Source organism: Micromonospora sp. NPDC049151, from assembly GCF_040648395.1.
Classification (GTDB): domain Bacteria; phylum Actinomycetota; class Actinomycetes; order Mycobacteriales; family Micromonosporaceae; genus Micromonospora.
In genome coordinates this window covers 224431-279479 of sequence record NZ_JBEZDP010000005.1, presented here as the reverse complement: position 1 = coordinate 279479, position 55049 = coordinate 224431, and the positions used below count along the sequence as shown (strand labels likewise).

The following is a 55049-nucleotide window of genomic DNA, read 5'->3' as shown; positions in this document are numbered from 1 at the left end:
CGCGATCGACGAGGCGTACGGGCAGGCACGCGACGCCACCGGGCCGACAGTGGTGCTGGCCCGCACGGTCAAGGGCAGGGGTGACCGCCCCGGTCCCGTCGGCCGTCGCCGGCCGCCGGGCGTCCGTCGCCGGCCGGAGCCTCGTCGTCCAGCCGCAGCGTCAGCGAGATCCGCTTGCGCGGCACGTCCACGTCGAGTACCCGCACCTTGACCACGTCGCCGGACTTCACCACGTCGCGCGGGTCCTTGACGAAGGTGTGCGACATGGCCGAGACGTGCACCAGGCCGTCCTGGTGCACGCCCACGTCGACGAACGCGCCGAACGCGGCCACGTTCGTCACCACGCCCTCCAGCACCATGCCCGGCGTCAGGTCGCTGATCTTCTCCACGCCCTCGACGAAGGTAGCGGTGCGGAACTCCGGGCGCGGGTCGCGGCCGGGCTTCTCCAGCTCGGCCAGGATGTCGGTGACGGTGGGCAGGCCGAACGTCTCGTCGACGAAGTCGGTCGCGCGCAGGCCGCGCAGGATGGCCGACTTCCCGATCAGGCCGCGCAGGTCCTGCCCTGTGGAGGAGAGGATGCGGCGCACCACCGGATACGCCTCGGGGTGCACGCTGGAGGAGTCCAGCGGGTCGTCCCCGCCGGGGATGCGCAGGAAGCCGGCGCACTGCTCGAACGCCTTCGGCCCGAGCCTCGGCACCTTCTTCAGCTCGGCCCGGGTGCGGAACGGCCCGTTCGCGTCGCGGTGCAGCACGATGTTCTCGGCCAGCCCCGCACCGATGCCGGAGACGCGGGTGAGCAGCGGCGCGGAGGCGGTGTTGACGTCCACGCCGACGGCGTTGACGCAGTCCTCGACCACCGCGTCGAGCGAGCGGGACAGCTTCACCTCGGACAGGTCGTGCTGGTACTGGCCGACACCGATCGACCGAGGGTCGATCTTCACCAGCTCGGCCAGCGGGTCCTGGAGGCGGCGGGCGATCGACACCGCGCCGCGCAGCGAGACGTCCAGACCGGGCAGCTCCTGCGAGGCGTACGCGGAGGCGGAGTAGACCGACGCGCCGGCCTCGGAGACGACCACCTTCGTCAGCTTCAGCTCCGGGTGCTGCTTGATCAGGTCACCGGCGAGCTTGTCGGTCTCCCGGCTGGCGGTGCCGTTGCCGATGGCGATCAGCTCGACGCCGTGCGCGGCGGCGAGCGTGGCGAGCGTGTGCAGCGAGGCGTCCCACTGCCGGCGCGGCTCGTGCGGATAGATCGTGTCGGTGGCGACCACCTTGCCGGTCGCGTCGACCACCGCCACCTTCACGCCGGTACGCAGGCCCGGGTCGAGGCCCATCGTCGTCCGCGTCCCGGCCGGCGCGGCCAGCAGCAGGTCACGCAGGTTGGTGGCGAAGACCCGCACGGCCTCCTCCTCGGCCGCCTGCCACAGCCGCATCCGCAGGTCCGCACCCAGGTGGATCAGGATCCGGGTACGCCAGGCCCAGCGCACCGTGTCGGCCAGCCACTTGTCGGCGGGCCGTCCCTGGTCGCTGACGCCGAACCGGCCGGCGACGGCCGCCTCGTAGCGGCTGGGACCCGGGGTCGCGTCGGTGTCCCCCTCGGCCTCCGGGTCCATGGTCAGCTCCAGCACGCCCTCCTTCTCGCCGCGGAACATGGCGAGGATGCGGTGCGAGGGCAGCTTCGGGTACGGCTCGGCGAAGTCGAAGTAGTCGGCGAACTTCGCCCCGGTGGTCTCCTGGCCGTCGCGTACCCGGGAGACCAGCCGGCCCCGCGACCACATCTGCTCGCGCAGCGTGCCGATCAGGTCGGCGTCCTCGGCGAAGCGCTCGATCAGGATGGCCCGTGCCCCGTCCAGGGCGGCCGCCGCGTCCGCGACGCCCTTGTCCGGGTCGGTGAACCCGGCGGCGACCGTCTTCGGGTCCTGCGCCGGGTCGGCCAGCAACGTGTCCGCGAGCGGCTCCAGCCCGGCCTCGCGGGCGATCTGCGCGCGGGTGCGCCGCTTCGGCTTGTAGGGCAGGTAGATGTCCTCCAAGCGGGACTTGGAGTCGGCGGCGAGGATCTGCGCCTCCAGCGCCTCGTCGAGCTTGCCCTGGCTCCGGATCGACTCCAGCACGGCCGCGCGGCGCTCGTCCAGCTCGCGCAGGTAGCGCAGCCGCTCCTCCAGCGTGCGCAGCTGCGCGTCGTCGAGCAGGCCGGTGGCCTCCTTGCGGTAGCGGGCGATGAACGGCACTGTGGCGCCGCCGTCGAGCAGCTCGACTGCCGCCCGTACCTGCCGTTCGGCGACGCCGAGTTCCTCGGCGATCCGCTGGTGCACAGACTGGGTCACGATTGTCATCCGCCTTCTCGGGTGGTTTCCGCCCTGCATTGTGCCGTTCGCCTCCGACCGCCTGTGCCCGCCCCGCCGTCGGCTGCGCTAGCGTGGCGATCATGGAGGCACCTGCGGATCCGCGGGCCCGGCGGCTGTTCGGCGGCAGCGCCCGGGCGCTCGGCGACCTGGCCGCCGGCCCGTTCCGGGCCGACCGGGACCGGATCGTCGGGTCGCCGTTCTTCGCCCGGCTGAACGGCGTCACCCAGGTGATCAGCCCTGGTGGTTCCGGGCTGCTGGTGCACAACCGGCTCACCCACAGCCTGAAGGTGGCCCAGGTGGCCCGGGCGATCGCGGAGCGGCTGACGGCCGACCCGGCGCACCGGGACCTGCTGGAGAAGCTCGGCGGCTGCGACCCGGAGGTGGTGGAGGCCGCCGCGCTCGCGCACGACCTCGGGCACCCGCCGTTCGGGCATCTGGGGGAGCGGGTGCTCGACCGGCTGGCCCGGCAGCGCCTCGGGCTGCCCGACGGCTTCGAGGGCAACGCCCAGTCGTACCGGATCGTCACCAGCACCGAGATCCGCGGCGCGGCGACCACCGGGCTGGACCTGACCGCGGCGGTCCGGGCGGCCATGCTGAAGTACCCGTGGACCCGGCTGGACCATCCCGACCCGCACCCGCGTCACCTGGACCCGGCGCCCCGGGGCGCGGCGGCACCGCCGGAGGATCCGCAGAGCGGGTCGGTGAAGTTCGGCGCGTACCGCACCGAGCTGGACGACCTGCGGCAGGCGCGGGAGCCGTTCGCCGGGCGGATCCCGGACTGGCAGCAGACCCCCGAGGCGTCGGTGATGGACACCGCCGACGACATCGCGTACGCGATCCACGACGTGGAGGACTTCTACCGCGTCGGGGTGCTCCAGCAGGGCGCCGTGGCGGCCGAGCTGATGGCCTGGCAGCGCGAGTGCGGGCACCTGCGGTCGATCACCGCGTCGGCGCTGGAGGGGGCGGGCCGGCGGCCGGGCGCGGCGATCGAGCGGCTGCGCCGGCAACTGCACCGCAAGGACGGCTGGATCGCCGACGACGAGGCGTTCGCCGCCGCTGTCGAGCACGTCCGCGAGGAGCTGGTGGAGGGGCTGCTGGCGCTGCCGTTCGACGGCTCGATCGAGGCGGAGCAGTACGTGGCCCGGTTCTCCGCCCGCTGGTCCACCCGCTTCGTGGACGCCATCACCGTGACCCCGGAACCGGACGTCCGCTCCGGGTACGTGCTGCTGGCGAAGCCGCAGTGGCACGAGGTGCAGGTGCTCAAGTTCGTCCACCACCGGTTCGTGCTGGCCCGCCCGGACCTGGCCCTGCACCAGCGCGGTCAGGCCCGGCTGCTCGACACGCTGGTGGAGGCACTCTGGGAGTGGCTGCTGGACCCGGACGAGGAGTCCCGGCTGCCGCGCCGGCTGCACGACCTGGTGGAGCTGGCTGAGGCGGAGCTGCACCCGCGTACCCCGGACCGGATCGGACGGGCCCGGGGCCGGGCGATCATCGACTTCGTCGCGCAGCTCACCGACGGTCAGGCGGTGGCGATGCTCGACGCGTTGTCGGGCCGCTCGGGCGCGCTGTGGACGGACGCCTTCGTACTCTGAGACCTCAGCGGGCCGGCACGCCCTTGACCACGATCTCCGGTGGTACGTCACGCACCACGCACGCCCCGGCGCCGACCGTCGCGCCGGCGCCCACCCGCAGGCCCGGGAGCACGACGGCGCCCGCCCCGATCAGCGCTGCGGTGTCGAGGCGGCAGTCACCGGACACCGCAGCGAGCGGATGCAGGGAGACGTAGTCGCCGACCACGCAGTCGTGCGCGAGAGTGGCGTTCTGGTTGACGTGCAGATGCCGCCCGACTGTCACGTTCGTGGTGATCCGGCCACCGGCGAACACCACGAGACCCTCGGCCGACACCACGTCCGGGCCGACTGTGGCGTCCGGGTGGACGAGACTCGCCGCCGGCCTGCCGTACGTGTCGACCCGCGCGCCCACCTTCCGCCGGACGCGTGGGTCGCCCAGACCGAGGACGACGTGAGTCTCCGGCGGCAGCTGCCCGAGCGCCGCCACGGTCCCGAGGTAGGGGGCGCCGCACGACTCGGCGCGTTTGCGGTTCCGCTCGGACGGGTTGTCGTCCATGAAGCCGACCAGTCGCCACGGTGGCCGCGCGGCCGACTCGTTCACCGCCGCCACGATCTGGGCGATCTCCCGGCCGTGGCCGCCGCACCCGACGACGACCAGGTCGAGGCTCACCGGGATCCGCTTCCCGCAGTCGCCGGCACCGCCTGCTCCGTGGCGGTGCCACGGAACTCGTGGGCCGTGGCGGCGCCGGGCGCGCTGATGCCCTGCCGGCGCAGGACTGCCACCGCGGTCCGGGCCAGGATGCGGGCGTCCAGGCGGAGGCTCCAGCGCTCCACGTAGTACAGGTCGTAGGCGAAACGCTCCGCCCAACCCAGCTCGTTGCGGCCGTTCACCTGCGCGAGCCCGGTCAGGCCGGGCCGAACGTCGTGCCGGCGGAACTCGTCCGGTGTGTAGAGGTCGCGGTAGCTGGTCGGGAACGGACGCGGACCCACGAGGCTCATGTCGCCGCGCAGGATGTTCCACAGGCTGGGCAGTTCGTCCAGGCTCGTCGCCCGCAGCCACCGCCCCAGGGGCGTCAGTCGCGCCTGGTCGTCGCCGGGGGAGAAGGCGTCACCGCCGTCCGCCATGGACCGGAACTTCAGGATGGTGAACTCCCGGCCGTGCCGGCCGATCCGCTGTTGACGGAAGAGGATCGGGCGGCCCATGCCGAGCAGCACCGCGACCGCGACCACGGCCAGAATCGGCGCCGCCACCAGCAGGGCCGTGGCCGAGACGGCGACGTCGACGCCCCGCTTGACGGCCGAGGCGACGCTCGCCTGCGAGGTGGGTGTGTCGGGATCTTCCACGCCTGGGGAGAGGCGAACCTGCATGCTGTCCTCCGGCCGCTGACTCGTCAGCGATCAGAGTACGCAAATATGCGCAGAAGGATGTCTTGTCCGACTTTTTCGGCGTGGCTCAGGCGACCGACTGCCACCACCCGTCCACCGCCGGCGGCTCGTCCACCACCACCCGCTCGCCCGGACGCGGCACGGCGAGCCGGACGTCCCGCGCCTTCGCCTCGGCCCACAGCCGGTCCACCGGCTCGGACCAGTCGTGCAGGGCCAGGTTGAACGTGCCCCAGTGCACCGGCACCAGCAGCCCGCCGCGTACGTCGAGGTGGGCGGCGACCGCCTCCTCCGGGAACATGTGGATGTGCGGCCACGCCCTGTCGTACGCGCCGATCTGCATGAGCGTCAGGTCGAACGGGCCGTGCTCGGCGCCGATCGCGGCGTACCCGTCGAAGTAGCCGGAGTCGCCGGTGTAGAAGACCTTCCGGTGTGTGCCGGTGATCGTCCAGGAACTCCAGAGCGTGCCGTCGCGGCGCAGCCCGCGCCCGGAGAAGTGCTGCGCGGCGGTGGCGGTGAGCGTCAGCCCGCCGGCCCGGTGGCTGTCGGACCAGTCCAGCTCGACGATGCGGTGCTCGGGTACGCCCCAGCGGGCCAGGTGCGCGCCGACGCCGAGCGGCACCACGAACGGCGCGGACTGGAGGTCGGCGAGCGTGCGGACGGTCTCCATGTCCAGGTGGTCGTAGTGGTCGTGCGAGATCAGCACCGCGTCCAGCGGGGGCAGCTCGGTCAGGCGGACCGGCGGCTCGTGGATGCGGCGCGGGCCGACCAGCCCGGACGGGGAGCACCTGTCGCTCCACACCGGGTCGAGCAGCACCCGGTGCCCCTCGATCTCGACGAGCGTGGAGGCGTGGCCGTACCAGACGACGTTCAGTTCGCGGGCCGGGTCACCGGCCGGCGCGGAGGCCGGGCGCAGCAGCGGCACCGGGCTGCCCGGCCGCCGCTTCTGCTTGCCGAAGACCAGCTCACGGAGCAGGTTGCGGCCGGGGTCGGCGACCATCGTGGCGCTGGCGCCGGCCGGGTTGTGGAACGTGCCGTCGCGGAAGCGCGGTGACCGGGCCGCCCGTTCCGCCCGGGCGCCGGTGAGCCGCCCGCCGAGCTGGGCCGGTACGTCCCGCGCCGCCCAGGCCAGCCCGGCGACGGCGGCCAGCCCGGCGAGCTTCCACACCCGCCCGCCGCGCGTCCGGTCCGGTTCCCGCCCCGTTGCTTCCCGCATGCTCGTCCCTCCGACGTGTCCCGTCGTACACGGTAGCCACCAGCGCGCCGGTCCGCCCGCGCGACTATCCGCGACGGCTGTCAGTGCGGCCGGCGGCGTACCGCGGACGCCACGGTGGCCGCCCGTCCGCCGACCGCGCGGACCATCTGCGACACGTCGGGCAGCCATCCGCCCCGGACCGTCTCTCCGGCCGGGCTCGGCGTGAACACGATGCCCTGGTGCGCGGCGACCGGCTGCCGGGTCAGCCCGGCCAGGCGCATCAGCGGCCCGACCAGCACGTCGTACACGCCGGGCAGGGCGGTGAAGCCGAACCGCATGATCACGTTGAGCCGTCCCACCGAGACCTCCCGGCGCGGCCGGTCGAAGCATCCGGCGATGGCCCGGGCCACCCGTTCGGGCGAGGCGATCGGGGGTGGCGGCCGGCCGATCCGGCCCAGGTAGTTGGCCGCCTGCCGGTAGACGGGTGTGTCCACGCTGCCCGGGTTGACCAGGCAGATCGCGATGCCCGGCGTCTCCCGGGCCTCCTGCTGGAGCGTGCGGGCCAGCCCTTGCAGGCCCCACTTGGCCGCCACGTAGCCGCTCATGTAGGGCGCGGTGATGTGCCCGAGCACCGAGCCGGTGAGCACGAGCGTGCCGCCGCCGGTGGCCCGGAACATTCGCAGCGCCTCCCGGGCCACCGCCGCGGCGGCCAGCAGGTCGGTGCGGACCACCTGCTCGAACACCTCGGCCGGGGTCTCGTCGAAGCGGCCGTAGGACATCACGGCGGCGGTGTGCACCCAGGCGTCGACGCGGCCGAACTCGGCCCGCGCCGCGTCGGCGAGCGCGGCCACCGCACCGGGCTCGGTCACGTCCATCGGTACGGCGATCGCCCGCGCGCCCGACGCCCGGCACTCGTCGCGTGCCTCGTCGAGGGTCGCGGGGGAGCGGGCCGCGAGGACCAGCCGGTCCCCGCGACCCGCCAGCTCCCGGGCGGTCGCCCGGCCGATGCCGCTCGTGGCGCCGGTGACGACCACCGTCCGGGTCACGGTGCGAGCACGACCTTGACGCAGCCGTCCTCCTTCTTCTGGAACATCTCGTACGCGCGCGGCGCGTCGGTCAGCGGCAGCCGGTGGGTACGCAGGTCCTCCACGCCCAGCGGGTCGTCGTCGCGCTCCAGCAGCGGGATGATCTCGTCCACCCAGCGCCGTACGTGGCACTGCCCCATGCGCAGCTGGATGCCCCTGTCGAACATCTCCATCAGCGGCATCGGGTCCTGCTCGCCGCCGTACACGCCGGAGATCGACACGGTGCCGCCGCGCCGCACGGCCTTGAGCGCGGCGTGCAGCACGACGAGCCGGTCCACGCCGGCCTTGTCGGTCATCGCCTGGGCCAGCTTGTCCGGCAGCAGCCCGGCTGCGGTCTGGGCCATCTTGCCCAGCGGCGCGCCGTGCGCCTCCATTCCGACGGCGTCGATCACCGCGTCCGGGCCGCGCCCGTCGACCAGGTCGATGAGCGCGCCGGGCACGTCGTCGAGCTGGCTGACGTCGAGCACCTCGATGCCGTGGCGGCGGGCCATCTCCAGCCGCTCGGGGACCAGGTCGAGGCCGATCACCCGGCCGGCGCCCAGGTGGCGGCCGATCCGGGCGCTGAACTGGCCGACCGGGCCGAGCCCGAACACGGCCAGGGTGCCGCCGGGCGGGACGTCGGCGTACTTCACCGCCTGCCAGGCGGTGGGCAGGATGTCGGACAGGTAGAGCCAGCGCTCGTCCGGGCCGCTGTCCGGGATCGTGATCGGGCCGAACTGGGCCTGCGGGACGCGCAGGTACTCGGCCTGGCCGCCGGGGATCGAGCCGTACAGCGAGGTGTAGCCGAACAGCGACGCGCCCTTGCCCTGGCTGGTCACCTGGGTGGTCTCGCACTGCGCGTAGAGCTGCCGCTCGCACATCCAGCACGAGCCGCAGGAGATGTTGAACGGGACGACCACCCGGTCGCCCTTCTTGAGCCGGGTCACGCCGGGCCCGACCTCCTCGACGATGCCCATCGGCTCGTGCCCGAGGATGTCGCCGGGCTTGAGGTACGGCCCGAGCACCTCGTACAGGTGCAGGTCGGAACCGCAGATGGCGGTCGAGGTGATCCGGACGATCGCGTCGGTCGGCTCCTCGATCCGGGGGTCCGGGACGTCCTCGACGCGAACGTCCCGCTTGCCGTGCCAGGTCAGTGCCTTCATGCCTGTATGTCCCCTCTCCGGTGCCGTCCATCGGACTGCTACCCGGCAGGGGGCCGTTGAATCGGCGGCGCCGGTCACCGTGGCGTGAGGTCGACCGGCACGGCGATCGTGCTGGTGCTGGCGGCGGTGCCGGCCAGCGCGCCGATGTCGAGGCGGCGGCCCGCGCGGTCGGTGACGGCGCCGGCCGCGAGCCGCAGGCAGCCCACGGGCGTGCCGAGCGTCGCCGACGCGGCCTCCAGCAGCCGCCGCCGGGCCACCGCCACGGCGACCCGGACGGGGGTACGGGCGGGGACCGCCGGATGCGGTGTGCCACGCGTCCGGCCCCCTGCCGGCCGGGCCGGTGGCACCCGCACCCGCCGGCGCGGCACGGCCAGCCCGTCGGCGATCAGCTCGGCCGCCGGGACGTCGCCGCAGTAACCGGCCCGATCCGGCGGCAGCGTGAACGTCACGGTCCCGTCCGGGCCGACCTCGACGGCGACAAGTCCCGCCCCGGGCAGGGCCGCCGCCGTCATGATCTCGCCGAGGCCGAGCAGCCCGGCCATGCCCGGCGACGGCGTCCGGGCGGCGGCCGGATACCCCGTGCTGAGTTCGGCCGCTGCCACCAGCACCGGTGCGGCCAGCACGTACCCCAGGAACGGGCGGAGGGGCGCGGTCATGGTGCGCACCGCGACCCGGCGGTCAGAACTCGCGGTTGCCGAGCGGGATCTCGATGTTTATCGACTGCCCCTCGGACAGGAACAGCAGCGCGAGCTTGCGCAGGAACTCGTCGAACAGCCAGTAGCACTCCGGCGCGAGCGGGAACGGCAGCAGCGCCTCCCGGACCGCGATGAACGGGCCCCAGCTCGTCCGCAGCAGAGTGTCCCAGAGCAGGTCGCGCGGGATCTCCAGCCAGTTGGCGATCTGGTTGCCGAGCAGGAACCGGGTGAACGAGCCGAGGATGGGCTTGCTGAGCAGCCCGGCGTCGATCTCCCTGCCGAGGCCGAGCAGGATGTCCGCCAGCGCGTTGCCCTCGCGGGTGGGCGCCAGCACCGGGTCGAGGACCTCGGCGGCCTGGGCGTTCGCCTCGCTCCAGGAGGCGGGAATGTACTCGTCCTTGATGCCGAGCATGTGGGCGGCGACCTGCCACAGGTGCAGGAACGCGGCCGACTCGGCGGCGGGGATCGGGACGCGCCAGTCGGTCAGCTTCCGCATGACCGTGGTGGGCAGGCTGTGCCAGGTGACCATGAGGTCCCGCTGGCTGATCGGGATGTCCTCCGGCGCGACCTCGGCCCAGTCCGGCGACTGCGGCAGGAGGTGACGGACGCCCGCGTGCGCCAGCCGGGTCTTGACCGCGGTCACGATCATCGAGCCGTCGGGCTGGTACGCGTTGGCGGTGCCGATGTCGTACCCGAGCTTGGCGGTCTTGGAGATGCGGTCCTTCATGTCCGCGCCGCCCTTGGAGTAGTAGACGGCGCGCGCCTCCTTCGGGATGACGGTGCTCATCATGCCGCTGGCCAGGCCGTAGAGCACGCCGAGGTAGAGGCCGCGCTTCTCGTTGAAGCGCACCGCGGTGGCCAGCTTGCCCTGGTCCACCCAGGACGGCAGCACGCGCGCGCGTTCGATGAACGCGCGGACGTCCGCCGGGAGGCCGGCCGGCAGCGGCTGGCCGTTCTTCGTCCACGTCCGCAGCAGTTGGTTGACAAGTGGCGCCTCGCCCCGGTCCAGGACGGAGGCGACGAGCGGGTCGGCCTCCTCGTCCCACACCCAGCGCGGGTCCACGCCCGCCCCGGCGCCGGCCACTGATCCCTTCGGGGACCAGGTCCACGCCGACCGGGCCTGTGCCGGCGCGGCGACGCTCAGCGCGCCGAGCGCGCCCAGTGCCCCACCGGCCTTCAACATCTTGCGCCTGCTTACCGGTTCCACGTTCACTCCTCGGGGTCGAGGCCGCTGATACGGTGAAACAATCGTTGCGCCCGTGTATCACATGAGAGCACGTGGTAACGGTGTCCACAAGGCTCGCGACGGCAACCGTCGATGGTTTGCGATGAGGGGAGTCCACGGTGGCGCTGGTCGAGGGGATGCTGTCGGGCAAGGTGGCGTGGGTGACCGGCGCCAGTCAGGGCGTCGGCGCGGCGATCGCCGAAGGGCTGGCCCGGGCCGGCGCGTCGGTGATCCTCCAGTCCCGGCGGCCGGATGCGCTGGACGAGGTGCGGGACCGGATCGCGGCCGGTGGCGGCACGGCGGAGGCGGTCGCCGGTGACGTCGCCGACGAGTCGGCCGCGAATGCCGTGGTGGCCCTGGCCCGGCGGCGCTGGGGACGGCTCGACGTCCTGGTCAACAACGCCGGCATCAGCCCGGCGCTGCATCGCAGCGAGCGGCTCAGCCTCGGTGACTGGCAGCAGGTGATCGACACCAACCTGTCCGGGGTGTTCGTCTGCGCCCGCGCGGCCGGCGCGGTCATGGTCGGGCAGGGCGGGGGCAGCATCGTCAACATGTCCTCCGTGCACGGTCAGGTCGGCTTCCCTCGCCTGGCCGCGTACAGCGCCAGCAAGGGCGGCGTCGAGCAGCTCACCCGCACGCTGGCGCTGGAGTGGGCGGCGGCGGGCGTACGCGTCAACGCGGTGGCGCCCGGCTACCTGGAGACCCCGATGACCGAAGGGCTGCGCGGCCACGAGCAGTGGTCGAAGCGGCTGCGCGACCGCATCCCGATGGGCCGGTTCGGCCGCCCCGAGGAGGTCGTCGGCGCGGTGCTGTTCCTCGCCTCGGACGCCGCGAGCTACGTCACCGGCAGCGTGTTGCACGTGGACGGTGGCTTTACCGCGCAGTGAGCGTGGGCCGGTTGGTTAGTCCGCGTTCGGCACCGGCGTCTCGCCGCAACGCGATATCACGCCGGATCACGGCCACTCCTTCCCAGGAAGTTAACCCTCGTTTACAGTGCTGCCATCGGCTGCGGAACCCGCGCGGGCACCACGGCGAGGGGTGCGGCCAGCCCTGCCACCACCAGGCCCGGTTGCGTGTGAAGGAGTAGCCCATGGACCCCTCCGACGTCCTCGCCGAGAACTGCGCCAAGAAAGCCGCCGACCTGACCGTCCCGGCGCTGCTGCACCGCAACGCCACCGAGTACGCCGACCGGCCCGCGCTGACCACGCTCGGCCGCGACGACACCCGCACCTGGGCCGAGCTGCGCGACGAGGTCGCCGAGGTGTCCGCCGGCCTGGCCGAGGCCGGCCTGGAGGCCGGGCGGCACATGCTGATCATGATGTCCGGCCGCCCCGAGCACTGGCTGGTCGACCTCGCAGCGGTCCACCTGGGCGCGGTGCCGTCCACGATCTACCCGACGCTCAGCGCCGAGCAGATGCGCTACCTGGCCCGGCACAGCGCCGCCCAGGTGCTCGTGCTGGAAGGGCCGGCCGAGCTGGAGCGCTGGCGGCCGATCCTGCCCGACCTGCCGGACCTGCTGCGGGTGGTGCTGGTGGACGAGCCGGGCGAACCGGCCGCCGACGTGGTGCCGCTGTCCCGCGTGCGTACCCTCGGCCGGGCCGCCCGCGCCGCGGACCCGGACGCCTTCGAGCGGCGCTGGCGCACGATCCGGCCCGAGCAGCCGGTGACGCTGCTCTACACCTCCGGCACGACTGGTAACCCGAAGGGCGTCGTGCTCAGCCACCACAACGTGATCTACCAGGCGGTGGCGCTGGACGCGATGGTGTCCGTCCCCGACCACGCGCCGACGGTGGCCTACCTGCCGCTCGCGCACATCGCCGAACGGTTCCTCGGCATCTACAACGCGATCTACCGCGCCGGGCACGTCACCATCTGCCCCGACGCCACGCAGCTCGTCGCGGCGCTGCGCACCGTCGGTCCCGCCTCGTTCTTCGGGGTGCCGCGGGTCTGGGAGAAGATGGCCGCCGGCGTCCAGGCGCACCTGGCCACCGCCGAGCCCGCGGTCCGCGCCGCGGTCGCCGCCGCGAGTGCGGTGACGCTGGAGGCGTACGAACTGCGCGCGGCCGGAGAGGCGGTGCCGGACGAGCTGGCCGCCCGGGTGGCGCAGGCCCGCGACACCGTGCTGCGGCCGTTGCAGGCCACCCTCGGCCTGCACAACATGGTCTGGCCCGGCAGCGGCGCCGCCCCGATCCCGGTGGACGTGCTGCGGTTCCTCGCCGGGCTCGGCGTCGACGTGCTTGAGGTGTGGGGGCTGACCGAGACCACCGGCACCGCCACCCTCAACACCCCGGACCGCTTCCGCGCCGGGAGCGTCGGCCGCCCCAACGTGGGCATGGAGGTGCGCCTCGCCGACGACGGCGAGGTCCTCGTCCGGGGGCCGCTGGTCTGCTCCGGCTACCTGCGCGAGGACGGCGGCGTCGAGCCGGTCGTGGACGCGGACGGCTGGCTGGCCACCGGCGACGTCGGGACGCTCGACGCCGATGGCTTCCTCACCATCACCGACCGCAAGAAGGAACTCATCATCACCTCCAGCGGGAAGAACATCTCGCCGGCGCAGATCGAGAACCTGCTGCGGGCGCACCCGCTCATCGGTCAGGCGGTGGCGATCGGCGACCGGCGGCCGTACGTCACGGCGCTGATCGTGCTGGACGAGGAGGTCGCGCCGCAGTGGGCGCGTACGCACGGCATCGCCGACCCGCAGCTGCCCGCGCTGGCCTCGGACCCGGTGCTGCTGGCCGAGATCCAGGCCGCCGTCGACGCGGCGAACGCGCGGCTCGCCCGGCCCGAGCAGGTCAAGACGTTCCGGGTGCTGCCGTCGGCGTGGACGCCGGAGTCAGGCGAGCTGACCCCGACGCTGAAGCTACGGCGCCGGGTCATCGTCGACAGGTACGGCGACCGGATCGACGACCTCTACCGGCCGGGCGACGCGGCGGCCGAGCCCGTCACGCAGTAGCGCCGGGTCCATGCCGGGCGGGGGTGGCGGCGCGCCGAGGTCGGCGGGCCGGTACCCCCGCGGGTAGCCGGGATAGGTGCGGTTGCGCGGCGCGCGGGTCAGCCGGCTCACGGTCCGCGCGGGCAGCCGCCGCACCACGGCGGCCCGGGCGCGCAGCACGCCGTCGACCAGCGCGGGCAGCGGTCGCGGGGCGGCCGGGAGCCCGAAGGCGGACCGCATCTCGGCCGGCAGCAGCGCGCGCACCCCGAGCCGCGCGGCCGGGCGCAGCGGCGCCGGGTACCAGGACGCGAACAGATCCAGCGTGTACGCCGCGACCCGCTCGTTGCTCGGCGTACGGCGGAACGTCTCCCGCTCGTACGCGTCCTTGAACGCGCGGAACGCGGCGAAGTCCGCCGGGACGTCGCGGATGCCCATGCGCGCGCCGACCGCGCGGTAGTAGTGGAACGCGGCCAGCCGCTCGTGCTCGTGCAGCGGGCGCCAGCCGTAGCGGTCCAGCCAGTCGATCGGCTCGTAGACGAACGTGGACAGCACGTAGCGCATGTCGTCGTCGGAGATCGCGTACCGGCCGTGCGCCCGGTTGACCACCCGCAGCGCCTCCCGGCCGCGCGGCGAGTCGTAGCCGTGCTCCAGCAGCTCGGCCATCAGCAGCGCGGTGTCGTCGTAGCGCTGCTGCGCCCGCAGCCGGAACTCGCCTGTCGCGTCCAGCAGCGCGGAGATGCTCGGCACGCAGAACGTGCGCAGCAGCGCCAGTTCCAGCGCCCGCTGGTAGTCGAAGGGGAACTCGTACCCGGCGGAGAGCCGGTAGATCTCGTGATGGTCGCGGACCGGATCGAGCGTCTCGATCCGCCGCAACCAGCGGTACCGCCCGTCACGAGCCATCGCCACCACCCCCACCGTCCACCCTTGCCGATGCAGTCAAGCTCCTCTATGTTAATAGAAAATCACATCCCCGGATAACTCGAAACCTGCTTGTGCGCACCTCGCGGGCCGGTGTTCAGGGCGATGTCCGGTCGAAACCGGGAAGTGGTGCTAATGGAGAATCTCAGTAGACGAAGCGTCCTGACGCTCGGTGCCGCGCTGGGACTGGTAGCTGTGGCGGACGCCCCCAAGGCGTGGGCGTGGTCGTCGTCCGGCTCGATCGCCGGGACCGACACGGTCACCGACCCGTGGGACGTCTGGGACGACGACACCGACCCGCTCGTCGCCTCGATGCTGGACGCCGGTCAGATCCCGGCCGTGAACACCGCGTTCGCGTCCTGGATCCGCAACGGCGACGCGCTGCCCGCCGGCCTGCCCCCGGCGCTCACCACCTACCTGCGGCGGGTCAACACGCTGCCGTCCTGGGCCGACCAGGCCAAGCTGGACCGGGCCGCCCAGTTCAACAAGCGCATGAGCATGTACCTGTTCCTGCTCTACGGCCTGGGCAGCGGGATCATGAGCACGGTGATCCCGCGCGAGGCCCGCAACGTCTACTGGTCCGAGGGCGGCGCGGACATGAAGTCGCGCGCCGCGAAGACCTTCACCTACGGCTACGACCTGAGCGCCCCCGACGCGTTCAAGGCCACCGGCAGCTTCGTGGTGACCTCGCACAAGACGCGGCTCACCCACGCGGCGGTGCGGCACCTGCTGCCGCAGTCCGCGCCGTGGCGCGGCGTCACCGACCACCCGATCCCGATCAGCAACGGCGACATCCTCATCACCTTCCACAGCCTCGGCACGTACGTGCACCGCAAGCTGCTCGACTGGCGTCGCTGGGGCCTGCGGATGTCGGCCGCGGAGGAGGAGGCCTACCTGCACATGTGGCAGGTCGCGCTGCACCTGCTCGGCGTCCGCGACGAGTTCATCCCGAACAGCTGGGCCGCCGCCGAGGAGCAGTCCCGGTACGCGCTGTCCCCGCTCCTCGCGCCGACGCCCGAGGGCATCGACCTGGCCGACATCCTGCTGAACCTGACGTCCTCGGTGGACCTCGGCGTCACCCGGGGATTCCAGCGGGAGTTCGCGCGCTACGTGCTCACCGACCGGATCGGCGACTGGTTGCGGCTGCCGCGCGACTACATCTCCCGGGGCGTGATCGAGGCCGGCTGGCCCACGTACGTGATGTTCCGCGAAGGGCTCTCGCCGCTCATGCCGGAGACGTTCGGCCTGTTCGACAGGTTCATCCGCGGGCTGGCGATGCTGTTCCTCAACAACGGCTCGTCCGCGTCGCACACCCCGATCACGATCCCGGTGATGAACCGGCCGGGCACCTGAGCGGATGCGGCCTCACAGCGTCAGGGCGCCGGTGACCAGCGCGGTGACCGCGTCCCGGTGACCGGGCGAGTCCTGCCAGCGCAGGGCCCGCCCGGCCTCCACCGCCACGCCGAACCCGGCGTGCACGAGCAGCCGGGCATGCCGCCGGTCCAGGTCCGGCCGGACCGCCCGCAACTGCTGCTCCCAGACCGCGATGTGCTCGCGCTGGGCGAGGATCAGCGGACGCCGTACGTCGGCGGGCAGGCCGGCCACCTCGGCCTCGGCCACGCTGTTGAGGGTGTTGTGCTCGAAGCAGTAGGCCACGTACGCCGCCGCCAGCGCGACCACGGCCTGCCGCGGGTCGGCCGCCCGCTGGAGACTGCGGTCGACCGCCTGGGCGAGCAGTTCCGCCGCCTGGAGGCAGGCGGCCACCAGGATGTCCACCTTGCCGGGGTAGTGGCGGTAGATCGCGGACGGGGCGAGCCCCACCGCCTGGGCGATCTGCGCGTTCGTGACGGTGGCGAAGCCGTCCCGGGCGAACAGCGGCACGGCCGCGGCCAGGATCTGCGCGCGCCGGGTGCGGGGCACCGGCTGGGCGGGCAGCTCCACCAGCCGCGCGGTCCCGGCGGCTGTCGTCGGATCGGTGGCGACCACCCGCATCGCTGACCGCAGCACCAGGTCCTCGATCCGGCGCTGGGCGATCGAGGTGTGGTGCATGGTCACCGAGCCGATCACACCGAGCGCCGCCACCGCCCGCAGGCGCTCGTCGGGCAGCGGGTACTCCCGCCGTACCGTCTCGGTCACCCGGCCCACGACGTGGCCGAACTTCGCGCGGAGCAGGTGGCGGTCCGCGCGGCCGAGGTAGCGGGCCTCCCACCGGTAGAGGCCGCCGGAGGAGCGGTGCGCGACGGTGACCCGGGTGAGGGCCAGCAGCACGTCGGCCAGCGCCGCGTCCGGCGGCCACTCGTCGACGGCCCCGACCAGGTTGTCCACCATGACGTTCGCGCACTCGGCGAACAACGCGTACTTGTTCGGGAAGTGCCGGTACAGCGCGGGCGCGCTGATCCCGACCGCCGCGGCGATCTCCTCCATGGACGCGCCGTGGTAGCCGCGCTCGCTGAACACCTGCCCGGCCGACTCCACGATGACCTGCCTGCGGTTGCGTGGCCGGGTGGCCGCGGCCGGCCCGGTGGTCACCGGACCGTCCGGGCGGACGCGGACGGGCACAGGACCATAGGTGTCAGTCAACCACAGGGCCTCACGCCGCCCGGGCGGTCGCTGGACGCCGGTCAGGCGTGCAGGACGGCGAGCGCGAGCCGGGCGGTCTGGTCGTCGTAGCCCGCCGTGCGGTCGAAGCGGCCGAGCCGCCCGACGTCGGTGACCACGTTCAGCGCGGCGTGCACGAGCACCCGGGCGTCGCCGGCCGGCAGCTCCGGTCGTACCGCCCGGACCAGGCCCACCCACTCCTCGACGTGCAGCCGCTGCGCGCCGCGCAACTGGTGACGGTCCCGCTCCGGCAGGTTGTTGTTCTCCGCCAGGTACACCGCGACCAGGTCGCTCTGGCCGAACGCGAAGTCGACGTACGCGCGCACCACCCGGTGCAGCGCGTCGGCCGGGTCGCTCGCCTCGGCGATGGCCGCCGTGGTGGCACCGGTCAGCCGGTCGGTGGCCCGGTAGTAGGCGGCCGCGAGCAGGTCGGCCTTGCCGGGGAAGTAGCGGTACACGCTGGATGCCTGCATGCCCGCGGCGCGGCCGATGTCCTCCACCGCGACGGCGTGGTAGCCGTGCCTGTGGAACAGCCGCATCGCCTCGATCAGCAGCAGCTCGCGGCGCGACGCCGGGCGGACCGGCCCGGTGGCGGGGGAGTCCTCCACCCCGGTGCGCCGCCGGGGCGGCACCGTGGGCGCGTCGGTCCGCAGCAGCGTCCGGGCGACGCGGGTGAGCAGGTGCTCGGTGTCGGCACCGGCCGTCCGGTACGTGGTCACGCTGCCGAACGCGCTCAGCGCCGCGTTCACCAGCAGATCGGCCTGCGCGGCGGTCAGCTCGGGGCGCAGCTCGCGCAACGGCGCGGCGACGCGGCCGATGAGCGTGGCCATCGACGCGGCGAACTCCTGCCGGTGCTCGGGCGTCAGGTAGCGGCCCTCCCACTGGTACAGCCCGGCCACCCGCCGCCTGCTCACCGTGACCTCGGCGAGCGCGCGCAGCAGTTCGTCGAGCAGCCCGTCCGCGTCGTTCGCCGCCGGCTCCTCGGTCGCGGCGAGCAGGGCGCCGACGACCTCCCGGGTGGCGTGCACGAGGATCGCGTACTTGTTAGGGAAGTGCCGGTAGACGGCCGGCCCGCTGATGCCGACGGCGGCGGCGATCTCGTCGACCGAGACCCCGTGGTAGCCCCGCTCGCAGAACAGCTCGGCCCCGGCGAGCGCGATGCGGGCCTTGCGGTCCTTGGGCCGCCGGACCGGTGCCGGGACGGTGTCGCCTGCTGCTCGTCGCACCGCTACAGGTTAGCGCCCCCTCGCGTCCGTCAGGTGGTGCCCCACGCGCTTCCCGTCGCGGAGGCCGGAGCCGGACAGCGCGGAACGCTTCTTGACAAGGAGCCGCAGCCTCAAGAAAAGTTAGGCGAAATTCGCATGCGGGTGAGCGATGAGGAGCTTGGCATGACGACCGATGCGTTCATCTACGACGCGTTGCGCACGCCGCGCGGGCGGGGCAAGCCGACCGGATCGCTGCACGGGGTGAAGCCGGTTTCGCTCGTCACCGGCCTGATCGGGGAGATCCTGCGGCGGATGCCCGGCCTCGATCCGGCGCTGATCGACGACCTCGTGCTCGGGGTGGTGTCGCCGCTCGGCGACCAGGGCGCCGACATCGCCCGGACCGCCGCCGTCGCCGCCGGCCTGCCCGACACGGTGGCCGGCGTGCAGCTCAACCGCTTCTGCGCCTCCGGCCTGGAGGCGGTGAACATCGCCGCGCAGAAGGTGCGCTCCGGCTGGGAGGATCTCGTCCTCGCCGGTGGTGTCGAGTCGATGTCCCGGGTGCCGATGGGCTCCGACGGCGGGGCGTGGGCGCTCGACCCGGAGGTCAACTTCACCACCGGTTTCGTGCCGCAGGGCATCAGCGCCGACCTCATCGCCACCATCGCCGGCTTCGACCGGGAGACGGTGGACGCGTACGCGCTCCAGTCGCAGGCGCGGGCCGCCAAGGCGTGGGCCAACGGCTACTTCGCCCGGTCCGTGGTGCCGGTCCGCGACCGCAACGGGCTGACCGTGCTGGACCGGGACGAGCACATCCGGGCCGACTCGACGGCGGAGAGCCTCGGCGCGCTGCGCCCCTCGTTCGCCGAGATCGGCGAGAAGGCCGGCTTCGACGCTGTCGCGTTGCAGAAGTACCACTGGGTCGAGCGCATCGAGCACGTCCACACGGCGGGCAACTCCTCCGGCATCGTGGACGGCGCGGCGCTCGTCGCGATCGGCAGCGAGGCGGCCGGTGCCGCCGCCGGTCTCACCCCGCGCGCCCGCGTGGTGGCCACCGCGCTCAGCGGCGCCGACCCCACCATCATGCTCACCGGCCCGGCCCCGGCCGCCCGCAAGGCGCTGGCGAAGGCCGGTCTCGGCGTGGACGACCTGGACCTGGTCGAGATCAACGAGGCGTTCGCCGCCGTGGTCCTGCGGTTCGTCGCCGACCTGGGCCTGAACCCGGACATCGTCAACGCCAACGGCGGGGCGATCGCGATGGGCCACCCGCTGGGCGCGACCGGCGCCATGATCCTCGGCACGCTCGTCGACGAACTGGAGCGACGCGGCGGCCGCTACGGGCTGGCCACGCTCTGCGCGGGCGGCGGCATGGGCATCGCGACCGTGATCGAACGAATCTGAGGAGCACGAATGGCAAACACCATCCGGTGGGAGCACGGCGACGACGGCATCGTGCTGCTCACCCTCGACCATCCCGGCCGCTCGGCGAACGTGATGAACGCGGAGTTCGGCGCGAGCCTCACCGCCACTGTGGACCGGCTCGAAGCCGAGCGCGACCGGATCACCGGCGTGATCCTCACCTCGGCCAAGAAGACCTTCTTCGCCGGTGGCGACCTGGAGACCCTGGTGCGGCTGACCCCGGCCGACGCCGAGGCGTCAGCCGCCGACGCGGCCGCGCTCAAGCACGCCGTACGCCGGCTGGAGACACTCGGCCGGCCGGTCGTCGCCGCGATCAACGGCTCGGCCCTCGGCGGCGGACTGGAACTGGCGCTGGGCTGCCACCACCGCATCGTGCTCGACGACCCGGCCGTCGAGATCGGCTTCCCGGAGGTCACGCTCGGCCTGCTGCCCGGCTGCGGCGGCGTGGTGCGCACCGTCCGGCTGCTCGGCGTCACCGCCGCGCTTACCGACTGGCTGCTGCGCGGCCAGCGCCGCCGCCCGCAGGACGCGCTCGCGCACGGGCTGGTCGACGAACTCGCCGCCGACCGGGACGCCCTGATGGCCGCCGCCCGCGAGTGGATCGCCGCGAACCCGGACGCGACCCAGCCGTACGACCGCAAGGGCTACCGGATGCCCGGCGGCACCCCGTCCAGCCCGGGACTCGCGATGCAGTTGCCGGCCATGCCCGCGCTGCTGCGCAAGCAGCTCAAGGGCGCGCCCTACCCGGCGCCCCGCAACATCCTCGCCGCCGCCGTCGAGGGCGCCCAGGTCGACCTGGACACCGCGTTCACGATCGAGGGGCGGTACTTCACCGAGCTGGCCACCGGCCAGATCGCCAAGAACATGATCAAGGCGCTCTTCTTCGACCTCCAGGCCGCCCGGTCCCGCACCGCCGGTGGCGACCACCAGCCGGTACGCAGCGTCGCCGTCGTCGGCGCGGGCATGATGGGCGCCGCCATCGCGTACGTCTGCGCCCGCGCCGGGATGCGGGTGGTGCTCAAGGACGTCACCGCCGAGGGGGCGGCGCGGGGCAAGGCGTACTCGGCGGGCCTGCTCGACAAGGCGGTCGCCCGGGGCCGCTCCACGCCGGAGAAGCGGGACGAGATCCTGGGCCGCATCCACGCCACCGCCGACCTCGCCGACCTGGCGGGTGTCGACCTCGCCATCGAGGCGGTCTTCGAGGACCCGGCGCTCAAGCACAAGGTGTACGCCGAGATCGAACAGGTCGCGCCGGACGCGCTCATCGCCTCCAACACCTCAACGCTGCCCATCACGCTGCTGGCCGAGGGCGTCAGCCGTCCGGAGGAGTTCGTCGGGCTGCACTTCTTCTCCCCGGTGGACAAGATGCCGCTGGTCGAGGTGATCCGCGGGGAGCGGACGAGCGAGGCCACGCTGGGCCGCGCGCTGGGTGTCGTCCGCCAGTTGCGCAAGACGCCGATCGTGGTCAACGACAGCCGGGGCTTCTTCACCAGCCGGGTCATCGGGACGTTCACCAACGAGGGCGTGGCGATGCTCGCCGAGGGCATCCCGGCGGCGACCATCGAGCAGGCAAGCAGCCAGGCCGGCTATCCCGCGCCGGTGCTCGCGCTGATGGACGAGTTGACCCTCACCCTGCCCCGGAAGATCCGCCTGGAGACGGCCGCCGCGACAGTGGCGGCCGGGGGCACGTGGCAGCCGCACGCCGCCGACGCGGTGATCGACGCGATGATCGACGGGTGCGGCCGGACCGGACGCTCCGGCGGCGCCGGCTTCTACGACTACCGCGACGGCAGGCGGGCCGGGCTCTGGCCGGGGCTGCGGGAACTGTTCGGCGGCACGAACCTGGACACGCCGTTCGAGGACCTCAAGGAGCGAATGCTCTTCATCGAGGCGATCGAGTCGGTGCGGTGCCTGGACTCCGGCGTGCTGACCTCGGTGGCCGACGCCAACGTCGGCTCGATCCTGGGCATCGGCTATCCGAGCTGGACCGGCGGCGTCCTGCAGTACGTCAACCAGTACGACGGCGGGCTGCCGGGCTTCGTGGCCCGCGCCCGGGTGCTCGCCGAGCGTTACGGCGAGCGGTTCGACCCGCCGCCACTGCTGGTCGCCATGGCCGAGCGGGGCGAGCGGTTCGAGTAGACGACGACGCGGCCCGGCCGGTGTGGGGCGAACCCACCGGCCGGGCCGGGTCGCGTCAGAGCATCCGGTCGGACAGTCCGTACGTCTTGGCGATGATCTCGCGCTGGATCTCGCTCGCGCCGCCGTAGACTGTGGACACGATCGCCGAGCGGACCAGGCGCTCCATGTCGAACTCGGTGGTGTAGCCGTAGCCGCCCATCATCTGCATCGCGTCCAGCGCGACGCGCCGGGCCGTCTCGGTGGCCTTGAGCTTCGCCATCGAGGTCTCCCGGGGCAGCACCGTGTCCGGCGCCTTGTCGACCTTGGCGGCGGTGTCGTAGACCAGCAGCCGGGCGCACTCGATCTCGGTGGCCAGGTCGGCCAGGCGGTGCCGGATCACCTGGAACGATCCGATCGGCCGGCGGAACTGGCGGCGGTCCTTCACGTACGCCACCACGTCGTCGAACGCCCGCCGGGCGATGCCGAGCACCACGCTGGCGAGGATCAGCCGTTCCATGTTGAGCCCGGCCATCAGCTGCCGCCAGCCGTGGTCGACCCGGCCGACCACCGCGTCGGCGGGCAGCACGCAGTCGGTGAAGTAGAGGTCGTTCACCTCCCGGCCGCCCATGGTGTCGATGCCGGAGACGGTCAGGCCGGGCGCGCGGGCCGGGACCAGGAACATGGTCAGGCCGTGGTGGTCGCCGGCCCGGCCCGAGGTGCGCGCGACGAGCAGGATGTGCTCGGCCAGGTGGGCGTTGGAGCACCACGTCTTCTGACCGTTCACCACCCACCCGTCCCCGCGCCGTTCGGCACGGCAGCTCAGGTTCGCAACGTCCGAGCCGGCCTCGGGCTCGGACATCGCCACCGCCTCGACCACGCCGCGCGCCACCCCGCTGAGGATCAGCTTCTTCTGCTCCGGTGTGCCGAACCGCTGGTAGGTGGCGGCGACGATGATCGAGGTGGTGAAGCCGCCGATCGGCGCCATCGCCCGGCTGGTCTCCTCCAGGAACAGGCACAGCTCGGTCGTGCCGGCGCCGCCGCCGTCGAACTCCTCCGGCAGCGACAGGCCCAGCCAGCCGAGGTCGGCCATCTTCCGGTACAGCTCCGGGCTGTGCGGTTCCCGCCCGCCGTTCGTGAGGTTCTGCCGCTGCTCGCGGGTGCCCACCTCGCGGCGGCAGAAGTCGCGCACCGCCTCGACAAGTGACAGTTGCTCGTCGGTCCACTCCACAGCGGTACCTCCAGCGCATCGTGAGGGATTGACAGCAAGGCTAGACTATCGAATATCAAATGTCAGGAGGCTGCCGATGACGTCCCTCGTTGAGCACCCTCGCCGGCTGCGCGTCGTCGACCCGGTGACAGGTGAGCACCGCGCCGACTACGACATCGCCGACGACGCCGCAGTACGCGCCGCCGTGGCGCGGGCCCGCGAGGCGGCCGGCTGGTGGTCCGGCCTGGACGCCAAGCAGCGCCGCCGGCACCTGCTTGCGTACAAGGCGGCGGTCGCGGGCGGCATCGAGGAACTGGCCTGCCTCGTCCGGAGCGAGACCGGCAAGAGCCTCGCCGGGGCCCAGCTCGAGGTGATGCTCGCCGTCGAGCACCTGGACTGGGCGGCCCGGCACGCCGGGCGGGTGCTCAAGCGACGGTCCGTCTCCTCCGGCCTGCTCGCGTTCAACCAGGCCGCCTCCGTGGAGTACGTGCCGTACGGCGTGGTCGGCGTGATCGGGCCGTGGAACTACCCCGTCTACACGCCGATGGGCGCGGTGTCGCACGCGCTCGCGGCCGGCAACGCGGTGGTGTTCAAGCCCAGCGAGTTCACCCCGGGCGTCGGGGTGTGGCTGGCCGAGCGCTGGCACGAGCTGCTTCCCGACCACCCGGTCCTCCAGGTCGTCACCGGCGACGGCACGACCGGCGCCGCGCTGTGCCGCGCGTCGGTCGACAAGATCGCGTTCACCGGGTCGGCGGCGACCGGCCGGTCGGTCATGGCCGCCTGCGCCGAGAGCCTGACACCCGTGGTGATCGAGGGCGGCGGCAAGGACGCGCTGATCGTCACCGCCGACGCCGACCTCGACGCGGCCGCGCGGGCGGCGGTCTTCGGCGGCCTGGGCAACGCCGGGCAGACGTGTGCCGGCGTCGAGCGCGTCTACGTCGAACGGTCCGTCTGCGAGCCGTTCCTGGCCACGCTCACCGAGCTGGCGCGGCAGGTCCGGCCGGGCCCCGAGCCGGACGCGCCGTACGGGCCGATGACCACGCCCACCCAGCCCGAGGTCGTGCGGCGTCACGTCACCGACGCCCTCGACCGGGGTGGCCGGGCGGTGGTCGGTGACGCGGACTCGGTCCGGCCGCCGTTCGTGGAGCCGGTCGTGCTGACCGACGTGCCGGAGGACAGCGCCGCCGTCACCGAGGAGACGTTCGGCCCGGTGCTGGTGGTCAACCCGGTCGCCGACGCCGACGAGGCGGTCCGCCGCACGAACGCGACCAGCTACGGGCTCTCCGGCTCGATCTTCACCCGCGACCGCCGCCGTGGCCTGGCGCTCGCCGGGCGGCTGCGGGCCGGCGCGGTGTCGGTCAATTCGGTCCTGGGGTACGCGGGCGTGCCCTCACTGCCGTTCGGCGGCGTGGGCGACTCGGGGTTCGGCCGGGTCCACGGCGTGGACGGCCTGCGCGAGTTCGCCCGGGCGCGGTCGGTGACGTGGCAGCGGTTCCGGCCGCCGATCGAGGTGATGACGCTCCAGCCGTCCGCGTCGGCCATGAAGCGCTCGCTGGCGATGTTCGCGTGGCGTCATGGCCGCCGGTGACGGCTCACCCGTTCCACACGCCCAGCCCGTCCAGGTGCTTGACCAGCCGTTCCGCGCCGTCGGTGAAGTGCCGGGCCATGACCGGCCGGACGGCCTCCGGGTCGCCCGCGGCGAGCGCGTCGAGCAGCGCCTCGTGATCGGCGACCATGCCGGCCCGCCACTGGGCGTCGGCGGCGTAGAACCGCGACGGCGTGTAGCGGGTCACGGTGCGCAGCAGCCACGACAGCTTGCGCGCGTCGGCGAGCCGGTTGATCCGGCGGTGGAACTCGTATTCGAGCTGCTCGACCCGGCTGACCTGCCGGGCCTGGGCGGCGCGGCGCAGCCGCTCGTGCTGCTGCCGCAGGTCGTCGAGCTGCTCGGGGGTGATGCTGACGGCGACCCGGGCGGCCAGCTCACCGGCGATGTGGCCCTGGAGGCTGAACACGTCGATGATGTCCTGCCTCGACAGCGGCGCCACCACGTGCCCGCGGCGCGGTTGCAGCTCGACCATGTCCTCCGCGCGCAGCATCAGCAGCGCCTCGCGTACCGGAGTGATGCTCAGCCCGGTCTCCTGGGCGACCTCTTCGAGCCGGATGCGTTCGCCCGGGCGCAGCTGGCCCGACATGATCCGGTCGCGCAGCAGGCTCGCCACGGTCTCGGAGAGCTGGGGTTGGGAGACGTTCTGGATCCTGCCGCGGTCCGCCACCAGTTGAGGGTATCAAATGTCAAATGTCACAACCGGGACGCCGGCCGGCGCCGGACTGCGGGCCGCCACCAGGGGTGGTGTGCGCACCATCTGGTTCGACCGGCCCGACCGGCGCAACGCGATGACGCTGGAGATGTTCCGCGACTACTACGCGGCCCTGGTGACTGCGGACGCCGACCCGGAGGTGCGGGCGGTGGTGGTGACCGGCTCCGGCGACTGGTTCTGTGCCGGCGCCGACCCGGAGGCGCTCGCCGCGCTGCTGGACGAGCGCAACCGTGACCTGCTCGCCGGTGAGTTCGGGTTCCCGCCGCACCTGCCGTTGACGCTCGGCACGCCGATCGTCGCCGCGATGAACGGCGGCGCGGCGGGCCTGGGCCTGGTCCACGCTCTCTACGCCGACGTGCGGTTCCTGGCGGCGCGGGCGCGCCTGTCCACCTCGTTCAGCCGGCTCGGTCTCGTCGCCGAGTACGGCAGCGCCTGGCTGCTGCCCCGGCTGGTCGGCGTCGGCGCCGCGCTGGACCTGCTGGTGTCCGGCCGCAAGGTCGACGCGGTGGAGGCGCTGCGGATCGGACTTGTGCAACGCGTGCTCCCGCGCGACGAGGTGCTGGCCGAGGCCCAAGCCTATGCCGCCGAACTGGCCGAGCACTGCTCACCGGCGTCCATGGCGGTGATCCGGCGGCAGGTGTTCGGCGGCCTGGAGACCGGCGTGGGCGAGGCCGCCGCCGACGCGATCCGGCTCATGGTCGAGTCCCTGGCCGGCCCCGACTTCGGCGAGGCCCTGCTCAGCCGGGCCCAGGGGCGCCCGCCCCGCTTCGCCCCACGGGCCGGCGCGTGAGCGGCCCGCTCGCCGGCGTCCGGGTCGTGGAACTGGCCGGCATCGGGCCCGGCCCGTTCGCCGCCATGCTGCTCGCCGACCTCGGCGCCGACGTGGTGCGCGTCGACCGGCCGGAACCCGGCGCGTTCGCGGCCGGTGACCCCGGACAGAACCTGCTCAACCGGGGCAAGCGCTCGATAGTGGTGGACCTGAAGCACCCCGCCGGCGCCGAGGTGGTCCTCGCGCTGGCCGGCCGGGCCGCGATCCTGATCGAGGGCTGGCGTCCCGGTGTGGCCGAGCGGCTCGGCGTCGGACCGCAGGACGCGCTCGCCCGCAACCCGACCCTGGTCTACGGGCGGATGACCGGCTGGGGCCAGGACGGGCCGCTGGCCCGCGCCGCCGGCCACGACATCGGCTACATCGCCGTCGCCGGGGCGCTGCACCCGATCGGCCGGGCCGGCGGGCCGCCGCAGATCCCGCTCAATCTGGTCGGCGACTTCGGCGGCGGCTCGCTCTACCTGGTCGTCGGCCTCCTGGCGGCGCTGCACGTGGCCGGTGCCACCGGCCGGGGCCAGGTCGTCGACGCCGCCATCGTGGACGGCGCGGCCCACCTCACCACCCCGTTCGCCGGGCTGCTCGCGCAGGGCGCCTGGCGAGCCGAGCGGGGCCGCAACCTGCTCGACGGCGGCGCCCCGTTCTACGACGTGTACGCCACCGCCGACGGCGGGCACATGGCGGTGGGCGCGCTGGAGCCCCAGTTCTACGCCGAACTGCTGCGGCTGCTCGGGCTCGCAGGCGCGGACCTGCCGGCACAGCACGACGTGGCGGGCTGGCCGGTGCTGCGCGCCCGCTTCGCCGAGGTGTTCGCCGGCCGTACCCGCGACGAGTGGACCGCCGTGTTCGACGGCACCGACGCCTGCGTCGCACCGGTGCTGTCGCTGGCCGAGGCGCCGGGCCACTCGCACCTGCTCGCGCGCGGCACGTACGAGGAGCACTTCGGCGTCCGGCAGCCGGCCGTGGCGCCCCGCCTGTCCGGCACACCGGGCCGGGTCGGCGGCCCGCCGCCCGCGCCGGGCGCGGACACCGGGCCCGTGCTCACCGACTGGGGGCTGGGCGCACACCTACCGCGGTGGCGGGACGACGGCGTCGTCCGCCAGGGACAGGGAGTTCACTGATGCGTATCGGGACGACACTGGCGTACGCCGCCGATCCCCGCAGCGGCGCGGACGACGTGGCCGCCTGGGAACAGGACGGCCTGGACGTGGCCTGGGTGTCCGAGGCGTACGGCTTCGACGCGCCCACGGTGATGGGTTACCTGGCCGCCCGGACGAGCCGGATGCGCATCGGCTCGGCGATCCTGCCGATCTTCTCGCGTACCCCGGCTCTGCTGGCACAGACCGCGGCGGGCCTGGACGCCATGTCCGGTGGCCGGGCCATCCTCGGCCTCGGCGCGTCCGGACCGCAGGTGATCGAGGGCTGGCACGGCGTCGCCTACGACAGGCCGCTGGCCCGCACCCGCGAGGTGATCGAGATCTGCCGGCGGGTGTGGCGGCGGGAGACGCTGACGAACGACGGTCTCTACCCGCTGCCGTTGCCGCCCGGCGAGGGCACCGGGCTGGGCAAGCCGCTGAAGATGCTCACCCACCCGGTACGCGACCGCATCCCGATCCACGTGGCGAGTCTCGGCGACCGGAACGTCCGGATGACCGCCGAGATCGCCGACGGGTGGCTGCCGTTCCTCTACGACCCGCGGCGCGCGGGCGACGTCTGGGGCGCCGCGCTGGCGGCCGGCCGGGCGAAACGCTCCGCCGACCTCGGGCCGCTGGAGGTGGTGGCCGGCGGGCCGCTGGCCATCGGCCCGGACGTGACCGGGCTGCGCGACCTCGCCCGGCCGCTGATCGCCCTGTACGTGGGCGGGATGGGCGCCAGGGGCCGCAACTTCTACCACGACCTGCTGTGCCGCTATGGCTACGAAGCCGAGGCGGACCGCGTCCAGGACCTCTACCTGGCGGGCCGCAAGGCCGAGGCCGCCGCCGCGGTGCCGGCGGAACTGCTGGAACGCACCAGCCTGATCGGGCCGGAGAGCTACGTGCGCGACCGGGTCCAGGAGTACCGCGACGCGGGCGTGACCATCCTCAACGTGGCACCGCTGGGCGAGGACCCCCGGCGTCTCGTCGCCGCCGTCGCGGACATGGCCCGGTAGCGCGGGGAGGAGCTGACACATGGACCGCGCGATCTTCACCGCCGACCACCTCGCGTTCGCCGAACTGGTGCGCGCGTTCATCGACAAGGAGATCACCCCGTACCACGAGCGCTGGGAGGCAGACGGCATCGTCGACCGCGCCGTGTGGCGGGCCGCCGGGGCAGCCGGGCTGCTCGGGTTCTTCGTCGACGAGCGGTACGGCGGCGCCGGGGTCACCGACCGGCGGTTCCACGCCGTCCTGACCGAGGAACTCGCCCGGGCGGGCGCTAGCGGTCCGGCGTTCGGCCTGCACAACGACATCATCGGCCCGTACCTGACCGACCTGACCACCGAGGAGCAGAAACAGCGCTGGCTGCCGGGCTTCTGCTCCGGCGAGATCGTCACCGCCGTCGCCATGTCCGAGCCGGGCGCCGGCAGCGACCTTCAGGGCATCACCACCACGGCGGTACGCGACGGCGACGACTACGTCCTCAACGGGCAGAAGACGTTCATCAGCAACGGCATCCTGGCCGACCTGGTGATCGTGGTGGCCCGTACCGACCCCGGCGCCGGGCGGCGGGGGATCAGCCTGCTCGTGGTCGAGCGCGGCATGCCCGGCTTCGAGCGTGGGCGCAACCTCGACAAGCTCGGGCAGAAGGCGCAGGACACCGCCGAGCTGTTCTTCGCCGACGTCCGCGTACCGGTGGCCAACCTGCTCGGCGTCGAGGGCGAGGGCTTCGCCTACCTGATGCGCAACCTGCCCCTGGAACGGTTGTCGATAGCCGTCGCGGCGCTCGCCGGCGCCGAGACGGTGTTCGCGCAGACGCTGGACTACTGCAGGCAGCGCCGGGCGTTCGGCCGTCCCATCGGCAGTTTCCAGCACAACCGGTTCGTGCTCGCCGAACTCGCCACCGAGCTGCGCCTGGGCCGGGTCTTCGTCGACAACTGCCTGGTCGCGCCGGACCTGAGCGCGGAGACGGCGGCGATGGCGAAGTGGTGGTGCACCGAGTTGCAGCAGCGCGTCGTGGACCGGTGCCTCCAGCTGCACGGCGGGTACGGCTACATGCGCGAGTACCCGGTGGCCCGCGCCTACCTGGACGCCCGCGTGCAGACCATCTACGGCGGCACCACCGAGATCATGAAGGAGGTGATCGGCCGGTCACTCGGCCTCTGAGCCGGGCTCCAGCATGGGTACGAGGAACCGGCGGGCCATCTCCCGCAGCGCGTCGGCGTCGTCCAGGTCGATGACGTGGCTCGGGGTCAGCAGGAAGGAGCAGGACAACCGGGTCATCAGCTCGGCCACCACCTCCACGTCGACTGTGGCGGCGATGGTGCCGGCGCGCTGCTCGCGGCGCAGTTGCCCGGCGACGAACCGCTGCACGGTGGCCAGCGTCCGCCCGCCGTCGCTGATCATCGAGGGGATGAGCACGTCGGGTTCGACGCTCATCAGCCCGCCGATCAGCGGGTTGCGACGGATCGCGTCCAGCGCGCTGACGAAGCCCAGCACCACCCGGTCGCCGACGGTGGCCGCCTGCTGGATGTCGACCAGGAAGCGGTCGAAGTAGCGCCGGAACTCGCGGCGGACGACCTGCTCGACCAGCCGGTCCTTGGTGGCGAACCGGCGGTACGCGGTGATCCGGGAGACACCCGCCCGGCGGGCCACGTCCTCCATCGTGGAGCGGCGGATGCCCATCCGGCAGAACTGCTCGTAGGCCGCGTCGAGGATCCGGGTCGCCACCTCGTCGGTGTCGTCGGCGCTCTGCAACGCCTCGGTGAAGGCGCGTTCCAGCAGCGACTCCGGCGGGCCGGCCGGTCCGCCGTGACCCGCCTCGGGGGAGGACGCCTGCGCCGCAGCGGTCCGGGCCATGGGTGCCCTCCCGGGAGAGACGGTGACGCGGTTGGCGCTTCACCGTACCAATCGCCGGGGCGTACCCCCGCGCGAGCGCGACCGCCGCGCCCGGCGGATGCGGGGCGCGGCGGTCGCGTCTGTCGTGCGGTGTCCGGTCAGGAGCCGGAGCGCTTGGCGGTCGCCTTCAGGTAGTCCCGGTTGAGGCGGCCGATGGTGTTCAGCGGGATGCCCTTCGGGCAGGCTGCCGCGCACTCGCCGATGTTGGTGCAGCCGCCGAAGCCGGCCTCGTCGTGCGCGTCCACCATGCCGATCACCCGGGTGTAGCGCTCCGGCTGGCCCTGCGGCAGCAGCGAGAGCTGGGTGATCTTCGCGGCGGTGAACAGCATGCCGGAGCCGTTCGGGCAGGCCGCCACGCAGGCGCCGCAGCCGATGCAGGCCGCCGACTCGAACGCCGCGTCCGCGTCGGCCTTCGGCACCGGCACCGAGTGCGCCTCCGGGGCGCTGCCGGTCGGCGCGGTGACGTAACCGCCGGCCGCGATGATCTGGTCGAACGCGTTGCGGTTGACCACCAGGTCCTTGACGACCGGGAAGGCCCGGGCCCGCCACGGCTCGATGTCGATCGTGTCGCCGTCGGAGAACTGCCGCATGTGCAGCTGGCAGGCGGTGGTGCCGCGCTGCGGGCCGTGCGCCTCACCGTTGATCATGAGGCTGCACATGCCGCAGATGCCCTCGCGGCAGTCGTGGTCGAACGCGACCGGCTCCTCGCCGTCGAGGATCAGCCGCTCGTTCAGCACGTCGAGCATCTCCAGGAAGGACATGTCCGGCGACACGTCCCGCACCGGGTAGGTGACCATCCGACCCTTGTCCTCGGGGCCGGTCTGGCGCCAGATGCGCAGGGTCAGGTTCACTTGTAGCTCCGCTGCGTGGGGTGGACGTATTCGAAGGTCAGGTCTTCCTTGTGCAGCACGGGCTCACCGGTGCCGGTGTACTCCCAGGCCGCCACGTAGGCGAACCGCTCGTCGTCGCGCTGCGCCTCGCCGTCCGGGGTCTGGTGCTCGGCCCGGAAGTGGCCGCCGCAGGACTCCTCGCGGTGCAGCGCGTCGATGCACATCAGCTCGGCCAGCTCGAAGAAGTCGGCCACCCGGCCGGCCTTCTCCAGCGACTGGTTCAGGCCCTCGCCGTCACCAGGCACGCGCACCCGCTGCCAGAACTGCTCGCGCAGCGCGCGGATCTCGTCGATCGCCTTGCGCAGCCCGGCCTCGGAGCGCTCCATGCCGCAGTGCTCCCACATGATCTGGCCCAGCTCGCGGTGGAACGAGTCGACGGTGCGGTCGCCGTTGATCGCCAGCAGCCGCTTGATCCGGTCCTCGACGTCGGTACGCGCCGCGACCGCCTCGGGGTGGCTCGCGTCGACCTTCTCCAGCGGGCCGGAGGAGGCCAGGTAGTTGGCGAGCGTGTTCGGCAGCACGAAGTAGCCGTCCGCCAGGCCCTGCATCAGCGCCGAGGCGCCGAGCCGGTTCGCGCCGTGGTCGGAGAAGTTGGCCTCACCGATCACGAACAGCCCGGGGATCGACGACTGGAGGTCGTAGTCGACCCAGAGGCCGCCCATCGTGTAGTGCACGGCGGGGTAGATCCGCATCGGGACCTCGTACGGGTCCTCGCCGGTGATCCGCTCGTACATCTCGAAGAGGTTGCCGTACTTGGCCTCGATGGCCTGGCGGCCCAGCCGGTTGATCGCGTCGGCGAAGTCGAGGTAGACGCCGAGGCCGGTCGGGCCCACGCCACGTCCCTCGTCGCAGACGTTCTTCGCGGCGCGGGAGGCGATGTCGCGGGGGACCAGGTTGCCGAAGGACGGGTAGATCCGCTCCAGGTAGTAGTCCCGCTCGTCCTCGGGGATCTCCCGAGGGCTGCGCTGGTCGCCCTTGGCCTTGGGCACCCACACCCGGCCGTCGTTACGAAGCGACTCGCTCATCAGGGTCAGCTTCGACTGGTGGTCGCCGGAGACCGGGATGCAGGTCGGGTGGATCTGCGTGTAGCAGGGGTTGGCGAAGTACGCGCCCTTGCGGTGTGCCCGCCAGGAGGCGGTGACGTTGCAGCCCTTGGCGTTCGTGGAGAGGTAGAAGACGTTGCCGTAGCCGCCGGTGGCGAGCACGACCGCGTCGGCCATCTCGGTGCTGATCTCACCGGTGACCATGTCGCGGACCACGATGCCGCGTGCCCGGCCGTCCACGATCACCAGTTCGAGCATCTCGTGGCGGGCGTTCATCTCCACGTTGCCCAGGCCGATCTGCCGTTCGAGGGCCTGGTACGCGCCGAGCAGCAGCTGCTGGCCCGTCTGGCCCCGGGCGTAGAAGGTGCGCTGCACCTGGGCGCCGCCGAAGGAACGGGTGTCCAGCAGGCCGCCGTATTCGCGGGCGAACGGCACGCCCTGGGCCACGCACTGGTCGATGATGTTCACCGACACCTCGGCCAGCCGGTGCACGTTCGACTCACGGGAGCGGAAGTCGCCGCCCTTGACCGTGTCGTAGAAGAGGCGGTGCACCGAGTCGCCGTCGTTGCGGTAGTTCTTGGCGGCGTTGATGCCGCCCTGCGCGGCGATCGAGTGGGCCCGGCGCGGGCTGTCCTGGTAGCAGTAGGACCGCACCTGGTAGCCCTGCTCGGCCAGCGTGGCGGCGGCGGAGCCGCCGGCCAGGCCGGTGCCGACCACGATCACCGTCATCTTCCGGCGGTTGGCCGGGTTGACCAGCTTCATCTCGAAGCGGTGGCGCTCCCACCGCGTCTCGATCGGGCCGTCCGGGGCCCGGGTGTCGGCGATCGGGTCGCCTTCGGTGTAGAGATCCATGTCAGGACACCAATCCGGTGATCACGGCGAACGGGACCAGCAGGTAGCCGCCGACCAGCGCGACGGCGAAGACGAGCGCGGCGATCCGAGCCCGGCGCTCGCCCTTCGGCGTCTGCTGGCCGAGGCTGCGGAACGCGCTGAAGGCGCCGTGGCGCAGGTGGAAGCCGAGGGTCACCAGCGCGAGGGTGTAGAAGAGCGTGACGTACCAGCGCTCCGGCGCGAAGCCCGCGACCACGTTGCCGTACGGGTTGGACGGGTCGCCCTGCGGGTTCAGGTGACCCGTGGTCAGGTCGAGGATGTGGTAGATCACGAAGAGCAGGATGATCACACCACCCCAGCGCATCGTGCGGGCCGCGTAGTTCACGTGGATCTTGCGGCGGTGCGCGTACCGGACCGGGCGGGCGGCCCGGGACCGCATCGCGAGCACGGTGGCCGCGCCGATGTGCCCGACGACCGCGGCGGTGAGCACCGTGCGCTGGATCCACAGGAACCAGGTCGTCGGCAGCAGCGGCGTGCCGATGTCCCGCAGCCAGTGCGCGTAGTGGTCGAACGACGTCTCGCCCGTGAAGATCTTCAGGTTGCCGACCATGTGGGCGATCAGGAACAGCACAAGAATGATGCCCGTCACCGCCATGACGGCCTTGAGGCCGACGTTCGAGCGGATGGGCGACCGAGTTTTCGTGATTACCACGCGGTCGACGCTAGGAGCACTTCGATCAGGCGTCCAATGCATCGAAATCGCAGCATCGATAGCCGTAAGCTATGGTGATGCAGCTCCATCAGCTCCGGTACTTCGTAGCGGTCGCCGAAGTACGACATTTCACCCAGGCGGCCGATCTTGTCGGCATAACCCAGCCCTCGTTGAGTAAGCAAATTCACGCGCTGGAGACCGACCTGGGAGCCCCGCTGTTCGAGCGGGTAAGGGGCAACATCCGGCTCACCGCGGCCGGCGAGGTGTTGCTGCCGCTGGCCAAACGGATCCTGGCCGACGTGGAGACCGCCACCCGCGAGGTCCAGGAGCTGGTGGGGCTGCGGCGCGGCCGGGTCCGCCTCGGCGCCACGCCCAGCCTCGCCACCTCGCTCGCCCCACCGGTGCTGCGCCGGTTCCGCGACGCGCACCCCACCGTCGACCTGCGCGTGGAGGAGGGTGGCTCGCAGGACCTCGTCCGGGACCTGCTCCGCGGCGGCCTCGACCTCGCGCTGATCATCATGCCGTCGGCCGGCACCGACCCGGGGCTGCGCGCCGACCCGATCCTGCGGGAGAGCCTGGTGGTCGCCTCGGTCGACCCGCTGCCGGGCGCCTCGGCCACCGGCGAGCTGCGCATCACCGACCTGCGCGACCAGCCGCTCGTCATGTTCCGCGAGGGCTACGACCTGCGCGACGCCACGCTCCAGGCCTGCCGCGCGGCCGGCTTCGAGCCGACCCTGTCCGTCGACGGCGGGGAGATGGACGCGGTGCTCAGCTTCGTCGAGGCCGGGCTCGGCGTCGCGCTGGTGCCCGGCATCGTGGTGGCCCGCCGCGCCGGCATCCGGGTCACCCGGCTCGTGCCGCCCGGCGTCCGCCGGACCATAGCGGTCGCCCGCCGCCGCGACGTGGTGCCCACCCACGCCGGGCGCGAACTACGCCGCATCCTCCTGGAGTACGTCCACGACGCCACCGCCACCGCCGAACTCCCCCCAGGCGTAGAACCCCTCTAGGGCCCCCTCTCCCGCGCGATCTTGCACTTTCGGCCCCGGCGAAAGGTGTGAATGCCCCAGCGCGGGGGCACCAAGTGCAAGATCGACGAGCGCGGCGGCGCGCGGCGGGTGGCGTCAGCGGGACTCGGCGTCGTCCATGGCTCGGTAGATGCGTTGCTCGGAGACCGGGTAGGGGGTGCCCAGGGCCTGGGCGAAGACGTTCACCCGCAGCTCCTCGATCATCCAGCGGATCTGGCGGACCGCCGCCTCCTGGCGCCGGGCCGGAGACAGCGCGGCCAGCATGTCCTGGTACTCCTTCTGCACCACGGCGACCCGGTCCTGCTGCTGCTTGTCGCGCTGCGGGTTGCCGGGAAGCCGGTCCAGCCGGCGCTCGATCGCGGTCAGGTAGCGCAGCAGGTCGGGCAGGCGCGCGTACCCCGTCTCGGTGATGAAACCCTTGTGCACCAGGCCGGTGAGCTGGTTGCGGATGTCCGCCAGCGCGGCCACCACCGTGAGGTTGCGGGTGGCGCCGAGCCGCTGCTCCACCGCGTACGCGGAAGCGAGCACCCGGCGTACCCGATCCATCACCTCGACCACGGTGTCCACCAGGTCCGCGCGCACCCTGTCGCGCAGCGCGGCGAAACCCTCGGCGTCCCAGGCCGGGCCGCCCGCGTCGCCGATCAGCTTGTCGATCGCCGCCCCGGCCGCGTCCTCGATCAGCTCCGGCACGCTGCCGTGCGGGTTGCGGGACAGCGCCAGCTTCGCCTCGTTGCTCAGCCGCCCCTGGAGGAACTTCGCCGGTGACGGCGTCGTCAGCCGCAGCAGCCGCCGGGTGCCCGCCCAGTGCGCCGCCTCCTGCTCGGCGGCCGAGTCGAACACCTTCACCCCGACCGTCGCGCCCTCGTCCACCAGCGCCGGGTACGCGGTCACCGCGAAGCCGGCGCGTACCTGCTCGATGGTGCGCGGCAGGGTGCCGATCGACCACCCGGTCAGCCCGGTACGGGCCACGTCCGGCGCGGCGGCGGCCACCACCTGGCGTACCTCCTGGCGCAGCTCGCGTTGCAGCGCCGGCAGGTCCTTGCCCTCGGCGACCGGCTTGTCGTCGTCGCCGAGCACCCGGAACGTGACCCGCAGGTGCGGCGGCAGCCGGCCCAGGTCCCACGCGTCCGCCGGTACGGTCACGCCGGTCATCCGGCGCAACTGCCGGGTCAGCGCGGCGAGCAGCGGCTCCTCGCCCGGGGTGATCGCGGCGAGCGCGGCGCGGGCGTAGTCGGGCACCGGCACGAAGTTGCGCCGCACCGGCTTGGGCAGCGACCGGATCAGCGCGATCACCAGCTCCTCGCGCAGCCCCGGCACCTGCCAGTCGAAGCTCTCCGCCGGCACCTGGTTGAGCAGCGGCAGCGGGATGTCCACTGTGACGCCGTCGGTGGGCACTGTCGGGTCGAACGTGTACGTCAGCGGCAGCGTCACGCCGTCGGCCCGCCACTCGTCGGGGAAGTCCTCCTCGTCCACCCCGCCCCGGCCGTCGTTGACGAGCAGTTCACGGGTGAACGTGAGCAGGTCGGGCCGCTCCCGGCGGGTCTTCTTCCACCACGAGTCGAAGTGCCGGCCGGAGACCACGTCGGCGGGGATGCGCTGGTCGTAGAAGGCGAAGATGGTCTCGTCGTCGACCAGGATGTCGCGGCGCCGGGCCCGGTTCTCCAGCTCCTCGATCTCGGTCAGCAGCTTCTGGTTGTCCCGCCAGAACTGGTGGTGGGTCTGCCAGTCGCCCTCGACCAGGGCGTGCCTGATGAACAGCTCCCGGCTCAGACCTGCGTCGATCCGCCCGAAGTTCACCTTGCGGGAGGTGACGAGCGGGATGCCGTACAGCGTGACCTTCTCGTAGGCCATCACCGCGGCCTGCCTCTTCTCCCAGTGCGGCTCGCTGTAGCTGCGCTTGACCAGGTGCTGCGCGAGCGGCTCGACCCATTCCGGCTCGACCCGGCCGGCCACCCGGCCCCACAGCCGGGACGTCTCCACCAGCTCGGCGGCCATCACCCAGCGCGGCGGCTTCTTGAACAGCGCGGACCCGGGGAAGATCGCGAACTTCGCGCCCCGCGCGCCCAGGTATTCGTGCTTCTGCGCGTCCTTGAGACCGAGGTGCGACAGCAGGCCGGGCAGCAGCGACTGATGCACCTTCGGGGTGTCGATCTCCTCCGGCAGGTCGGCGCCGGCGCCGCGCCGGCCCTCACCCTTGTCGGCGGTACGCAACACCTGGCGCAACTGGCTGACGATGTCCTGCCACTCGCGTACCCGAAGGTAGTTGAGGTATTCGGCCTTGCACATCCGGCGGAACGCGCCCGACGACAGCTCCCGCTGCTTCTCCCGCAGGTAGCGCCACAGGTTCAGGTACGCGACGAAGTCGGACTCCTTGTCGGCGAACCGGGCGTGCGCCTGGTCGGCCTGGGCCTGCTTGTCGACCGGGCGTTCGCGCGGATCCTGGATGGACAGCGCGGCGGCGATCACCACCACCTCGGTGGCGCAGCCGTTGCGCTCGCCTTCGAGGACCATCCGGGCCAGCCGGGGGTCGACCGGGAGCTGCGCCAGCCGCCGCCCCAGCGCGGTGAGCCGCTTCGCCGGGTCGGACTCGGCCGGGTCGAGCGCGCCCAGCTCGTGCAGCAGGTTGACGCCGTCGGTGACGTTGCGCCGGTCCGGCGGGTCGATGAACGGGAACGCCGCCACGTCGCCGAGCCCGATCGACGTCATCTGGAGGATGACCGAGGCCAGGTTGGTGCGCAGGATCTCCGGGTCGGTGAACTCGGGGCGGGAGGTGAAGTCCTGCTCGTCGTAGAGGCGGATGCAGATGCCGTCCGAGGTACGCCCGCAGCGGCCCTTGCGCTGGTTGGCGCTGGCCTGCGAGACCGGCTCGATCGGCAGCCGCTGCACCTTGAGCCGGCTGGAGTAGCGGGAGATCCGCGCGGTGCCCGGATCCACCACGTACTTGATGCCGGGCACCGTCAGCGAGGTCTCCGCGACGTTCGTGGCCAGCACCACCCGGCGGTTGGAGTGCGCGGCGAAGACCCGGTGCTGCTCGGCGGTGGAGAGCCGGGCGTACAGCGGCAGGATCTCGGTGCCGAGCAGCGACCGCTTGGACTGCACCAGCTTGCCGAGCGCGTCGGCGGTGTCCCGGATCTCCCGCTCGCCGCTGAGGAACACCAGGATGTCGCCCGGCCCCTCGGCGGCCAGCTCCTCGACCGCGTCGCCGATGGCCTGGATCTGGTCCCGGACGTTCTCCTCGTCGGCCTCGTCCTCCTCCTCGGCCTCGGTGACCTCGACCAGCGGCCGGTAGCGGACCTCCACCGGGTACGTACGCCCGGACACCTCGACCACCGGCGCCGGCTCGCCCGCGGCGTCGGCGAAGTGCTTCGCGAACCGGTCCGTCTCGATGGTCGCCGAGGTGATGACGACCTTGAGGTCGGGCCGGCGGGGCAGGAGCTGCCTGAGGTAGCCGAGGATGAAGTCGATGTTGAGGCTGCGTTCGTGCGCCTCGTCGATGATCAGCGTGTCGTACTGCCGCAGCATCCGGTCGGTCTGCAACTCGGCCAGCAGGATGCCGTCGGTCATCAGCTTGACCAGGCTGTTGTCGCCCACCTGGTCGGTGAAGCGCACCTTGTAGCCGACCACGTCGCCCAGCTCGGTGCCGAGCTCGTCGGCGATCCGGTCGGCGACGGTGCGGGCCGCCAGCCGGCGGGGCTGGGTGTGCCCGATCAGGCCGGTGATCCCGCGCCCCAGCTCCAGGCAGATCTTGGGCAGCTGGGTGGTCTTCCCGGAACCGGTCTCACCGGCCACGATCACCACCTGGTGGTCGCGGATCGCGGCGGCGATGTCGTCCTTGCGCTCGCTGACCGGCAACTGCGGCGGATAGGTGATCGCCGGCACTGCCCCGCGGCGGGACTCCAGCCGCGACTCGGCCCGGGCCACGTCGGCCGCGATCTCGGCCAGCGCCGCCTCCCGCCGCTGCGGGTCGCGCAGCTTGCGCACGCCGTCGAGCCGCCGCTGGAGCCGCCGCTGGTCGCGGAACATCAGGGGGGCGAGGCGGCGGTGCAGGTCGCGGGCGGTCTCAGGGGCGGCGGGTACGGCTGGATTCTGCATGTCGTCGCCAAGGATAGGCAGCCGCGCGGCGGACCGCTCCCGGGTTACCGGCGCTGGGCGTGCCCTCCCCGGCCGGGCCGTCCCCGCCGGATAAGGTTGCCGCCGACGAGGCCGACGGACGAGGCCGACGAGGGGCGGGGATGATCATGCGGGACACCGACCGGGCGCTCGTGCAGGCCGCCACCGCCGTCGCGAAGCTGCGCTGCCGCAGCGACAACCACACCGTCGCCGCCGCCGTACGAAGCACCGACGGCCGGGTGTTCAGCGGCGTGAACGTCTACCACTTCACCGGCGGCCCGTGCGCCGAGGTGGTGGCCCTCGGCGCCGCCGCGACCCAGGGCGCGGGCGAGCTGGAGGCGATCGTCGCGGTGGGGGACCGGGGGCGGGGCGTCATTCCGCCGTGCGGGCGCTGCCGTCAGGTGCTGCTCGACTACTTCCCGTCGATAAAGGTGATCCTCGGCCCGCCCGACGGGCTGCGCGCCATCCCGATCGCCGACCTGCTGCCCGAGACGTACGTCTGGTCCGACCACCAGGTCGAGGTGCCGGTGGCCGCCCGCGCCGGGGTCTGGCCGACGCCCGTGGTGCCGGGCAGCCGGCAGGCAACGGAGGACTGACCCGCCTCAGTCGCCGGCCGCGGCCTCCAGCATCGAGCGGGGGACCGGCACCAGCTCGAAGCGGACCTGACCCTCCGGCACCATCCAGCTGCTCACCCGCGCGACCAGCCGTCCCGCCCGGACGGCCGGGTCGTTCGCGTACAGCTCACGGGCCATCTGCGGGTCGACGGACAGCACCGCGAAGCCGCGGATCCGCTCGTCGTCGCCGTCCAGGAACGGTCCGGCCGCGAGTACCGCGCCCTGCTCCACCAGCCCGGCCTGGTGCGCCAGGTGGGCGTCCTGAATCCGGTCGAGGGCGTCCTGTGGCAGCTCGGGCGCGTCGTCCGGGCGGACCAGGAGCACCACTGTGTGCCTGTCGAATCGCATGCCCTCAGGCTAGGGGCTGCCGGGCGCACAGTGCCCGGATCGACCAGTCCAGCACCGGTGCCAGGCTCTCGGCCGGTGGCCAGCCGTTGACCACGCAGAGCAGTTCCAGGTACCGCTCCCGGCGGGGATCGCGCGCGGTCCGCAACCGGTCCAGCATCCGGAGGCGCAGGTCGGCGTCGTCCGGCACGTCGCAGAGCCGTGCGTACCGGCTCGCCGCCCGGGCCAGGACCGGGTCGGCCCCGGGCGAGGCCGGTTCGACGCCGTCGGCGAGCGCCGGGGCCACCTCCTCCCGGATCACTGTGACCACGTCCCGGCGTACGCCCTCGACGCCGGCCCGATCGGCCGCGTGCTGCTCGGCCAGCCGGCACAGCCCGGCCCGGAAGGACGGGTCCAGGGCCAGCTCGGCCAGCTCCGCCCACGCCTCGATCTGGCCGTCGTCCGGATCGTCCGGCAGCTCCGGCGTGAGCGACCGGCGGATGCCCGCGAACGCCGGCTCGCTCAAGCCCCCGAACGCCGCGTCGAGGAACTCGTCGACCAGCCGCCGTCGCTCCCGTGCGGCCAGGCCGGCCAGCCGGTGCAGCAGGTCCGCCTCGGACGGCGTGGCCCCGCGCCGGGCGATCACGGTCAGCACCGCGCGGCGCGTCCGCAGCAGGCGGATCTGCGCGGTCAGCGCGTCCGCGTGCGCCGAGGCGACCTCGGGCAGGGTGACCTCGCGCGTCACCACCCGGCGCACGGTGGGCAGGTCCACACCCAGTTCGCGCAACGTCCGCACCAGGTCGAGCCGGGCCACCGCCGCCGCGTCGTAGCGCCGGTGGCCGGCCGGTCCCCGGTCGGTGGGCGGCACGATGCCGCTGTCGGACCAGAACCGGATGGTCTTCACCGGCAGCCCGGTCCGCCGGGCCAGGTCACCGATCGAGTAGCGCTCCGCACCGTCCATGCCGACCACCATCGCGCCTCCCCCCGGTGGAGGCGCAACCCCATCGACAGCGCCCGCTTAGGTTCGCCTTACCTGGTCAGCTAAGGTAAGGCGCACCTAATCGGAAGGCGAATCTCTCTCGTGACCACCGTCGCCGTCCGGCCCGCGCGGGCCGGGACTCCCGTCCGCCGCGGCACCGTCCGCCGCGTCGCGGTCACCGTGGCGGCGGCGCTCCTGCTCCTGCTGGCGCTGCTCGCCAGCCTGGCGCTCGGCAGCCGGCACCTTCCCGTCGACCAGGTGTGGCACGCGCTGGTGGCCCCGGACGGCGGCGACGCCAGCGTCGTGGTCCGGGAACTGCGGCTGCCGCGTACCGCCCTCGGGCTCGTCGTCGGCCTGGCGCTGGCGCTGGCCGGCGTGCTGTTCCAGGCGGTCACCCGCAACCCGCTGGCCGAGCCGCGGATCCTGGGCATCAGCGCCGGGGCGTCGTTCGGGGTGGTGCTGGCCATCGCCGTGTTCGGTGTGGGCACGCTCGCCGGGTACGTCTGGTTCGGCACCGCCGGCGCGCTGCTCGCCGGGCTGCTCGTGTTCGCCATCGCCAACCGCACCCGCGAGGGCGCCAGCCCGGTCACCCTCGCGCTGGTCGGCGCCGCGCTCGACGCCGGTCTCGGCGCCATGGTGTACGCGCTGCTCACCATCGACGCCCGCACGTTCGAGGAGTACCGCTTCTGGGTGGTCGGCGGGCTGACCGGCCGGGGCGTCGCCGTCGCCGGGCAGGTGCTGCCGTTCGTGGTGGCCGGGGTGCTGCTGGCCGCGCTCGCCGCCCGCGGCCTGGACGCGCTCGCCCTCGGCGACGACGTGGCCCGGGGGCTCGGGCACCGGGTCGCCCTGGTCCGGCTCGCCGCCGGGGCCGGTGGCGTGCTGCTCACCGGCGCGGCGGTGGCCGCCGCCGGGCCGATCGCGTTCGTCGGGCTGGCGGTGCCGCACCTGGCCCGGGCACTGGTCGGCGCGGACCAGCGGTGGACGCTCCTGGTCGCCGCGCTGCTCGGTCCCGCGCTGCTGCTCGCTGCCGACGTGGCCGGCCGTCTCGTCTCCCCGCCCGGCGAGATCCCCGCCGGCATCATCACTGCCCTGCTCGGCGCCCCGCTCCTGGCCTTCCTGGTCCACCGAGCCAAGACGGTGACCACATGACCACCCCCCACCCCACCCCCGGCCCCGGCCCCGCCCCCGGCTCCGGCGATCTTGCACTTGCTGCCCCGGCGAAAAGGGTGATCCCGGCATCTCGGGGGCTCAAAGTGCAAGATCAGCGGAGTGGGCGTGGCGGCCCCGGGCGTGGGGTGTTGCGGGCCGGGGCGGTGGTGGTGCCGTTCCGGTGGCGGCCCCTTGTCGTGGCGCTTGTCCTGTTCGTGCTGCTCTGCGTCGCGGTGGTGGTCAGCCTGTCCCTGGGTACGCCGTACGTCGCCCCGGTCGACGTGGTGCGGTCGCTCTCCGGCGCCGGCACCCCGTACGACCTCGTGGTGCGCGACCTGCGACTGCCTCGCGCGGTCCTCGCGGCGGTGGCCGGGGCGGCCTTCGGCGTGGCCGGCACGCTGATCCAGAGCGTGGCCCGCAACCCGCTCGCCAGCCCCGACGTCATCGGTGTCACGCAGGGCGCCGGGCTGGCCGCGACGATCGCGCTGACCAGCGGCGCGGCGGCGGTGCTGGTGGCGCCGGCGGCGCTGCTCGGCGGCCTGGCCGCCGCGGTGGCCGTGTTCGCGCTCGGCGCCCGGCACGGCCTCGCGGCCCAGCGGTTCGTGCTCGCAGGTGTGGCTGTGGCGTTCGCGTTCCGGGCGCTGATCGAGGTGGTCATGCTCACCGCCGACCCGATCGACGGGCTGCGCGCCCAGATCTGGCTCATCGGCACGCTCGCCGGCAAGGGATGGAGCGAGGCGGCCTGGATCGCCGGCATGCTCGCGGTCCTGCTGCCGGTGCTGCTCTGGGCCGGGTGGGCGCTGCGCAGCAGCGCGCTCGACGACGACACCGCGCGGGGGATCGGCCTGCGGCCGGTGGCCCGGCGCATGGGGCTGGCCGGCACCGGCGTACTGGCTGCCGCCATGGTGACCGCCCAGGTCGGCGCCGTCGACTTCGTGGCGCTGGTGGCCCCGCAGGTGGCCCGGCGGCTGGTCCGCGCCGAGCGCCCGCCGCTGCTGTGCGCCGCGCTGCTCGGCGCGTTGCTGCTGGTCCTCGCCGACCTCGGTGCCCGCCGGCTGCTGGCACCCACCCAACTGCCGGCCGGCGTGCTCACCGCGGCGATCGGCGGGCCGTACCTGATCTTCGTGCTGCTGCGCACCCGAGGGAGGCGGTCGTGACCGCGCTGCTGTCCACCCGCGACCTGGTCGTCGGCTACGAGGGCCGCACCGTGCTGGACGGACTCGACCTCGACCTGCCGGCCGACACCTTCACCGTGATCGTCGGCCCGAACGCCTGCGGCAAGTCGACGCTGCTGCGCACCATGGCCCGGCTGCTCACGCCCCGGCGCGGCGCGGTGCTGCTCGACGGCGCGGCGATCCGCGACCTGCCGACCCGGGACGTGGCCCGGCGGCTCGGCGTCCTGCCGCAGAGCCCGCTGGTCCCGGAGGGGATCACCGTGGCCGACCTGGTCGGGCGCGGCCGGCAGCCGTACCAGCGCTGGTGGCGGCAGTGGTCGGCCGAGGACGGGCGGGCGGTCGAGGAGGCCATGCGGCTGGCCGACGTCGGTGCGCTCGCCGACCGCCCGGTGGACACGCTCTCCGGCGGGCAGCGCCAGCGGGTGTGGATCGCCATGACTCTGGCCCAGGACACCGACGCGCTGCTGCTGGACGAGCCGACCACGTTCCTCGACCTGGCCCACCAGGTCGAGGTGCTGGACCTGCTGCACCGGCTGCGCGCCGAACGCGGCCGGACCGTGGTGGCCGTGCTGCACGACCTCAACCAGGCGGCCCGCTACGCCGACCACCTGATCGCCATGCGCGACGGCGCGGTGGTGGCCGCCGGCGAGCCGCGCGAGATCCTCACCGCGGACCTGGTCCGCGACGTGTTCGGCCTGGACTGCGTGGTCGTGCCCTGCCCGGTCAGCGGCGCCCCGCTCGTGGTGCCCGCCCTCACCCAGACCGGGGCCACCCACGCCGCTCCGGCCCAGACCGCGCCCACCCAGACCTCGGCCGCTCCGGCCGGCACGCCGGCCACGGCCGGCGCCCCCGTCGGCGACGCCTGAGCGCGCCGACCCGCACCACCGAAAGGAACCTCATGCGTCGTCTCGCCGTCGCACTCACCGCCGCCCTCACTCTCGGCGTCGGCCTCACCGCATGCGGGGAGAGCGACCCCGTCGCCGGCACCGGCACCGGGGAGACCCGGGAGATCACCCACGCCATGGGCACCACGAAGGTCCCCGCCGAGCCGAAGCGTGTGGTCGTGCTCGACACCGACAAGATCGATACCGCGCTGTCGCTGGGCGTGACCCCGGTCGGCGCGGCGACCGCCGGTGAGGCGAAGAGCTGGCCCACCTACTTCGGCGCGGACAAGCTCGCCGGCATCACCGAGGTCGGCGTGCTCACCGAGCCGGACCTGGAGGCGATCAACGCGCTCAACCCGGACCTGATCCTGGGCAGCAAGTTCCGCCAGGAGAAGTTCTACGACGAACTGGCCAAGATCGCCCCGACCGTGTTCACCGAGAAGGTCGGCGTCACCTGGAAGGAGAACTTCCTCCTCGACGGCGCGGCGCTGGGCAAGGAGCAGCAGGCCAAGGACCTGCTGGCCGAGTACGAGAAGCGGGCGAAGGACTTCGGCGCGAAGCTCGGCGACGCCTCATCCCGCAAGGTCTCCATCGTGCGCTTCATGCCGACCGAGATCCGCCTGTACGGGCCGGACTCGTTCTCCGGCATCGTCGTCGGCGACACCGGCCTGGGCCGCCCCGAGCGGCAGATGCTCGCCGACAAGGAGGACAAGCGGATGGACCGGGTCAGCCCGGAGCGCATCGCCGAGGCCGACGGTGACGTGGTGTTCGTGACCGCGTACGGCGAGAAGGCCGCCGCCGAGCAGGCCAAGGTCACCGGCGGAACGCTGTGGAAGGGCCTGTCCGCGGTCAAGGCCGGCAAGGCGCACGTGGTCTCCGACGAGATCTGGATGACCGGCATCGGCGTGGGCGCCGCCAACAAGATCCTGGACGACCTGGAGAAGCACCTGGCCGCCTGAGCCCCGATACGCCAGCGCCCGTCCCGCCGTCGCCGGCCGGACGGGCGCGGTGTGTTCAGGCCACCAGTTGCCAGAGCAGGAACCCGTTGAGCGCCACCACGAACGCGGTGATCGCCACCGCGGTGGCGGTGGTGGCCCGCCGGTTGACCAGGGCGCCCATCATGTCCCGGCGGCGGGTGAACAGCACGACCGGGATCAGCGCGAACGGGATGCCGAAGCTCAGCACCACCTGGGACAGCACCAGCGCGCGGGTCGGGTCGACGCCGATCGCGAGCACCGCCAGCGCGGGCAGCAGTGTGATCATCCGGCGGACCAGCAGCGGGATCCGGCGGCGCAGGAAGCCCTGCATGATGATCTCACCGGCGTACGTGCCGACGCTCGTGGAGGCCAGGCCGGACAGGAGCAGGGCGACCGCGAAGCCGACCGCCGCCGCCGTACCGAGCGCGGTGGCGAGCCCGGCGTGCACGCCTTCGAGGGTGTCGGTGCCGGGGATCGAGGTGCCGTGGAAGCTGCTCGCGGCCACCAGCAGCATGGCCAGGTTGACCGCGCCGGCGATTCCCAGCGCGATGAGCACGTCGATTCGCAGGCCCTTGGCGATCACCCGCCGCTGCGCCTCACCCTCGGCCGGCAGGCGGTTCGGGGTCAGCGCCGAGTGCACGTAGATGACGTGCGGCATCACCGTCGCGCCCAGGATGCCGGCGGCGAGCAGCATGCTGTCGGTGCCCTGCATCCGGGGCAGCAGCCCGGCCGCGGCGGCGGAGGCGTCCGGCTGCGCGCTGACCAGGTTGACCGCGAACGCCAGCACGATCACGCCGAGCAGCACCGCGATGGCGATCTCGAACGTACGGAAGCCCCTGGCGCGCAGCGCCAGGATCGCGAACGAGGCGGTGCCGATGATCAGGCCGCCGGGCAGCAGCGGTACGCCGAACAGCAGGTAGAGCGCGACCGCCCCGCCGATCACCTCGGCCAGGTCGGTGGCCATGGCGACCAGTTCGGCCTGCGCCCACATGACCCGGTTGAGCGGCCGGGGCAGGTGTTCCCGGCACAGTTCGGGCAGGCTGCGCCCGGTGGCCAGACCGAGCTTGGCGGTGAGCGTCTGCACCAGCATGGCGGCCAGGTTCGCCGCCACCACCACCCAGACCAGCAGGTACCCGTACCGGGCCCCGGCCGTGGAGTTGGTGGCGAAGTTGCCGGGATCGACGTACGCGACCGCCGCCACGAAGGCGGGCCCGAGCAGGATGAGCCGGCCACGTACCGGGCGCGGGGCGCGGGCGGTCCGTAGCGGAGACGCGACAGGTGAGTCGTTCGTGACCACTGCTGCTCCTTGACGAGCGACGGAACGAGACGGATCAGGCGGGTCCGTGCCGCGCGGCCGCCGCGCGGGGCGGCGCGGCGAGGTCAGGCGAGCTTGCTCTGGACCGTGTCGGCGACCTTGCCGGCCGTTTCCGGGTCGGTGCCGTAGGGACGCGGGGCGGCCGGCGCCGCGCCGACCGACTCGGCCAGGCGGCGGCGACGCGGTGGGGCGAGCGTCAGCATCGGCGCGCGCCCCGATCGGTCCGGTCGCGGTGGCGACGGACGTTCGTGGAGTCGACAGCCATGCCGGGCTGTTCCCAATGATTGCCCACATATGCCACCTGTTCCGGCCAGGTGGAGGAAAAAGCGTCCTCACCGGACGCCGGCCACGACGAACGGCCGCCCTCGGGCGAGGGCGGCCGTTCGCTGCGCCAGGTCAGGCGGCGGTGGACCAGATGGCGCGGAAGGCGGCGGCCTCACCGGCCAGCCACTGCTCGATCGGCTCCGGCTTGACGTCGGCGGGCATCCGGTGCGCCTCGCCGCGCCGCACGTCGACGAGGACCGGCTCGGCGTGCGGCAGCACCGCGTCCATGTGCCGGGCCATCAGGTGCAGCGTGGCCAGGGTCGCCTCCTCGCTCGGCGGCGCCTCGTCGAAGTGCAGCCGGATCGCCTCGGCCCGGCCGTCGGCGAAGCGCACACCGAACTGCGGGTTGATCTTCACGGGCAGGTCGCCCAGCATGGCCAGCGCGTCGCGGGTCTGCGCCAGGTCGACGCCGGCCGGCTCGCCGAGCGAGTGCAACCAGCGGGTCGCGCCCGGCACCAGCGCCTCGTAGAGCGGGCGCCAGCGCGGCTTGACCAGGTCGACGACCTGCGCGAGGTGCGTGCCGCCGGTGTGGAACGCGACGTCGGCCTTGAGTGCCTTGACGAACTGGCCGTGCGGGTTGAAGCCGTGCCGGCTGGCCCGCTGGCGGCGCAGCCCGCCGACGAAGGTGGCCTTCGTGGGGCCGGTGCGGTCGACGTACCGGGTGAAGCCGAGGAGGGTGGCATAGGGGGTGACAGGGGCGGCGGAGGTGGGCGCGGTCACTGGCGTCCTCCCAGGTCAACGACGGGATTAGTACATACATTCTAATCGACGGGTCTGACATCGCCCAGGGCTTCGGCGGACGTTCTCGGCCTGCCCGCCGGTGGTCGGCCGGGCCGGTCGGCGCAGGACTCCAGCATCGACGCCGGACGCTCCCTATACTCGCCGCATGGCGGCGTCACCTGCTGTCGTCGCAGACCTCGGCGACGAGCTGAGAGGGCTGGGCTGGGTCAGCGACCTGATGGTGGCGGGTTCACTCGCCACCGGCGACTACGTGCCGGGCATCAGTGACCTCGACCTGGTCGCGCTCGTCGACGGACCGGTCGACGCCGCCCGGCAGGCGGCACTCGTCACGATCCACCGCAGCCTCGACAGCGGCAGCGCTGCGGGGTTCAAGCTCGGCTGCGTGTACGTCGACGCCGCCACCATCCCCGACCTCGACCTGCGGCATCCGACCTGGACCCACGGCCGGCTCGTCCACCGCGTCCTGTCCAGGGTCACTCGAGCGGAACTGGACCGACACGGATACGAGGTCTTCGGACGCGCACCGCGCGACGTCTTCCCCGAGGTCTCCGCCGACGACATACGAGCGGCGGCCCGCGCCGAACTGACCGGCTACTGGGCCTGGGCCGCCCGGCGCCCGTGGCTGTGGCTCGCCCCCACCATCGCCGAACTCGGCCTCACCTCGATGGCCCGGGGCCGGCATGCGCTCCGCGAGGGCATGCTGCTCACCAAGACGCAGGCGATCAGCCAGGCACACGCCCCCGCCTGGCTGATCGACCGGCTCGCCGCCCGGCGGCGGGGCGAGGACATCACCTCCCCGCCCCGGATCCGGACGGCCTTCGTCGCCTGGCGCGACGCCCGTCGAACGGTCGCTCACGCACGGCGCGCCCGCTGAGCGACGGCCCGCGTCAGCGTGCCGCTGCTACAACTGACCCACGTCGGTCACCCGGATGACCGCCGCGCCGGTCTCGTCGGAGGCGGCCAGGTCGATCTCGGCGCTGATGCCCCAGTCGTGGTCGCCGTCCGGGTCGTCCAGGATCTGCCGTACGGTCCACCTCTCGCGGCCCTGCTCGATCATCAGCAGCGCCGGCCCGCGCGCGTCCGGCCCCACCCCGATCGAGTCGTACGTCTCGAAGTACGGCTCCAGCGCGTCGGCCCAGGCGTCGGCGTTCCAGCCGTCCCCGGCGTCCAGCTCGCCGAGCAGGTCCCAGCGGCGCAGCGCGGCCAGCTCGACGCGGCGGAACAACGCGTTGCGCACCAGCACCCGGAACGCCCGCGCGTTGCGCGTCACCGCCGGCGGCCGGTCGTCCAGCGAGGCGGCCACCTCGGCCACGTCCGACGGGTTGCGCAACCGCTCCCACTCGTCGATCAGGCTGGAGTCGACCTGGCGGACCAGTTCGCCCAGCCACTCGATGAGGTCGACCAGCTCCTCGGTCTTGGCGTCCTCGGGGACGGTCTGCCGCAGCGTCTTGTACGCGTCGGCGAGGTAGCGCAGCACCAGCCCCTCGGAGCGGGACAGGCCGTAGAACTGGACGTACTCGGGGAACGTCATGGCCCGCTCGTACATGTCCCGGACCACGGACTTGGGGGAGAGCTGGTGGTCTGCGACCCACGGGTGGCCCTGCCGGTACATCTCGTACGCGGACTCCAGCAGCTCGGCGAGCGGCTTGGGCCAGGTCACCTCGTCGAGCAGTTCCAGGCGGGCCTCGTACTCGATGCCCTCGGCCTTCATCGCGGCGACCGCCTCGCCGCGGGCCTTGAACTGCTGCGCGGAGAGCACCTGGCGGGGGTTGTCCAGGATCGACTCGATCACGCTGAGCACGTCGAGCGCGTACGACGGGGACTCGCGGTCGAGCAGCTCGATGGTGGCCAGCGCCAGCGGTGACAGCGGCTGGTTGAGCGCGAAGTCGAGCTGGAGGTCGACGGTGAGCCGCACCCGGCGGCCTGTCTCGTCCGGCTCGGGCAGCTCCTCGACCACGCCGCCGGCCCGCAGCGCCCGGTAGATGGCGATGGCCCGGCGGATGTGCCGGCGCTGGGCGGCCGGGTCCTCGTGGTTGTCGGTGAGCAGGTGCCGCATCGAGGCGAAGGCGTCGCCGGGGCGGCCGATCACGTTCAGCAGCATCGAGTGGCTGACCTGGAAGCTGGAGGTGAGCGGTTCCGGCTCGGCCTCGACGAGGCGCTGGAACGTCGGCTCGCCCCAGCCGATCGAACCCTCCGGCGGCTTCTTCTTCACCACCTTGCGGCGCTTCTTCGGGTCGTCGCCGGCCTTCGCGAGGGCCTTCTCGTTCTCGATCACGTGCTCGGGGGCCTGCACCACGACCCGGCCCAGCGTGTCGAATCCGGCCCGACCGGCCCGGCCGGCGATCTGGTGGAACTCGCGCGCCTTGAGCAGCCGGGTGCGCACCCCGTCGTACTTCGAGAGGCCGGTGAACAGCACCGTACGGATCGGCACGTTGATGCCGACGCCGAGCGTGTCGGTACCGCAGATGACCTTGAGCAGGCCGGCCTGGGCGAGCGTCTCCACCAGGCGGCGGTACTTCGGGAGCATGCCGGCGTGGTGCACGCCGATGCCGTGCCGGACCAGCCGGGACAGCGTCTTGCCGAAGCCGGAGGTGAACCGGAAGTTGCCGATCGCACTCGCGATCATGTCCTTCTCGGCGCGGGTGCAGACGTTCACGCTCATCAGCGCCTGGGCGCGTTCCAGCGCGGCGGCCTGGGTGAAGTGCACGACGTACACCGGGGCCTGCCTGGTTTCCAGCAGCTCCTCCAGCGTCTCGTGCAGCGGCGTGGTCGCGTACGAGAAGAGGAGCGGGACCGGCCGCTCGGCCGAGCGGACGACGGCGGTCGGCCGCCCGGTGCGCCGGGTCAGGTCGTCGACGAAGCGGGTGGTGTCGCCGAGCGTGGCCGACATCAGCACGAACTGGGCCTGCGGCAGCTCGATCAGCGGCACCTGCCACGCCCAGCCCCGGTCCGGTTCGGCGTAGAAGTGGAACTCGTCCATGATCACCTGGCCGACGTCGGCGCGGCGGCCCTCGCGCAGCGCCAGGTTGGCCAGGATCTCCGCGGTGCAGCAGATGATCGGCGCGTCCGCGTTGACGCTGGCGTCGCCGGTGAGCATGCCGACGTTCTCCGCGCCGAAGACCTCGCAGAGCGCGAAGAACTTCTCCGAGACCAGCGCCTTGATCGGCGCGGTGTAGAAGGTCGTCCGGTCGTCGGCCAGCGCCGCGAAGTGCGCCGCGATCGCCACCAGGCTCTTGCCCGAGCCGGTCGGCGTATTCATGATCACGTTCGCGCCGGAGACGATCTCGATGACCGCCTCCTCCTGATGGGGATAGAGGTCCAGGCCGCGCTCGGACGCCCAGGAGGCGAACGCGTCGTAGAGGGTGTCGGGGTCGGCGGTCTTCGGCAGCGCGGCGGTGAGAGTCATGGCGGCTCCCATCGTGCCTGGATCCCACCGCGCCGCGCCAACCGGGTTCAGCGCCGCCGGTGGATCAGGTCGAAGACCTCCCGGCCGGCGGTCAGCGCGCGCCGTTCGAACTTCGTCACCGGCCGGTGCGCCGGGCGCGGCGCGTAGCCGCCGTACACGTCGACCAGCTCCGGGTCGGCGGTGAGCGTCTCGCGCATCGACTCGGCGTACTCGGCCCAGTCCGTCGCGCAGTGCAGCGTGCCGCCCGGCGCCAGCCGGGACCGCAGCAGCGCCACGTGCGCGGGCGCGATGATCCGCCGCTTGTGGTGGCGGGTCTTCGGCCACGGGTCCGGGAAGAAGACGTGCACCGCGTCCAGGCAGCCCTCCGGCATGGCCCGGACCAGGTCCAGCGCATCCCCCTCGGCCACCCGCACGTTGTCCAGACCGTGGCGTTCGACCAGGTCGAGCAGGTTGGCGATTCCCGGCGTGTGGACCTCGACCGCCAGATAGTGTCGGTCCCGGTCGGCCGCCGCCATGGCGGCGGTGGCGTCGCCCATGCCGGAGCCGATCTCCAGCACCAGTGGCGCCCGTCGTCCGAACAGCGCCGTCGGATCGCACGGCCCGTCGAGGGCGGCGATCTCGAGGCCGTACGCGGGCCAGAGCCGGGTGAGCGCGTCGCGCTGCCGCTCGCTCATCCGTCCGCGACGCGGATGGAAGGTACGGATGCGGCCGGCGGCGATGTCGGTGAGGGTCACAGCGATCCGAGCCTACGCGACCCGGATCGGATGTGATGTGCGGCCGGGGGTGAGAGGATTCATCCCGTACGCCGGGAGGGGTCATGGGGTCGTTCAGGGTACGTGAGGCGCTGCTGGTCGCCCTCGCCGCGTGCGCCGCCCCGCTGGCCGGCGCCGGGCCCGCCCAGGCCGCGCCGCGCGCCGCCGAGCCGGTGCCGGAACAGCCCCCGGCCGATGTGATCTTCGTGGAGGTCACCCCGGGCACCGTCTCGCCCGGCTACCTGGTCGGCATCCGGGCGAGCTGCCGGGACAACTCCGTACCGGCGATCGTCACCTCGGACGCGTTCGGCAAGATCCAGGTGCAGCCGCAGCGCGGCCTGCTCACCGCCACGCCGATGGTGCACGAGCGCACCCGGCCCGGCAACTACCGGGTCAAGCTGGAATGCCCGGGCGGGGAGACCGCCTCCACCATGCTCCAGGTGGTGAAGCAGGGGCAGCCCACCCGGCAGCCGCCCCAGCCGAGTCACCTGCCCAGCCGTGGTCCGGCGACCGGTTTCGGCGGCACCGCCGGCCCCGGACTCGGCGGCCTGCTGGTGCCCGTCGGGCTGGCGGTGACTGTGGTCGGCGCCGGGCTCGGCGTGGCCGCGTCCCGCCGGCAGGCCCGCGGCGCCGCCGGACGCTGAGGCCGGTCATGGCCGAGCACTTCGTCCCGCCGCCGCCCGCCGGATCCCGGCGCTCCGGCTGGCCGTTCCTCGCCCTGCCCCCGCCCGCCGCGCCACCCACGGACGCGGCCCGCCCGTCCCGGAATGGCCCGCCCGCCGCACCGCCCACCGAGGCGGCCCGGTTCTCCAGGGCCGACCCGGCCGTCGCGCCCCCGGCCGCCGCGCCCCCGGCCGTCGCGCCCCCGGCTGCCGCGCGCCGGGCCGGCTCGCCGCACGGAGACGGAGCGGACACCTTCACGGGCTCGTCTCGCCCGGCCGGCCGGAGCGGACCGACCGCCGGCACCGGATCGCCGGCCGTGCCGGTCTCCGGGGCGCGGGCGTGGATGCCGCCGCCCGCCGCGTCGCGACCGTGGAGCCCGCCACCGGCTGGGCCGCCGGCCCTGCGCCCACGCCCCGCCGGGCCGCCGCCTGTCGAACCGCCACCGGCGTCGCCAGGCGGACGAGACCGAGGCCGGGGCTCCTGGTCGAAGCCCCTCGCGGTGGTGCTGGTGCTGGTCGGCGTGTTCGCCACCGGGGCCGGCCTGGGCCGCACGGCCGGGCCGTTCGACTTCGCCGACGCGTCCGCCGAGTCAGGAGAATCGAGCGTCGCCGCGCCCGCGGTGAGTGCCGCCGCCCCGGTCCGCAAGCCGGCGAGCCGGCCGGTACGCCTGGCGGTGCCGGCCATCAAGGTCAACGCGCCGGTCACCCCGGTCGGGCAGGCGAAGGACGGCTCGGTGGCGGTGCCGCCGCTGACCGAGCACGACCAGACCGGCTGGTACGACAGGGGAGCGGTGCCCGGCGACCCGGGCCGGGCGATCATCGTGGGCCACGTCGACACCAAGAGCGGCCCGGCCGTCTTCTACCGGCTGCGCTCGCTCAAGCCGGGCGCCCGGATCCAGGTGACCCGCGCGGACCGCAGCGTGGTGACCTTCACGGTGGACAGCGTCGAGTACTTCGACAAGGCCAACCTGCCCGCCGCCCGGGTCTACGGCGACTCGGGCCCGGCCGAGCTGCGCCTGATCACGTGCGGCGGCGAGTGGGTCGGCGGCCGGACCGGCTACCAGGACAACGTGATCGTCTTCGCGTCCCTCACCCGCTGACCGCTCCCGCCCGGCACGTCCCGGCCGTGTCGATCATGAGGTTGGCGGCGCAGGTTGCCCGTTTCGTCACCGCCAACCTCATGATCGCCGAGCGGAGACCCGGAGCGCCAGGGCCGTGGGAGATCTTGGAAGGAAACGGCCCCTGTGAGGGCCCAAATCTTCCAAGATCTCCAACGGGGCGGGGAAGGTGGGAGGGGGTGGGTCAGGGTTTGGCGGGGACCTGCTGAACCACCTCGAACTCCAGCAGGGTGGCGCCGGTGGCGACAGGCTTGCGGGGTTCGCCGCCTTCGGCGTGCGCGGCCCGGGACGGGCCCTGCGCCCACGCCTGGTACGCCTCCTCGCTCTCCCAGCGGGTGTAGACGAAGTAGCGGGTGTCACCGGCGACCGGGCGCAGCAGCTCGAAGCCGAGGAAGCCGGGGGAGTTCTCCACCGCGCCGGCCCGGGCCGCGAACCGCTTCTCCAGCTCCTCGCCGGCACCGGGCGGGACGTCGATCGCGTTGATCTTCACGACAGCCATGTGTCCACCCTAACCAGCGTCGGGCTCAGAACGTCTCGACGGCCGGTGCCAGGTCGGCGTCGACCACGACCGGGGCGTGGTCGGAGGGGCTCTTGCCCTTGCGGGCCTCCCGGTCCACGTACGCGGAGCGGACCGCGCGGGCGAACGGCGCGCTGGCGTACACCAGGTCGATCCGCATGCCCTTGTTCTGGTGGAACATCCCGGCCCGGTAGTCCCAGTAGGTGAACGGGTGCGGCCCCTTCATCGGTGTCGGCACCACGTCCTGAAGCCCCAGGTCGCGCAGCGCGGCCAGGGCGGCCCGCTCGGCCGGGGTGACGTGGGTGGAGGTGACGAACAGCGCCGGGTCCCAGACGTCGGCGTCGGTGGGCGCGACGTTGAAGTCACCGCAGACGGCCACCGGCAGTGGTCCGGCCACCTCCGGTTCGAGCGCGTCGCGCAGCGCCGCGAACCAGGCCAGCTTGTACGCGTAGTGCGGGTCGTCCGGCGCGCGGCCGTTCGGCACGTACACCGACCAGACCCGCAGCCCGTCGCAGGTGGCCGAGATGGCGCGGGCCTCGGGCTCGGGGAACCCGGGTTCGCCCGGGAAGCCGACTGTCACGTCGGCCAGCCCGACCCGGGACAGCACGGCGACGCCGTTCCACCGCCCGTCGCTGTGGCTGGCCACCTCGTAGCCCAGCTCGCCCACCTCGGCGACCGGAAACGCCCCGTCGGGGCACTTGGTCTCCTGCAGGCACACGACGTCGGGTTTCGTGGTGGCCAGCCAGTCGAGCAGCCGGGGCAGGCGGGCCTTCACCGAGTTGACGTTCCAGGTCGCCAGGCGCATGTCTCCACCCTGCCGCATCCCCGGGGACGCCGCCGCCCGGCCCGCCGAGCGGCCCGCCCCGGGACGGGCGGCGGTCCGCTAGCGCTCCGGGGTGTCGCCCGGGCGGGTCTGCTCGGCCAGGAACCGTTCCAGCTCGGCACCGAGCTCGTCGGCGGTGGGCAGCGGCCCGGTCTCGCCGGCCAGCAGGTTCTTCTCGCCCCGGCCGCGCGCGAACGCGTCGTACTGCTCCTCCAGCGCCTGGACCAGCGTCGCCGCCTCCTCGGTCTGGGTGACCTGACGGTCGATCTCGACCCGGACCGCCTCGGCGGCGGTCCGCAGATCCTCGACGGGCAGGAGCAGTCCGGTGCTGCGGGACACGGCGGACAGCAGCGCCTCGGCGGCGGCCGGATACTCGGCCTGGGCCACGTAGTGCGGCACGTGGGCGGCGAAGCCGAGGGCGTCGCGACCCCGCTCGCCGAGGCGGTACTCCAGCAGGTGACCGACGCTGGC

47 protein-coding genes and 1 pseudogene (1 of these 48 running past the window's edge) are annotated in these 55049 nt (G+C 73.1%); 20 read left to right on the top strand and 28 right to left on the bottom strand.

Going from position 1 to position 55049, the window contains the following annotated elements; all coding sequences use genetic code 11:
- Positions 1-143: 143 nt before the first annotated feature.
- A pseudogene (locus tag AB0B20_RS09155) lies at positions 144-2360 on the bottom strand (Tex family protein); the annotation flags it as partial.
- A gap of 62 nt (positions 2361-2422) precedes the next feature.
- On the opposite strand from AB0B20_RS09155, the gene dgt reads away from it, so the two are divergent.
- Positions 2423-3934 (top strand): dGTP triphosphohydrolase, encoded by a 1512-nt coding sequence (dgt, locus tag AB0B20_RS09150; protein ID WP_357390177.1) that lies wholly within the window; start codon positions 2423-2425, stop codon positions 3932-3934.
- 4 nt (positions 3935-3938) lie between these two features.
- On the opposite strand, the gene AB0B20_RS09145 is transcribed toward dgt, so the two are convergent.
- The 7 genes from AB0B20_RS09145 to AB0B20_RS09115 all read right to left on the bottom strand — a co-directional run bounded on the left by AB0B20_RS09145 (position 3939) and on the right by AB0B20_RS09115 (position 10620).
- Positions 3939-4583, bottom strand: coding sequence for a NeuD/PglB/VioB family sugar acetyltransferase (locus tag AB0B20_RS09145; protein ID WP_047890873.1), 645 nt, complete (start codon positions 4581-4583; stop codon positions 3939-3941).
- Positions 4580-5257, bottom strand: coding sequence for a sugar transferase (locus AB0B20_RS09140; RefSeq protein ID WP_357390180.1), 678 nt, complete (start codon positions 5255-5257; stop codon positions 4580-4582). The genes AB0B20_RS09145 and AB0B20_RS09140 overlap by 4 nt, the downstream gene beginning before the upstream one ends.
- Before the next feature lie 109 nt (positions 5258-5366).
- Positions 5367-6512 carry an MBL fold metallo-hydrolase gene (locus AB0B20_RS09135; RefSeq protein WP_357469404.1) on the bottom strand — a complete coding sequence of 382 codons (1146 nt, stop codon included), beginning with the start codon at positions 6510-6512 and terminating at the stop codon, positions 5367-5369.
- A gap of 80 nt (positions 6513-6592) precedes the next feature.
- Positions 6593-7537 carry an SDR family NAD(P)-dependent oxidoreductase gene (locus tag AB0B20_RS09130; protein ID WP_357469401.1) on the bottom strand — a complete coding sequence of 315 codons (945 nt, stop codon included), beginning with the start codon at positions 7535-7537 and terminating at the stop codon, positions 6593-6595.
- Positions 7534-8718: a zinc-dependent alcohol dehydrogenase gene (locus tag AB0B20_RS09125; RefSeq protein ID WP_357469399.1), complete on the bottom strand. Its 1185-nt coding sequence runs from the start codon at positions 8716-8718 to the stop codon at positions 7534-7536. The genes AB0B20_RS09130 and AB0B20_RS09125 overlap by 4 nt, the downstream gene beginning before the upstream one ends.
- Before the next feature lie 74 nt (positions 8719-8792).
- Positions 8793-9374, bottom strand: a complete 582-nt coding sequence (locus AB0B20_RS09120) for an isoquinoline 1-oxidoreductase (protein WP_357469396.1) — start codon at positions 9372-9374, stop codon at positions 8793-8795.
- A 22-nt stretch (positions 9375-9396) separates the two neighbouring features.
- Positions 9397-10620 (bottom strand): oxygenase MpaB family protein, encoded by a 1224-nt coding sequence (locus tag AB0B20_RS09115; RefSeq protein ID WP_357469393.1) that lies wholly within the window; start codon positions 10618-10620, stop codon positions 9397-9399.
- Positions 10621-10757: 137 nt separating this feature from the next.
- Here AB0B20_RS09115 and AB0B20_RS09110 point away from each other — a divergent pair, with 137 nt between their 5' ends.
- Both AB0B20_RS09110 and AB0B20_RS09105 read left to right on the top strand, forming a co-directional pair.
- Positions 10758-11525, top strand: a complete 768-nt coding sequence (locus AB0B20_RS09110) for a 3-oxoacyl-ACP reductase family protein (protein WP_357469390.1) — start codon at positions 10758-10760, stop codon at positions 11523-11525.
- 203 nt (positions 11526-11728) lie between these two features.
- The gene (locus AB0B20_RS09105) at positions 11729-13591 is read left to right on the top strand and encodes an AMP-dependent synthetase/ligase (RefSeq protein WP_357469387.1); all 1863 of its coding nucleotides are present in this window, start codon (positions 11729-11731) and stop codon (positions 13589-13591) included.
- Here the strand turns inward: AB0B20_RS09105 and AB0B20_RS09100 are convergent.
- Positions 13499-14470, bottom strand: coding sequence for an oxygenase MpaB family protein (locus AB0B20_RS09100; protein ID WP_357469384.1), 972 nt, complete (start codon positions 14468-14470; stop codon positions 13499-13501). The two genes, AB0B20_RS09105 and AB0B20_RS09100, sit on opposite strands and share 93 nt — an antisense overlap.
- A 153-nt stretch (positions 14471-14623) precedes the next feature.
- On the opposite strand from AB0B20_RS09100, the gene AB0B20_RS09095 reads away from it, so the two are divergent.
- Positions 14624-15841 carry an oxygenase MpaB family protein gene (locus AB0B20_RS09095; RefSeq protein ID WP_013285315.1) on the top strand — a complete coding sequence of 406 codons (1218 nt, stop codon included), beginning with the start codon at positions 14624-14626 and terminating at the stop codon, positions 15839-15841.
- A gap of 12 nt (positions 15842-15853) precedes the next feature.
- Here the strand turns inward: AB0B20_RS09095 and AB0B20_RS09090 are convergent, their stop codons facing one another.
- Complete coding sequence (locus AB0B20_RS09090) at positions 15854-17017, bottom strand: TetR/AcrR family transcriptional regulator (RefSeq protein ID WP_357469380.1); 1164 nt, start codon at positions 17015-17017, stop codon at positions 15854-15856.
- 92 nt (positions 17018-17109) lie between these two features.
- Positions 17110-18312, bottom strand: a complete 1203-nt coding sequence (locus tag AB0B20_RS09085; RefSeq protein ID WP_357469377.1) for a TetR family transcriptional regulator — start codon at positions 18310-18312, stop codon at positions 17110-17112.
- Between the two features lie 162 nt (positions 18313-18474).
- Between AB0B20_RS09085 and AB0B20_RS09080 the strand changes: the two genes are divergently transcribed.
- Both AB0B20_RS09080 and AB0B20_RS09075 read left to right on the top strand, forming a co-directional pair.
- Positions 18475-19689, top strand: coding sequence for an acetyl-CoA C-acetyltransferase (locus tag AB0B20_RS09080; RefSeq protein WP_357390202.1), 1215 nt, complete (start codon positions 18475-18477; stop codon positions 19687-19689).
- A gap of 9 nt (positions 19690-19698) precedes the next feature.
- A complete protein-coding gene (locus tag AB0B20_RS09075) occupies positions 19699-21846 on the top strand; it encodes a 3-hydroxyacyl-CoA dehydrogenase NAD-binding domain-containing protein (RefSeq protein WP_357469375.1) in 2148 nt (715 codons plus the stop codon).
- Positions 21847-21901: 55 nt separating this feature from the next.
- Here AB0B20_RS09075 and AB0B20_RS09070 read toward each other — a convergent pair whose 3' ends face one another.
- Positions 21902-23053: an acyl-CoA dehydrogenase family protein gene (locus tag AB0B20_RS09070; RefSeq protein WP_357469372.1), complete on the bottom strand. Its 1152-nt coding sequence runs from the start codon at positions 23051-23053 to the stop codon at positions 21902-21904.
- A gap of 76 nt (positions 23054-23129) precedes the next feature.
- On the opposite strand from AB0B20_RS09070, the gene AB0B20_RS09065 reads away from it, so the two are divergent.
- Positions 23130-24620: an aldehyde dehydrogenase family protein gene (locus tag AB0B20_RS09065; protein WP_357469368.1), complete on the top strand. Its 1491-nt coding sequence runs from the start codon at positions 23130-23132 to the stop codon at positions 24618-24620.
- Positions 24621-24624: 4 nt separating this feature from the next.
- Here AB0B20_RS09065 and AB0B20_RS09060 read toward each other — a convergent pair whose 3' ends face one another.
- Positions 24625-25305, bottom strand: a complete 681-nt coding sequence (locus AB0B20_RS09060) for a GntR family transcriptional regulator (RefSeq protein ID WP_357390210.1) — start codon at positions 25303-25305, stop codon at positions 24625-24627.
- Between the two features lie 16 nt (positions 25306-25321).
- Between AB0B20_RS09060 and AB0B20_RS09055 the strand changes: the two genes are divergently transcribed.
- From AB0B20_RS09055 to AB0B20_RS09040, 4 genes are read left to right on the top strand one after another with little or no spacing between them, the layout of a single operon-like run.
- On the top strand, positions 25322-26140 hold the full coding sequence (locus tag AB0B20_RS09055) for an enoyl-CoA hydratase-related protein (RefSeq protein ID WP_357469364.1): 819 nt from the start codon (positions 25322-25324) through the stop codon (positions 26138-26140).
- Entirely contained in the window at positions 26137-27294 is a 1158-nt protein-coding gene (locus tag AB0B20_RS09050; RefSeq protein WP_357469361.1) for a CaiB/BaiF CoA-transferase family protein, read from the top strand. The genes AB0B20_RS09055 and AB0B20_RS09050 overlap by 4 nt, the downstream gene beginning before the upstream one ends.
- Entirely contained in the window at positions 27294-28322 is a 1029-nt protein-coding gene (locus AB0B20_RS09045) for an LLM class F420-dependent oxidoreductase (RefSeq protein ID WP_357469359.1), read from the top strand. Before AB0B20_RS09050 ends, AB0B20_RS09045 begins: the two co-directional genes overlap by 1 nt.
- 19 nt (positions 28323-28341) lie before the next feature.
- Positions 28342-29475, top strand: coding sequence for an acyl-CoA dehydrogenase family protein (locus AB0B20_RS09040; protein ID WP_357390218.1), 1134 nt, complete (start codon positions 28342-28344; stop codon positions 29473-29475).
- On the opposite strand, the gene AB0B20_RS09035 is transcribed toward AB0B20_RS09040, so the two are convergent.
- The 4 genes from AB0B20_RS09035 to AB0B20_RS09020 all read right to left on the bottom strand — a co-directional run bounded on the left by AB0B20_RS09035 (position 29461) and on the right by AB0B20_RS09020 (position 33725).
- Positions 29461-30168, bottom strand: coding sequence for a helix-turn-helix domain-containing protein (locus AB0B20_RS09035; RefSeq protein WP_357469355.1), 708 nt, complete (start codon positions 30166-30168; stop codon positions 29461-29463). The genes AB0B20_RS09040 and AB0B20_RS09035 overlap by 15 nt on opposite strands.
- Before the next feature lie 137 nt (positions 30169-30305).
- Positions 30306-31058 (bottom strand): succinate dehydrogenase/fumarate reductase iron-sulfur subunit, encoded by a 753-nt coding sequence (locus tag AB0B20_RS09030; RefSeq protein ID WP_357390223.1) that lies wholly within the window; start codon positions 31056-31058, stop codon positions 30306-30308.
- Positions 31055-32992 (bottom strand): fumarate reductase/succinate dehydrogenase flavoprotein subunit, encoded by a 1938-nt coding sequence (locus AB0B20_RS09025; protein ID WP_357390225.1) that lies wholly within the window; start codon positions 32990-32992, stop codon positions 31055-31057. Before AB0B20_RS09025 ends, AB0B20_RS09030 begins: the two co-directional genes overlap by 4 nt.
- Before the next feature lies 1 nt (position 32993).
- The gene (locus AB0B20_RS09020) at positions 32994-33725 is read right to left on the bottom strand and encodes a succinate dehydrogenase cytochrome b subunit (protein ID WP_357469352.1); all 732 of its coding nucleotides are present in this window, start codon (positions 33723-33725) and stop codon (positions 32994-32996) included.
- A gap of 29 nt (positions 33726-33754) precedes the next feature.
- Here AB0B20_RS09020 and AB0B20_RS09015 point away from each other — a divergent pair, with 29 nt between their 5' ends.
- The gene (locus AB0B20_RS09015) at positions 33755-34690 is read left to right on the top strand and encodes a LysR family transcriptional regulator (RefSeq protein WP_357390227.1); all 936 of its coding nucleotides are present in this window, start codon (positions 33755-33757) and stop codon (positions 34688-34690) included.
- Between the two features lie 114 nt (positions 34691-34804).
- On the opposite strand, the gene hrpA is transcribed toward AB0B20_RS09015, so the two are convergent.
- Complete coding sequence (gene hrpA, locus AB0B20_RS09010) at positions 34805-38800, bottom strand: ATP-dependent RNA helicase HrpA (protein WP_357469349.1); 3996 nt, start codon at positions 38798-38800, stop codon at positions 34805-34807.
- 140 nt (positions 38801-38940) lie between these two features.
- Here hrpA and AB0B20_RS09005 point away from each other — a divergent pair, with 140 nt between their 5' ends.
- Positions 38941-39414, top strand: coding sequence for a cytidine deaminase (locus AB0B20_RS09005; protein WP_357469346.1), 474 nt, complete (start codon positions 38941-38943; stop codon positions 39412-39414).
- A gap of 6 nt (positions 39415-39420) precedes the next feature.
- Here the strand turns inward: AB0B20_RS09005 and AB0B20_RS09000 are convergent, their stop codons facing one another.
- Together AB0B20_RS09000 and AB0B20_RS08995 are read right to left on the bottom strand one after the other, a co-directional pair.
- The gene (locus AB0B20_RS09000; protein ID WP_357469343.1) at positions 39421-39780 is read right to left on the bottom strand and encodes a YciI family protein; all 360 of its coding nucleotides are present in this window, start codon (positions 39778-39780) and stop codon (positions 39421-39423) included.
- A gap of 4 nt (positions 39781-39784) precedes the next feature.
- Entirely contained in the window at positions 39785-40729 is a 945-nt protein-coding gene (locus tag AB0B20_RS08995) for a MerR family transcriptional regulator (RefSeq protein ID WP_357469340.1), read from the bottom strand.
- 108 nt (positions 40730-40837) lie between these two features.
- Here AB0B20_RS08995 and AB0B20_RS08990 point away from each other — a divergent pair, with 108 nt between their 5' ends.
- The 4 genes from AB0B20_RS08990 (at position 40838) to AB0B20_RS08975 (ending at position 44902) form a co-directional block, all read left to right on the top strand.
- On the top strand, positions 40838-41884 hold the full coding sequence (locus AB0B20_RS08990) for an iron ABC transporter permease (RefSeq protein ID WP_357469335.1): 1047 nt from the start codon (positions 40838-40840) through the stop codon (positions 41882-41884).
- 146 nt (positions 41885-42030) lie between these two features.
- Entirely contained in the window at positions 42031-43041 is a 1011-nt protein-coding gene (locus tag AB0B20_RS08985) for an iron ABC transporter permease (protein WP_357469332.1), read from the top strand.
- On the top strand, positions 43038-43925 hold the full coding sequence (locus AB0B20_RS08980; RefSeq protein ID WP_357469329.1) for an ABC transporter ATP-binding protein: 888 nt from the start codon (positions 43038-43040) through the stop codon (positions 43923-43925). The genes AB0B20_RS08985 and AB0B20_RS08980 overlap by 4 nt, the downstream gene beginning before the upstream one ends.
- Positions 43926-43957: 32 nt before the next feature.
- Positions 43958-44902: an iron-siderophore ABC transporter substrate-binding protein gene (locus tag AB0B20_RS08975; protein ID WP_357469326.1), complete on the top strand. Its 945-nt coding sequence runs from the start codon at positions 43958-43960 to the stop codon at positions 44900-44902.
- 55 nt (positions 44903-44957) lie between these two features.
- Here AB0B20_RS08975 and AB0B20_RS08970 read toward each other — a convergent pair whose 3' ends face one another.
- From AB0B20_RS08970 to AB0B20_RS08960, 3 genes are all read right to left on the bottom strand, one after another.
- Complete coding sequence (locus AB0B20_RS08970; RefSeq protein WP_357469323.1) at positions 44958-46217, bottom strand: Nramp family divalent metal transporter; 1260 nt, start codon at positions 46215-46217, stop codon at positions 44958-44960.
- Between the two features lie 83 nt (positions 46218-46300).
- Positions 46301-46438 carry a hypothetical protein gene (locus AB0B20_RS08965; protein ID WP_357469320.1) on the bottom strand — a complete coding sequence of 46 codons (138 nt, stop codon included), beginning with the start codon at positions 46436-46438 and terminating at the stop codon, positions 46301-46303.
- A 193-nt stretch (positions 46439-46631) separates the two neighbouring features.
- The gene (locus AB0B20_RS08960) at positions 46632-47279 is read right to left on the bottom strand and encodes a hypothetical protein (RefSeq protein WP_357469317.1); all 648 of its coding nucleotides are present in this window, start codon (positions 47277-47279) and stop codon (positions 46632-46634) included.
- Between the two features lie 166 nt (positions 47280-47445).
- Here AB0B20_RS08960 and AB0B20_RS08955 point away from each other — a divergent pair, with 166 nt between their 5' ends.
- The gene (locus AB0B20_RS08955; protein WP_357469314.1) at positions 47446-48174 is read left to right on the top strand and encodes a nucleotidyltransferase domain-containing protein; all 729 of its coding nucleotides are present in this window, start codon (positions 47446-47448) and stop codon (positions 48172-48174) included.
- Positions 48175-48201: 27 nt separating this feature from the next.
- Here AB0B20_RS08955 and AB0B20_RS08950 read toward each other — a convergent pair whose 3' ends face one another.
- Positions 48202-50706 carry a DUF3516 domain-containing protein gene (locus tag AB0B20_RS08950; RefSeq protein ID WP_357469311.1) on the bottom strand — a complete coding sequence of 835 codons (2505 nt, stop codon included), beginning with the start codon at positions 50704-50706 and terminating at the stop codon, positions 48202-48204.
- Between the two features lie 47 nt (positions 50707-50753).
- Entirely contained in the window at positions 50754-51380 is a 627-nt protein-coding gene (trmB, locus tag AB0B20_RS08945; RefSeq protein ID WP_221489093.1) for a tRNA (guanosine(46)-N7)-methyltransferase TrmB, read from the bottom strand.
- A gap of 143 nt (positions 51381-51523) precedes the next feature.
- Here trmB and AB0B20_RS08940 point away from each other — a divergent pair, with 143 nt between their 5' ends.
- Both AB0B20_RS08940 and AB0B20_RS08935 read left to right on the top strand, forming a co-directional pair.
- Positions 51524-52102 carry a hypothetical protein gene (locus AB0B20_RS08940; RefSeq protein WP_357386977.1) on the top strand — a complete coding sequence of 193 codons (579 nt, stop codon included), beginning with the start codon at positions 51524-51526 and terminating at the stop codon, positions 52100-52102.
- A gap of 419 nt (positions 52103-52521) precedes the next feature.
- The gene (locus AB0B20_RS08935; RefSeq protein ID WP_357469420.1) at positions 52522-53220 is read left to right on the top strand and encodes a class F sortase; all 699 of its coding nucleotides are present in this window, start codon (positions 52522-52524) and stop codon (positions 53218-53220) included.
- 202 nt (positions 53221-53422) lie between these two features.
- Here the strand turns inward: AB0B20_RS08935 and AB0B20_RS08930 are convergent, their stop codons facing one another.
- The 3 genes from AB0B20_RS08930 to AB0B20_RS08920 all read right to left on the bottom strand — a co-directional run.
- The gene (locus tag AB0B20_RS08930; protein ID WP_302906002.1) at positions 53423-53737 is read right to left on the bottom strand and encodes an antibiotic biosynthesis monooxygenase; all 315 of its coding nucleotides are present in this window, start codon (positions 53735-53737) and stop codon (positions 53423-53425) included.
- Positions 53738-53762: 25 nt separating this feature from the next.
- Positions 53763-54560, bottom strand: coding sequence for an exodeoxyribonuclease III (locus AB0B20_RS08925; protein ID WP_357469308.1), 798 nt, complete (start codon positions 54558-54560; stop codon positions 53763-53765).
- 78 nt (positions 54561-54638) lie between these two features.
- Positions 54639-55049, bottom strand: the 3' end of a protein-coding gene (locus AB0B20_RS08920) for a PAC2 family protein (protein ID WP_357386981.1). Its footprint extends 510 nt past the window's final position; only the last 411 of its 921 coding nucleotides appear in the window; its start codon lies off the right edge, out of view — the gene reads right to left on this strand; it ends in the stop codon at positions 54639-54641.

What these genes read in the sequence shown, in the direction of transcription:
- AB0B20_RS09075 (WP_357469375.1), top strand. Translation starts at nt 19,699, where the DNA reads ATGGCAAACACCATCCGGTGGGAGCACGGCGACGACGGCATCGTGCTG.
- hrpA (WP_357469349.1), bottom strand. Translation starts at nt 38,800, where the DNA reads ATGCAGAATCCAGCCGTACCCGCCGCCCCTGAGACCGCCCGCGACCTG.
- AB0B20_RS08950 (WP_357469311.1), bottom strand. Translation starts at nt 50,706, where the DNA reads ATGACTCTCACCGCCGCGCTGCCGAAGACCGCCGACCCCGACACCCTC.
- AB0B20_RS08955 (WP_357469314.1), top strand. Translation starts at nt 47,446, where the DNA reads ATGGCGGCGTCACCTGCTGTCGTCGCAGACCTCGGCGACGAGCTGAGA.
- trmB (WP_221489093.1), bottom strand. Translation starts at nt 51,380, where the DNA reads ATGAGCGAGCGGCAGCGCGACGCGCTCACCCGGCTCTGGCCCGCGTAC.
- AB0B20_RS09005 (WP_357469346.1), top strand. Translation starts at nt 38,941, where the DNA reads ATGATCATGCGGGACACCGACCGGGCGCTCGTGCAGGCCGCCACCGCC.
- AB0B20_RS08975 (WP_357469326.1), top strand. Translation starts at nt 43,958, where the DNA reads ATGCGTCGTCTCGCCGTCGCACTCACCGCCGCCCTCACTCTCGGCGTC.
- AB0B20_RS08995 (WP_357469340.1), bottom strand. Translation starts at nt 40,729, where the DNA reads ATGGTGGTCGGCATGGACGGTGCGGAGCGCTACTCGATCGGTGACCTG.
- AB0B20_RS09065 (WP_357469368.1), top strand. Translation starts at nt 23,130, where the DNA reads ATGACGTCCCTCGTTGAGCACCCTCGCCGGCTGCGCGTCGTCGACCCG.
- AB0B20_RS09125 (WP_357469399.1), bottom strand. Translation starts at nt 8,718, where the DNA reads ATGAAGGCACTGACCTGGCACGGCAAGCGGGACGTTCGCGTCGAGGAC.
- AB0B20_RS08930 (WP_302906002.1), bottom strand. Translation starts at nt 53,737, where the DNA reads ATGGCTGTCGTGAAGATCAACGCGATCGACGTCCCGCCCGGTGCCGGC.
- AB0B20_RS09120 (WP_357469396.1), bottom strand. Translation starts at nt 9,374, where the DNA reads ATGACCGCGCCCCTCCGCCCGTTCCTGGGGTACGTGCTGGCCGCACCG.
- AB0B20_RS09105 (WP_357469387.1), top strand. Translation starts at nt 11,729, where the DNA reads ATGGACCCCTCCGACGTCCTCGCCGAGAACTGCGCCAAGAAAGCCGCC.
- AB0B20_RS09020 (WP_357469352.1), bottom strand. Translation starts at nt 33,725, where the DNA reads ATGCATTGGACGCCTGATCGAAGTGCTCCTAGCGTCGACCGCGTGGTA.
- dgt (WP_357390177.1), top strand. Translation starts at nt 2,423, where the DNA reads ATGGAGGCACCTGCGGATCCGCGGGCCCGGCGGCTGTTCGGCGGCAGC.
- AB0B20_RS08940 (WP_357386977.1), top strand. Translation starts at nt 51,524, where the DNA reads ATGGGGTCGTTCAGGGTACGTGAGGCGCTGCTGGTCGCCCTCGCCGCG.
- AB0B20_RS09040 (WP_357390218.1), top strand. Translation starts at nt 28,342, where the DNA reads ATGGACCGCGCGATCTTCACCGCCGACCACCTCGCGTTCGCCGAACTG.
- AB0B20_RS09080 (WP_357390202.1), top strand. Translation starts at nt 18,475, where the DNA reads ATGACGACCGATGCGTTCATCTACGACGCGTTGCGCACGCCGCGCGGG.
- AB0B20_RS09055 (WP_357469364.1), top strand. Translation starts at nt 25,322, where the DNA reads ATGTCAAATGTCACAACCGGGACGCCGGCCGGCGCCGGACTGCGGGCC.
- AB0B20_RS09015 (WP_357390227.1), top strand. Translation starts at nt 33,755, where the DNA reads ATGGTGATGCAGCTCCATCAGCTCCGGTACTTCGTAGCGGTCGCCGAA.
- AB0B20_RS09045 (WP_357469359.1), top strand. Translation starts at nt 27,294, where the DNA reads ATGCGTATCGGGACGACACTGGCGTACGCCGCCGATCCCCGCAGCGGC.
- AB0B20_RS09100 (WP_357469384.1), bottom strand. Translation starts at nt 14,470, where the DNA reads ATGGCTCGTGACGGGCGGTACCGCTGGTTGCGGCGGATCGAGACGCTC.
- AB0B20_RS08965 (WP_357469320.1), bottom strand. Translation starts at nt 46,438, where the DNA reads ATGCTGACGCTCGCCCCACCGCGTCGCCGCCGCCTGGCCGAGTCGGTC.
- AB0B20_RS09035 (WP_357469355.1), bottom strand. Translation starts at nt 30,168, where the DNA reads ATGGCCCGGACCGCTGCGGCGCAGGCGTCCTCCCCCGAGGCGGGTCAC.
- AB0B20_RS08925 (WP_357469308.1), bottom strand. Translation starts at nt 54,560, where the DNA reads ATGCGCCTGGCGACCTGGAACGTCAACTCGGTGAAGGCCCGCCTGCCC.
- AB0B20_RS09025 (WP_357390225.1), bottom strand. Translation starts at nt 32,992, where the DNA reads ATGGATCTCTACACCGAAGGCGACCCGATCGCCGACACCCGGGCCCCG.
- AB0B20_RS09095 (WP_013285315.1), top strand. Translation starts at nt 14,624, where the DNA reads ATGGAGAATCTCAGTAGACGAAGCGTCCTGACGCTCGGTGCCGCGCTG.
- AB0B20_RS09135 (WP_357469404.1), bottom strand. Translation starts at nt 6,512, where the DNA reads ATGCGGGAAGCAACGGGGCGGGAACCGGACCGGACGCGCGGCGGGCGG.
- AB0B20_RS09000 (WP_357469343.1), bottom strand. Translation starts at nt 39,780, where the DNA reads ATGCGATTCGACAGGCACACAGTGGTGCTCCTGGTCCGCCCGGACGAC.